Raw genomic sequence first — 57,671 nt, 5'->3', positions numbered from 1 at the left:
CGATCGGGCCAGCTCGGGCACAAAGCGCTGATGCAGGCGTATCCCGTGGTCAGTGGCGGCCAGATACAGTTCGCGGGGCAGGGTCATGGCACCGCGCCAGCCCGCCTCGGGCGTATGACCGGCGTACTGCCAGTTGTTGAGCCAGGCGATCGCCAGTCGTCGGTCGGGCACATCCGAGAAGCTCTGCACGGCGTAAAAATCGCGGCCCTGATCCATCAGTAACAGCGGCTCATCGGGGTTGTCGTTGTGAAAGCGCTCGCCGTCGAAGTGCCCGATAAAATACTGGGTGAAAGAGCCCATGCTGTCCTGCGGTCCGTCGTGGTCGATGCCCACGCCCACCACCAGCACCCATCGGCTGGCGCCGTGACTACTGCCTTCAACGGGCAGTTCGAACAGATCGGGACACTCCCAGGGGCCATTGGTATGACACCCCTGATCGTGGCCGAACTCGCTTGCCAGTTGCCAGTCGAGCAGATTGTCGGCGGTATAAAAACGGATATGCTGACCGCAGGCCAGCGCCATGACCCATCGGCCGCTCTGTTCGTGGTAGATCACCTTCGGGTCGCGAAAGTCGCGAAACCCCGGTGCGGCGATGATCGGGTTGCCGACATATTTGTGCCAGCTGCGGCCGTTGTCGCGGCTCCAGGCAAGATGCTGTTCCTGTTCGTAGTGGGCCTCATCGTCGCCGATAAAGCGATGAGCGGTGTAGAAGGCCACGAGGCCTTCGCCACCGTCGAACAGACCGCTCACGCCATGACCATCCACCACGGCGCTGCCTGAAAAGCACATGCCGTCTTCGTCCGGCGTCAGGGCGATTGGCAGATGCTGCCAGTGGTATAGATCGCGACTGACCGCATGGCCCCAGTGCATCGGTCCCCAGACGAGATTATCGGGATGATACTGGTAGAACAGATGATACTCGCCGTCGTGATACACCAGTCCGTTGGGGTCGTTCATCCAGCCCTGTGGCGGGGTGAAGTGGCGCAGCGGTCGTTGTGTCAGGGCTTCCAGAGGGGGGGCGCCGGTCATGTTGTCATCCTGTCAGGGTGGATCAATGCAGGGTTACGGGGCATTCGCCATAGAGGGCTCATTCGTGTCGATGCGACTGCCCCAGCACCGTTGAAAAGGGCACGGTCACTGTTTCGCAGCGCGCATCGCCGTCCAGCAGCCGCTTCATGGCCTGACGCCCCATCTCGAAATGCGGCAGGGCCATGGTGGTCAATGACGGCGTCAGCGCGCCTGAAATGGGCTGCTGGTCATCGAAGCTGACCACCGCCAGATCCCGTCCGGGGTGCAGGCCGCGCCGTGCCAGGGCCAGATAGAGCTGCAGCGCGATGCGATCCTGACCACAGAGAATCGCCGTGGGCGGCGTGTCGTCACGCATCAGCTGCGCCAGCACCGATTCGACCTGATAGGTTTCTTCTCCGCCCGGCACCCCTTCACAGGCCGTAACGACCGGCATTGATTCAGGCGCGATGCCGGCCTCAAGCAGAGCATCATGAAATCCGGCTGTCCGCAGCGGTGTGGCTATCGAACGGGAGTTGGGGGCCAGAAAGGCGAGGCGTCGATGCCCCTCGGCCAACAGCAGACGGGTGGCCTGCTGCGCGGCGAGGCGCTCATCGGGCACCAGAGCGGGGAGCGCCATGGCGGTGCTGAAACCGTTGACCAGCAGCGAGGGCAGCTGCTGCATCTCGGTGGGCAGCTCAACATCGCGGTGGTAGTCGCAGGCGTAGATCAGACCGTCAACACGCTGCTCCATCAAAAGCTCGAAAGCGCGCCTGCGGTGATCGTCGCCGGCATCGGCATCGATATTGAACAGCATCAACAACCGTCCATGGGCGTCGGCCATCTGCTGGGCGCCGCGCAGGATATCGCCCGAGTGGGGCTGGGTGGTCACGCGATCGGAAAGAAAGCCGATGATGCGCGACTGGTTACTGCGCATCATGCGCGCCCCGCTATGGGGGCGATACCCCAGTGCCCGGATCGCCTCGCTCACCCGCTCACGGGTTGCCGGGTGGACCCGCTGATCGCCGTTGATGACCCGCGAGACGGTCTTGAAGGAGGTCTCGGCGTGACGTGCCACGTCCTTGATCGACACCATGGTGATGTTCCTGAAGTTCGCGTCTCTCACCTTTTCAGGCCGGCTACGCTGCCGTGTCCTCGCTCATGGAGAGCTCGCCGTAGACATCCTCGTGATCCCTTTTAAGCACGAAAAACGCATAGAGGCCGGCGATGAGCACAATGGCGCTGATGATGGAGAAGGTGGTCTGATATCCGACACTGTCGCGCAGCATGCCCAGAAGTGGCGATAAAACGATGTTGCCGCCCTGCGCCGAGATCTGAAAGCCGACCAGATAAAGCGTGGCCGACAGCGCCGGATTGAAGTGCAGGGTAAAGTAGCGAAAGATCGCAAGCACGAACAGCGGGACCTCAATGGCGTGGAACATTTTGACCAGCGAGACAAGCATGGGGTCGTCAAATACTGCACTGCCCAGAATACGCAGGAACATGACCATCGCACCCAGCAGGATGGTATTGCGCACGCCGATACGATGCATGAGCAGGGGGACCAGCCCCATCATGGCCGCTTCCAGAAAGACCTGGGCCGAATTGAGCATGCCGTAGAACTGCTGTCCGCGCGCCGGGGAGTCGAACAGTCGGGTATAGAATTCCGGAAACATCTGCTGGTCATAGACGGTATAGAAGGTCCAGGAAAAGAAGACGAAAGCGATCAGCTTCCATAGTGCACCAATCCTGAAGACATCGATCATGTCGCGCAGCGAGGGCACCTGCTGCTCGTGTTCGGTGGGAGAGGTGGCCTCGACCGGTGCTTTCCAGATCAACAGCATCAATAGCAGGGCGACACCGAACAGCGAGCCCATCCAGAAGATCAGGCGTGCATCGAGTGTGAACAGAAAGCCTGCCAGCAGCGCCACAATGGCGTAACCGGCCGAGCCCCACATCCGCGCCTGACCGTATTCAAAACCGCTGCGCCGGCTGATGCGCTCAGCAATGGCCTCAAACAGCGCAAAGGCAGCCAGAAAGCCTGCCGAGAGAAACACGGCGCCCACCGTTACGCCCAGGGCAAAGCTGTCCTCCAGCAGCGGACGATAGACCCAGATCATGAACGGCCCCACCAGAGACGCTGCGCCAGCCGCCAGAATTGCCAGATGGCGCCGGGTTCCCAGACGGTCCTGCAGGGTGCCATAGGCAATCATGAAAAAGAGCGTGGCCAGCGAGTTGGCCGCATAAACAATGCCGACCGAGGTGCCATCCAGCCCTAGACCGTTGGTGTCGCTGGTCAGCCAGATCTGGAAAAACGACCACCAGATGCCCCAGGAGGCGAAAAACAGCAGCAGGCTGAAGGAGCTTTGCAGGTAGGCGCGCGTCAGTGAAATACCGAGAAAATGTCTCAAGCCAGTCTCTCCGGGCTGCAGGCGAAACGATCAGCCGTCCATCAGTTGTGACAACGTTGTCACAAACTTTATGGCGCCATTGCAGGGCTGTCTTTACGACTTTTGCCCAGGAGGCCGGGGAATGGGGCAGGAAAGGTCAGCGATAGCCTTCGGCCTGTAGCCGGAAAAGCGTTGCATAGCGGCCATTGGCGGCCAGAAGGTCGTCATGGCTGCCGCGTTCGATGATATGGCCGTGCTCCATGACCACGATCACATCAGCGCTGCGTACGGTTGAAAACCGGTGCGAGATCACAATGGCGGTTCGGTCACGGCTGTATTGGCGAAAGCGCTCGAACACCGCGGCCTCCGCGGCGGCGTCCATGGCCGCGGTGGGTTCATCAAGCACCAGGATGTCGGCCTCTTCACGCATCCAGGCGCGGGAGAGGGCGATGCGCTGCCATTGCCCACCGGACAGCTCCTGACCATTCCTGAACCAGCGGCCCAGCTGGGTGCGATAGCCCTGCGGCAGCTGCTCGATGAAGGCATTGGCCAGTCCGCGATGGGCCGCCTCGCGCCAGCGCTCTTCATCATCAAAAGCGTCGATATTGCCTACGCCGAGATTCTCGCCGGCCGGAAACTGGTAGTGCACGAAGTCCTGAAAGATGACACCGATTCGACGTCGCAGGGCGGTGAGCTGCCAGTCGCGCAGGTCGCTGCCGTCCAGCAGGATGCGTCCGCTGTCGGGCTGGTAGAGACGGGTCAGCAGTTTGATCAGGGTGGTCTTGCCGGAACCGTTTTCTCCCACCAGCGCCAGGCTCTCGCCGGGGCGCAGATGCAGCGAGATATCATGCAGCGCCGTGACGCCGCCGGGGTAGGCGAAATGAACGTTTTCAAAGCGCAGGCCATCGCCGGGCATGGCGCCTTTGGCAAGCGTGCCACGCTCGGCCTCAATGGGCAGCTCGAGAAATTCATAGAGATTGGACAGATAAAGATTGTCCTCGTACATGCCGCTGATGGCAGCAAGGCCGGCCGACAGCGCTCCCTGGCTCTGCTTGAACACCATCAGGTACATGGTCATCTGGCCCAGCGTCAGCGCGCCGATGACCGTTTCCAGTACCACCCAGCCATAGGCGGCATAAAAGGTCAGGGTGCCCAGCAGTCCGAGCAGAAATCCCCACAGGGTCCGGCGCAGAGTGAGGCGACGCTCCTCGTCGTAGAGGCGTTCAAAAATGGCGCGGTAGCGCTGGCGCAGCAGCGGTTCGAGACCGAAGAGCTTGACCTCGCGGATGCTGTCCTCGCGGGCCAGCAGCGTTTCCAGATAGCGTTGCTCGCGCATCTGCGGTGAGCGCCAGCGAAACAGACGAAACGCCTCGCCGGAAAAGCGCGCCTCGGAAAAAAATACCGGCAGGGCGCCCAGGGCAATGATGACCAGTGCCCAGGGAGAGAACTGCACCAGCAGCACAGCGAAGCTTGCCAGCGAGATCAGATTCTGCGAGAGCGTGAAGGTTCGGTTGACCAGCGACAGCGGTCGGGTCGAAGCTTCACGCCGGGCGCGGGTGAGCTGATCATAGATTTCCGAGTCCTCGAACTGTGGCAGCGACAGTTGCCCGGCCTTGTCGAGGATCATCATGTTGACCTTCTGACCCAGTCGGGCCCGCAGCAACGACTGTTGCGCCTCCAGCAGGCGCTGGGCCAGCGCGATCATTGCAATGATCATGCCTTCAAGGGCGACCAGCCACAGCACCGGTGCGAGCATGTCGAGCGTGTCGGTGGTGTCGGTGTAACGTTCGGCAGCGGCCACCACGCCATCGACAATCAGCTGACCGACCCAGGCGGCGACGGCCGGCAGCACGCCGGCCACCAGCGTGGCCAGTGCCAGACCCAGCATCATCACGCGTGATGTCTGCCAGACCAGCTTCAGGGCTCGGTGGGTATAGCGAAAGACATTGATGACATCGCCCGGCGCGGTGGCCAGACGATGTCCGAGGCGGGGTCGCTGCATGCTTAAAAAGGAGTCACTGGGTCTGGCGCGAACGTTTCCGGGGGGTAGCGCCCTGACGCGGCGCACGACGCGCCCGAACATTCCCCTGCCACAGGGCGGCAAGCGCCGCTCGGGGCTGATGAGAGCGGGGACGTTTTGCCCGGCCCTGTCGAGCAGAAGGAGTCTGGCGCTGGCCTTCGCGCAGGCAGACCCCCAGACTAATGGTGACGACGGCACCCGCGACGACAAGACTGGCCACACTGCTGATAATGATCAGCGCTGCAGCCGCCACGCCCAGCGCGATCAGCACCACGGACAGGCAGATATCGCGCGAAAACCCTCGCCACAGTCCGTAGCCCCCCAGCGCGGTGGCCATACATGCTATCCATAGCAGACTGATCATGACGTCAATGACTCCTGGCTGAACCCTGTACAGGATATATATCAGTAATGTTAGTCCAGGTTGATACAAAAAAATGCAGTGGCTGACAACTTTTGATTAAGCAGGTCTTATTCTTCTCAATACCGGTGCTCCGGTGTCGCTGAAAGGCCTAGCCGGTCAAAATGGCGGTCGGTACCCGTGTTATCCTGCTTCTGCCTGATGGCGCGGGCGCTTTCGGACAGACCCTGCGCCGGACATGGTAGGCATCCGACAACGACGCAGGAGCAAGGCACTTGGCCCTCGCACATCGCAATCGCTGGCTTATCGGCGCAGGCGCCGCCGTCATTGCCGGACTACTGGTCTGGCTGCTGTGTACATGGGGCGCGACCGCCTATGCCACACGCTCGCTTGAAAGCGCCCTGGACAGACCGGTCACCATTGAGCATGTCACCGTCAATCCGCTGACGGCGACGGTGTCGCTTCAGGGACTGACGCTGGGGGCGCCCGACCATCGACTCCTGACCGTGGCGCGCGGTCACGCCTCGCTTCACTGGTCATCGCTCTGGCGTTCGGGCGTGTCTATCAGAAAGGTAGCATTGAAAGGCGTACACCTGCGTGTGGTAACAAAAGCCTCGGGTGATCTCAATCTGTCCGGGCTGGGGAGCAGCGATACCGGGAATGACGACAGCACCAGGGTCGTGATCGATCACATCGATGTGACCGGGGGACAGCTCGACTGGGTGGATCAACGCGCATCATCGCAGAGGACGCTATCGTTTCAGGACATGACGCTGTCGCTTGCAGATTTCGACAGCATGCAGGATGCGCCCATGCACGGCAGCGCCAGTGCTCGTCTGGGGCAGGGGCGGCTTGCAGCGACAGGTGACTTCAGCCCCGAGCCCCTGACCGGTGATCTGAAGGTCAAGGGAGATCAGCTGGCTCTGACGCTGCTCAATCCTTGGCTTGCCGACATGCAGCACCTCAAGATCGAGCGCGGTGTGCTTCAGGGGCAGGGGCGGCTTGCCTTTGGCCGCGCGACCGATAACGGTCTGCTGTGGCAGGGCGACCTCGGCGTTAACGACGTCAGTGTTATCGACCACCAGGGGCAGCACGTTTTCGGCATTGGCAAGGCAGACCTGAGTGGTATGGACGTCCAGGGAAGCCATCACCTGCGGGTGGCGCGTCTTGATCTCGATGCGCCCGATTTTCTGGTGCTCCTTGATGATCAGGGTCATTTCAATCTGACCTCGCGGACGGACAATCAGGATCAGTCGCAGACGGGGTCTTCCTCCGATAAAACATCATCGGCCCAATCGAACAGCGGTCAGACACCAAACCTGGCGCTGGGCAGCCTGCGCATCAATAATGGCACTTTCCGATTCGAGGATCATCAGATGTCGCCGGTGGTCCAGTTGGACATTCGATCGCTTGAAGGTCGGATGGATGCCTTTGATACCCGATCATCCGCGCCGGCAAAGTTTCGCTTCAAGGGCCTTGAGAGCGACGATACGCCGGTGGCCATCGAAGGAAGCTTCAGCGCGGGTGGTTCGCTGGCAGGCGAGATGACCCTGACCAGCAAGCGGTTGCCGCTGGAGCGCTTTGCGCCATACGTGCAGCGCTTTGGCGGCTATCGCATTCGCAGCGGTATCGCCGATCTGGATCTGCACTATCAGCTCGATGGCGGGCAGGTCACGGCAAAGAACCATATCGTGCTCAAGCAGCTGGCGCTCTCCGAAGCGCCCGTCGACAGCGATGCCTCCATGCCGTTGAGGCGACTGGTTGGCCTGCTGCAAAGCGGTGACGGTGTCATTAATCTCGATATTCCCATTGAGGCGTCGGTCAAGGGCAGCAGCGTGGACATGACAAGCGTTGTCACGCAGATTGCGGGCGAAGTGATGGAGAATCTTGTCACTTCGCCCATCGATACGCTCGATGCCATGATCAACGGCGACGATAATGATGCAGCAGACAAAACCTCAGGGGGCTATACAGAAGGTCCTCTGTCGCAGGTGGTGACCGATCCCAGCGATGAGTGAGCGTCGGACAAGGACATGGAAGTGGCATGAAAATGGATAACAGGCAGCGGGGCCGCTCGGGACATGGCATATACCCTGCTGCAGCAGGACTTCTGCTGGTCGCCATGATCGGTGGCTGCGCCAGCTATGACGGGATCGAGCCCGAAGGCGAGATGGTATCGCTCAATCAGCTGTCGGCGCTGCAGGCCGTGGGCGATGTCACTATCTCTTGGGCCAACTGGCCCGATCGTCAGTGGTGGAATGCGCTGGGCGATCCACATCTTGAGGCCCTGATTCAGGAGGCACTGGCAGACTCTCCCGATATGGATGTGGCCCAGGCACGCCTGCGTTCGGCCAATGCCGCTGTGGGTCAGGCGGGTGCCGAACGTCTGCCGACCGTCGATGGTTCCGCGCAGATTTCCCGTTCGCGGGTATCGGAAGTTGACGATCCTCAGGGGCAGGGCAACATCTACAGCACGACCCGGGGGCTTTCTTCGAACTTCAGCTATGACGTCGATCTCTGGGGCGGGCGTCGTGCTGCGTGGTCGGCAGCGCTGGGCGAGGCCCGGGCTACCGAAATCGATCTGCATGAAGCGGCGCTGACGCTGTCGGTCAACGTGGCACGAGCCTATGTTCAGCTGGCGGGGGACTACGCACTGCTGGACATCGCTCGTCAGGAGCTTGAGCGGGCAAAGACCATTGACCAGACCAACCAGCAGCTTCAGCAGGCCGGATTGAGCGATCAATCGGTCCGGCTGCAGTCGCGCTCAAGCGTTGATAGTGCTCGACAGTCTCTGGAGTCGGCCGAGCAGGCCGTTCGCAGTGATCGGATCTCGCTGGGGGTGCTGCTGGGCAAGGGCCCCGATCGCGGTTTCGATATCGAGCGCCCCCAGCCGCTGTCTCCGGCACTGCTGTCGCTGCCTTCGGTCGTGCCGGCCGAGCTGATCGGCCGGCGTCCGGATGTCGTGGCGGCACGCTGGCGGGTAGAGTCGCAGACCCAGCAGATCAAGGCAGACAAGGCGCAGTTCTATCCCGATCTCAATCTGAGCGCGATGGCCGGTTTCAGTTCGCGGCTGGGCAGCTACTTCTTCTCGGAATCTGCCAAAAGCTGGAGTGTCTCGCCGGCCCTGTCGCTGCCGATTTTTGAGGGGGGGCGTCTGCGGGCCAATCTGGACAGCACCGAGGCGGATTACGATCTGGCCGTGGCACAGTACAATCAGACTGTCATTTCGGCACTGGGTACCGTGGCCGATACCATCACCGCCGTACAGTCACTGGAGCGCCAGCGCCAGTCGCTGGAGCGCTCGCGTGACAATGCCCAGCAGGCCTTTGATCTGGCGCTCGAGCGGTTTCAGGCGGGAATTACCAACTATCTGCAGGTGCTGAGCACCCAGCAGCAGCTGCTCACCGCCCAGCAGTCGCTGGTCAGTCTGAACAGCCAGCTGGTGGATACCTCGATTCAACTGGTACAGGCGCTGGGCGGTGGTTTCAATGATCGACTCAACGTTCCTCACGCGACGGGTGGCTTTCCGCACGCGCCCAATCCGCAGATGACAGGGTCAGATGGCTGATCTGTCGCATCCGGCAAGACGAACCGACACGGCAACAAAAAAACGCCCCTTCAAGGGGCGTTTTTAATCCATGGATCATCCAACGGTCATGACGTCATCAGGACTCGTCATCCTTGTCCTTCCTGTCATGACGAACCTGAGCCACGGCGCGCGTGTTGTCGGCGGTTTCAAGCTTGGCCAGAAGCTCCTTTGATTCGGTCTTGAAGCTTGCCAGCTCCTGACCGCTCAGGGCGCGCCCACCCGGTAATTTGACGCGCATGGCGTTGACCTGAGACCCGTTGGCGATGATCTCATAATGAAGATGCGCACCGGTACTGCGACCGGTATTGCCGGACTTGGCAATTTCCTGCCCCATCTTCACTCGCTGACCGGGCTTGACCTCAGGCTTCGAAAGGTGGAGATAGCGGGTCTGGTAGCCATTGTCATGGGTAATGACAATATATTTACCGGCCAGCGGGTGATTGACCACCTTGGTGACACGGCCGTCTGCAGGAGCGCGCACCGTTGAGCCCACCGGCATCGCAAAATCGGTGCCCTTGTGGGGCGAAATGCGGCCCGTGATCGGATGATGACGCTTGAGGTTGAACGGCGAGCTGATCCGATAGTGCCCCTTGAAGGGATAGCGATTGAAGGCCGGGTCCAGTCCATGGCCGTCGGGCGTATAGTAATCGCCGTCGTGACGTACCACGGTCAGATCGTCCTTGCCTTCATAGTGAGCGGCCAGAATGCGGGAATCGTAGGGCTTGCCGTCAATCACGTCCGATTCGATCAGCACCTGAAACCTGTCGCCATCGCGCGCCGAACGGTTGAAGTTGACCTTCTTGCCCAGTACCGAAATCAGCTCGGCGACTTCGCCGCTGGACAGGCCGGTGGCGCGCGCCGAAGAGCCAAAGCTGCCGTTGACGGTGCCGGCGAACAGTCGCTGCGTGGCCTCGCCGGTACGCTCGATGTCATTGATGGCAAAGCGCTCGTCCGTGCTGTCACGCTCGAAAAGATAGCCGCTGCGCGTGTTTTTCATGACGCGCAGTGCCAGCAGATGTCCGTCCTGGTCGACCTTGTAATCCAGTTCATTGCCAACCCGAAGATTGGTCAGAGCCTTCCTGTCGGGTGCATCATCCAGCAGCTCGAGGACTTCACTGTATCCCATGCCCAGACTGTGCTCGGCAAGCTCGGCAAAGGTATCGCCCTGCTGAACCTTGTAGGTCTGCCACTCCGGCACATAGGTTTCGCGGGCCTCGACCTGACTGCCCAGCGAGAACTGTCCATCAAGGCTGTCGTCGGCAAAGTCTCCGGTATCGTCGTCGTTGAAGTTATCAACGTAGGACGTATGACCGTCAATACCATCGCCCATGCCGGTCACATGATCGGCGCGAGCAATGACTCTTTCGTTTTCATCACCGCCTTTGCCGCCATTGAGCGCTGCGCCGGCATTGATGGCAGCAAGATTGGAGGCCACGGCCAGTGCCTGGCTGACGTTGAGCTCGCCGGATTGAGCGCGCCTGTCAGCGGCCGGGCTGGCAAGAGCCAGTGCGCCGGCAATCTCGAGATGCGTCGGCTGGCTGAAAACGCGGGCCTGTTCCTGCGGAGCGGCAAGCGCAAGGCTCACCGGCTGTGTGACTTTCTGGAGGTCGGCGACAGTTGCATCGGTGGTCGCCGAGGTATTTGTATTCTGATAGAGCTGATGCGCACCCAACACGCCAACCATGGCGGTAACCGGTAACAATAAAAGCCTGTGCGTGCGGGGTAGCGAACTAAAAATTCGCAACATGTTGATAAGCGCCGTATACAGAGAGATAAAAGGGAATAAAGGCTGGATTACCTTACCTCAAGGTCTCGCACATGCCTAGTGTGAATATCAATAATTGGTCATCTTTATTTTAAGTTAAAGGGCGCTACGTCTGACGGCGATTTATTAGAAGGGCGCTGTGAAAACCTTGTACAGGAATAATTCTTTACAGGATCAGTATGGTGTCTGCTGGAGGCGTGCCATTTTCGGCTGCGGCCGCATGGCTGTCGCTCCGCGACGTATTCGTTGGTCTTGCCGAGTGCTTTCCCGAAGCGACTAACTTCTGATGCGTAGCACTGTATAAGTAAACAGTTTTGAGTTTCAAAACCCTTTTTTGAATGAAAAATTAACAGTGTTTTTTAACTGAAAAATCCTGCTGTTTATCCAATTTAATTGAATTAAAGGCAGGCTCGTATTTTAAATAAATGATAGTAATAAATGTTGTTGTTTTGAGATTTTTGAAAGGCATGTAAAACGCGAATTGTGTTGTTTTGTTATGATGGTGCAGGAAGGATTCGCGCCGTTGCCGTGATGCCGTCCCAGGACAGCGATACGGCTGCAAAGGCTTGTGCTGTGCCGATCAAGGCCTCTTCAGTCATGATCAGAAAGAAAATTTCAGTGCAGAGTTGATCGCATGAGCGGCAGTAAATATGCCGATGCCTTCAAGTGTTAACAGGATGTAACATGTCGCGAGTAACGCTGGTTCAATGGCAAATGCTGGCTGCGGTGATCGACCATGGCGGCTTTGCACGTGCGGCAGAAGCCATTCATAAAAGCCCGTCCAGTATCAATCACGCCGTGCACAAGCTGGAAACCCAGCTGGGGGTACAGCTACTGGACACTGGCGGGCGACAGTTGCGCCTGACCGAAGCAGGGGAGATGCTCCTGCGCCGGGCGCGTCAGTTGCTGGAAAGCGCCGATACGATCGAGGCCGTGGCGGATAGCCTCTCAAACGGTCTCGAGGCCGAAATCACTATTGCCATCGATCAGATTCTGGCGCCTGAAACGTTGTGCTACGCCCTTGACCGCTTTTCAAACCAGTATCCACATACCCGGGTTCAGCTTTACGAGACCGTGCTCAACGGCGGCGTGGAAATGCTGTTGGATAATCGTGTAGACCTTTTGATCAGCGGCCTGCCGGTGCAGGGCTATCTGGGAGAGCTGATGGGCGCCATTCGTTTTATTGCCGTGGCGCATCCCGATCATGCGCTTCATCAGCTCGATAGGGCGCTGGATCTACGCGATCTTCGCCAGCACCGACAGATTGTGACCCGGGATTCGGCCCTGCGTGAGCAAAATGACAGCGGTTGGCTCAAGGCCGAGCAGCGCTGGACGGTATCTCATGTGGCCACCTGCCTGGACATTCTGGCCCGTGGACTCGGTTTTGCATGGGTTTCTCAGACGCGGGTTCAGCCGCTGCTGGATAGCGGCCAGCTCAGGGCGCTGCCGTTGCAGGCCGGTGGTATTCGAGAAGTACCGCTCTCCATGTACATCAACGATGTCGAGGGCGCTTGCCCTGCCGTACAGGCCATGGCCGAGGCACTGCGCCTTGAGTGGCGCGCCTGAAGGTCAGACCGGAGGCCTGCCACGAGCGGTTGTTGTGAAAAGCGCGAGTGAAGCGGCTATTCTCACGGCCCGAACATGAATTCCCGGGGAGATCGCCGGGCAAGGAGACTGCCATGGGATTACTGGTCGATGGACAGTGGGTAGACCGCTGGTATGACACCAGAGGTAACGACGGCGAGTTTGTTCGCGAGTCAGCAAAACTGCGCGACTGGGTGACGCCCGATGGCGAGCCCGGCCCCGACGGTCGCAGCAGCGTCAGCGCAGGTCCCGATCGCTTTCATCTTTATGTGTCGCTGGCCTGCCCGTGGGCACATCGCGTGCTGATCATGCGTCGCCTGAAGGGGTTGTCCGGGTTGATGGGCGTGTCGGTGACCAGTCCGTACATGCTCAAAGAAGGATGGACCTACGAGCTGGAGGAAGGCTCGAGCGGCGATCCTGTCAACGGGGTGCGTCGTCACTATCAGCTTTATACGCTGACCGATGAGCACTACACGGGACGGGTCACCGTACCAGTGCTGTGGGACAAGAAAAAATCGCGCATCGTCAATAACGAGTCGGCCGATCTGATGCGTATCTTCAATACGGCCTTTGACGAGCTGACCGGCAATCAGCTGGATCTTTATCCGGCGCCGCTGCGTGAGGAGATCGATCGCATCAATGACGAGGTCTATGATCGGGTCAACAACGGTGTCTACAAGGCCGGGTTCGCCACCGAGCAGAAGGTGTACGAAAAGCATGTCACCGCGCTTTTTGAAATGCTCGACCGTCTGGAGGCTCTGCTGGAAGAGCGCCGATATCTGGCAGGTGAATATCTGACCGAGGCCGATATTCGACTGTTCACCACGCTGGTGCGCTTTGACAGCGTCTATTACAGCCACTTCAAGTGCAATCTGAATCGGATCGAGGATTATTCGGCCCTGTCGAGCTATCTGCGCGAGCTCTATCAGTGGCCCGGCATCGCGGATACCGTCAACATGAGCCATATCAAGCGCCACTACTATGGCAGTCATCCGAGCATCAACCCCAATGGCATCGTGCCGCTGGGGCCGGAGCTTGACCTTGAGCGACCCCACGATCGCGAGCGCCTGACAGGCAAGGGCATCTGGCAGCATGACGCCTGACATATTGAGCGTATAACAGGTGGGGGCGTTATCGTGATCGCCCTCATCTCTGCTGCGTCTTCGACTTTCGGCGTGCATAACCTGCGGCGCTGTGGTAAATTGCTGCCACCTCGCTTGTGAAGACCCTGCCATCTCTGCTGATTCGCCCCCATTGAGACTGCCGTTGCGTAGGGGACGATTCTCCAAGGCGCCAATGCGCCCACGCATCGATGGAGCACCGGGCCCCGTATGACGGCAGTGACTGCCATGATCTGTCGGTCGCCGCATATGACGTATTGCCCGGGTGCAATAACGGTCGCCACATGCCACGGATATCGTCATCTGCTCGCCTGTCGTGCGGGCAGATCGGGATGATACGAGTGCGACCGGTCAGGGAGCCATCCGATATGTCCATCATTTGATGATTGCCTCCCGACCAGACATTTTCCCCGTCGGTTTGATACCGGCTTATAAGGTGTGACATGACTTCTACTTCCGTTGCCTCGCCGAATTTCGGTGACATGGCGCTGCTGCCTGCTGTTCTCGAATCTCTTCAATCTCTGGGCTACGAAACACCGTCTCCCATCCAGGCGCAGACCATTCCATCGCTTCTGGAAGGCGCTGACCTTTTGGGTCAGGCGCAAACCGGTACCGGCAAGACGGCTGCCTTTGCGCTGCCGCTGCTCTCCAAACTTGACGTCAACCGTCGCGAGCCCCAGGTTCTGGTCATCGCGCCGACACGTGAACTCGCCCAGCAGGTGGCCGTGGCCTTTAGCCGCTATGGTCAGAACATCAAGGGTCTCGAAGTGGTCACGCTTTGCGGTGGGCAGGACTACCGTGAGCAGATGCGTGGCCTGAAAAGCGGCGGCCAGATCGTGGTGGGTACGCCGGGCCGCATCATCGACCATCTAGATCGCGGCTCGCTGAGCCTGACCGGTCTGAATGCGCTGGTGCTGGACGAAGCGGACGAAATGCTGCGCATGGGCTTCATTGATGACGTCAAGCGCGTCCTCAAGGACACCCCGACCGGTGCCCAGCGCGTGTTCTTCTCGGCCACGCTGCCGCCGGAAATCTCTCGCATCGTCAGCCGTTACCTGGTGGATCCGGTCACCGTGCAGATCGAAGCGCGTGCGGCAACGACCACTATCCAGCAGCGCGTATGCCGCGTGGATGGCCCGGCCAAGATTGAAGCGCTGGCACGTATCATCGAAGTCGAGCCGGTCGATGCCGCGATCGTCTTCGTGCGTACCCGTGCCTCCTGCACCACGCTGGTTGATCAGCTGGTCGCCCGTGGCGTTGCAGCCGCAGCCCTGTCCGGTGATCTGGATCAGAGCCTGCGTGAACGCACCGTTCAGCGCCTGAAAAAGGGCAAGGTAGACGTGCTGGTCGCTACCGACGTGGCGGCTCGTGGCCTCGACGTGCCGCGCATCACGCACGTCATCAATTTTGACATGCCCCACGACACCGAAGCCTATATTCACCGCATTGGTCGCACCGGTCGTGCCGGTCGCGAAGGCACGGCAATTACCTTTGCTGGCGGCCGTGAAGTGCGCAAGGTTCGCTGGCTCGAGCAGGCCACCGGTCAGAAGATCGACACCATGGAGCTGCCTGACGAAAAGACCATGCGTGCGCATCGCGATGCGAAGTTCAAGGCGCGTGTTGAAGCCATGCTCGAGCGTGGCCATGAACATCAGCGTGCCATGGTCGAATCGCTGCTGGAAGAGGGCGTTGACCCGGTCGATCTGGCCTGCGTCTTTGCAAGCCTTGCCCGTGCCGGTGAACCGCCGATCCGCTCTCTGCCGAAGTCCAGTCCTCGCAACGAGCGTCCCGAGCGTGGTGATCGCAATGAGCGTGGCGGTGAACGTCGCGCCTCGCGTCGCCGCGACAGCGGCCCGTCCGAAGGCATGACCCGCTATCGTCTGGCCGTTGGCCATCGCGACAACATCAAGCCGGGACAGCTGGTTGGTGCACTGGCCAACGAAGGCGGCATCGAAGGCGCACGTATCGGTCGTATCGACATTCGCCAGACCCACAGCCTGGTCGAGCTGCCCACCAGCCTGCCCGAGACCGTGCTGGCCAAGATGGCGCGTGCCCGCGTTGGCGGCCGCCAGCTCGAGATCAGCAAGGACAGCGGTCGCCCGGAAGGCGAGGGCCGCGAGCAGCGCCCGCGTCGCGATGACCGTCAGCAGGCGTCCTGATATCCGCCTGTCGCTGCGCTGATGCAGTAAACGCGCGGTCATGATCGAAGTGTTGAAAGGCCCCCTGCCCATGGCAGGGGGCCTTTTTGTGTCATTAGCCGTTGAACTGGCATCCATCGAGTGGCGTTGTCTACGCTCAGGCGACATCCAGGAGGAAACATGACATCAAAGCGTCAGCCGTTGCATGAATGGACCGTCGATCCGGACACTGCCATTGCGCTACAGAAATCGCTGGCACCGCGCGTCGTGCGTCATGACGAGATCGGTGACGTCGAGCACATTGCCGGAGTGGATATCGGCTTCGAGGAGGGCGGTGAAACCACGCGCGCCGTGGTTGTCATCATGCGCTGGCCCTCGCTTGAGATCGTGGAGCGAGTGCTGCACCGAAAGCCTACACAGATGCCTTATATTCCGGGGCTTTTGAGCTTTCGCGAGCTGCCAGCGGCACTTGAGGCATTCGAGCAGCTGAGCGTGATGCCCGACCTTCTGATGGTGGACGGCATGGGGATTGCGCATCCGCGTCGGCTGGGGATTGCTGCCCATCTCGGGCTCTGGCTGGACCTGCCGGCCATCGGTGTGGGCAAGAGCCGCCTGTGCGGTCAGCATGACGAGGTGCCCGATTCGCGTGGTCACTGGGTGGCGCTGACACATCGCAATGAGACCATCGGAGGCGTGCTGCGCACACGCGAGCGCGTCAAGCCGCTCTACATCTCTACCGGTCATCGCGTCTCGCTCGAGACTTCAATCGACTGGGTCATGCAGTGTCTGACCCGCTACAAGCTGCCGGAGCCGACGCGCCAGGCCGATCGCATCGCGTCGCGTCGTACGGCAGAAACGCGACGCCCTGAGGAGAGTGCCGCGCCTGAACAGAATACCCTGTCATTCTGAGATATACCGTTATCTCGTTCCGGTGGGTCAGCAGGGACTAACGTTGCTGATTCAGCCACCCCAGCAGGGCATCATGGAAACGCTCGGGGGCCTGAACCTGCGGTGAGTGACCCAGATCCTCGAAGTGGATATAGGTGGACTGTGGGATGCGACCGGCAATCTCCGGGCCCAGCTCGTCGTAGTGCCCCAGTGTCTTCTGGACCTCTTCCGGGGCCAGTCCCTTGCCAACGGCCGTGTTGTCGTGATCGCCAACCATCAGCAGGGTAGGCACTTCAAGGTCGTCAAATTCGTAAACCACCGGCTGGGTAAAGACCATGTCGTAGGTCAGCGCCTGACTCCAGGCGTTGATGTCGCGACCCTCGCCGCGATACATACCGGCCTGCATCTCGACCCAGCGATAATATTCGGGTTTCCACTCGCCGGCATAATAGGTCTCCTGCTGATACTGGCGCATTTTCTCGGCGCTGGCCTTTTTGCCACTTTCATACCAGTCATCGACGGACTGCCACGGTACGCCTTTCGCCTTCCAGTCCTCGAGGCCGATGGGATCCACCAGCACCAGGTTGTGGGTCGCATCGGGATACATCAGCGCATAGCGCGTGGCCAGCATGCCGCCCATGGAGTGGCCCATGATGGTGGCATCGTTGATATCAAGATGCTCGAGCAGAGCGTGGGTGTTCGATGCCAGCTGGTGGAGGCTGTACTGATAGTGACGCGGTTTGCTGGATTTGCAAAAACCGATCTGGTCCGGAGCGATCACACGGTAGCCCTGCTGCGTCAGGGCTCTGATGGTGCTCTCCCAGGTTGCCGCGCAAAAGTTCTTGCCGTGCATCAGGACAACTGTCCGTCCGTTGGCCTCATTCTGTGGCGCCACATCCATGTACATCATTTCCAGCGACTGCTGCTGAGAGTTCAGATCAAATCGATGCAGCTTCCACGGGTAGTCAAATCCTTCCAGCCGCGGGCCGTAGACCGGCGCATCATCAGGGCTTTCATTGGTGGCCATGGCCGGCAGGGCTACGGAGACCAGCAGTGGGGTCAAAAATAGAGCGCGCATGACATGTTCCTTGCAGGATGTCGTGAATCGATGTCGCTGTTGTTGGAGAAAAGACAGTGATGGTCGGGTACTGATCCAGTCTGGCAAAAAATGGCGAAACGCAACGAGAGCAGGGCGATTTTTCAAGCCTGCTTCAGGGTCTTCGGCGCACGATCGAGCATGACCCCGGGTGGCGCGCCCTGTCATCATCCTTCTCCGCAGGCGACATGCAGGCACTGTATCCCGGCATGGCCGGCATACAGTGCTGTCGAAGTGATGGTTTGTTTGCCATCATGGGAAGCCTGAACCCACTACGCCCAACGCAATCAAAGGACCTCTGGCCATGCAGAAAAAAGGTATTGGCGATTTCTTTTTTACCATTGTTTTATGGATATTGATCGGTGGCCTGGCTCAGTGGCTGATGCAGCATCAGCTCAATGGTGGCGGGAGCGGCGCCGCGATGACCGGCGTGTCCACCGGCAGTGACATGGCCGAGGGCGTCGGCTTCTCTTCCTACTGGAGCGCGCTGGGTCTGGTGTCGCTTTTCTTTGCCGTCATTGCCTTCATGGCGCGGGACCTGATGCGCGACAATCCGCTGACGCGCTCGCTGAAGGTCATCGGCACGCGTCTTTTGAGCACCACTTTTGATATCGGTCTCTTTGCGCTGGGCGGCACGCTCTTTTTGATGCTCAGTCCTGCAGCCACGAATACGGTGCCGCAGTGGCAGGCACTGTTCATTGGCATCAGTCTGCCATTTTTTATTGTCATTCTGGTGGTACTGGGCGTGATCTGGTGCCTGCTGCGATTCTCGCGTCTTTCTCTGGTCAGCATTCCGGCGCTCGAATTCAAGCCGATGGTGCGGGTAGCACTGTATCTGGGCATGCTGGCCATTCTGGTGCTGGCCGCCTGGCTGGCGCTATAAGTTCCTGTCAACTGATACAGGTTTCTGCCGATTGAAAAGGGCCTCCATGGAGGCCCTTTTTTTAGAGCGGATCACGCCCGGTACCGGACTCAGCTCAGGCTGATATCGCTCTGGCCGTTGCCGCGGGGCGCCACCCTGAACTGTACGGGGATGCGCTCGTGCATGTCCTGAACGTGGGAAATGACGCCGACCCGACGCCCCAGCGACTGCAGCGCATCGAGGGCATCCATGACCTGTGACAGCGACTGCGGGTCGAGACTGCCGAACCCTTCATCGATAAACAGGGTTTCGATGGTCAGCTGGCTGGACGCCATCGAGGCCAGTGCCAGCGCCAGTGCCAGCGACATCAAAAAGGTTTCCCCGCCCGACAGCGAATGCACCGAGCGTCGCTCATCGCCCATTTCCGTATCGATCACCAGCAGCCCAAGCTCGCTGCCGCCGCGCGCCAGCCGATAGCGCCTCGCCAGGCTTTCAAGATGAATATTGGCATGCTCGATCAGACGCTCCAGGTTCCAGCCCTGTGCGATACGGCGGAATTTCTTGCCGTCAGAGGCGCCGATCAGTCCTGAAATGCGCCCCCAGCGCGTCACTTCACGTCGGCGAGCTTCCAGCGTCTGTTCGATCTCGCGGGCGCGTTCGCGACAGTGGTCATCATGGCGCAGGGCGTGATCGGCCTCATCACGCGCGCTCTGCGCCTGTACAAGATCGGCCTCGAGATGTGACTGTTGGTCGGAGAGCATCATCAGGCGCTCATCGCGCCACGCTTTCAAGGTGCGGGTATCATCCTGTCGCGGCAGATCCACATCAGCTGATGCAGCATGCTCACCGTAGTTCTGACGATGGCGAATCAGCACTTCCAATCGCTCCTGACTCAGCAGCTGCGTCTCATCAATGCGCTGATCCGTGGCGGCCATCTCGCGCGAAAGCGCCTGATGCTGCTCGGTCGCCACGGCCAGCAGCGCCGCCAGGGTGTCATCGTCGATATCGGGATGGGCCTCGCGCCACTGCGTCATGCCTTCTGCCAGCTGCTCGCGGGTATGGGCCTGATCGCTGCGCTGCTGCTGTAGCTGCAAAAGGGTCTGATGGTGCTGACGGCACTGCGCCTCACTCGCCTCCAGCTGCTTTTGAATGCTCGCAAGCTGCTGTTCAAGAGCATCGATCTCGTGGTCCAGGGCCTCGCGCCAGGCCTGAACGCTCGGATAAGGCGCGAGCCGGATCGTCAGCGCCTCGGAGAGCTCGTCACGCTCGCGGACCAGCGGTGTGTGGACCTCTTCCAGTGACTGAAGCTGCTGCCGGGTGTGTGTGACGCCGGCATCCAGTCGGGTAGCTTCGACCTCCAGAGCGTGGAGCTGCTCCTGAACCGGGGCGCGAGTGCCGTGGTCCCGGTCGAAGCGGGCCAGACGTTCGGCTTCCCGATCATGGTCATCTACTACCTGCGTCTGTCGGCTCTCGAGCCAGTCGCTGCGCGCCTCGGGAGCGAGTTCGAGCAGTGTCTCGCTCTGCGCGCAGGCATCGAATTGCTGGCGGGCCTCGTGTCGCTGCGCCCTCAGGGTGTCGATCTCCTCACTGCGCTGGTGGATCTGACTATTGAGCTCACCGTAGTGGCCGCGCAGCTCGGCACAGCGCTGATCAAGCTCATCGCGCGCCTGTCGGGCCTCATCAAGCTGGCGCTGCTCTTCACGCTCGGTGGCTTCCAGCATCGCCTGAGCGGGGTGAGGAGGCGGCTGATGCGTGTAAGGATGCTCGGTACTGCCGCAGACCGGGCACGGGCTGCCGGCTTCAAGGCCTTCGCGCATGTCCAGAACGCTGTCACTGCGCGCCGCGCGCAGACCGGCAATGCTGCGTTCGAGCTGCGCCAGGGTCTTTTCCTGATGATCCAGCGCTGTCCGTGCCCGGGTGCCGTCTTCTCTCAGCTTTTCAAGCGTCTGACGATCCGTGGTCTGACGGGCCTCCAGCGACTGCATGCGCTGATCCAGCCGGTGCCAGTGATCATGGGCATGGCCGAGCGTCTCCAGCGCCTGGCGTTTCCGGCGATACTGCTCCAGCCGCTGAAGGGTCGTTTCGCGCCATTGTGCAAAGGAGTCGGCGCCTTCGGTCAGCTGCGCCAGCCGGGTATCCACGGCCGCCAGCGACTGTCGCTGATTGTCCTGCTTGTGCTGACAGCGGGTCAGCGCCTGTTGCTGGTCGTTCAGGGTCTGACGCTGCTGCTGGATCTGTTGCCGGGTCGTTTGCGCACGCTGCTCCAGATCGCGGTGGCGCTGCTCGTCGAGGGCGCACTGTGCCATCAGCGGTTGTTGCTGGCGGTAGTGCTGGCGTCTGGTTTCCAGTTGCTGTTGCTGCGTCCTGTGCTGTTCGGCGGTCTCATCGTGCTGGCGAGTAGCGACGTCAAGCCGGGTCTGCGTATTGCCCAGGCGCGTTTCGAGATCGCTGAGCGCAGTGGTCAGCGCCTCATGCTGCTGGAAGACATGGCGTACGGGGGCGAGCGCATCAAGCTGCGCCAGCCACTGTCGTTGCCCGGCCTGGGCGTGACGGCTCGCCAGCGCCTCATCGTGGGCACGGCAGGCGCTCTGCCAGTGAGATTCCAGCTGCTCATCGGTGGCCAGCCAGGCCTTTTCGCGCTTGAGGTCATGCTCGCGTGTCTGCAGCGTCCTGAGCTGCGCAAGGGTATCGGCCGCGCGCTGTTCCAGCAGGGCACGCGCCTCCGGTTCGGTCGGCGTCTGATGGCCGAGCTGTGCTTCGAGCTCGGCCACGTCGCGCTCGCCGGCTCTGGTTTTCTGAAAGGCCGCAATGGACAGGCGCGAATAGACCTCGGTGTCGGTGAGCTTTTCGAGCAGCTCGCTGCGCTGGTTGTCATCGGCCTTCAAAAAGGTACTGAACTCGCTCTGCGCCAGCAGAACCGCGCGGGTGAACTGCTCGAAACTCAGTCCCAGATACTGCGGCAGCAGGCGATCAAACTCCCGTTTCTGCGAGGTGATGACCTGCTGGTCCGGCAGTGATACAAGACTCTGCTCGATGCCCTGAAGCTTGCCGTCTGCCTTGTTCCGGGCGCGCCGCACCCGCCAGCAGGCCCGATAATGCGCGCCATCCCGGCCGCGAAAATCGACTTCGGCATAGCCACTGCTGTCGCCCCGACGCAGCAGGGTGCGCGGGTCGGCGGTGGTCAGGGTCTCCTCGCCGACATCGGGGGACACGGAGTCCCGGCCGGGTGCGGTGCGAAGGCGCGGGGTACTGCCATAAAGCGCCAGACACAGGGCATCCAGCAGCGTGCTCTTGCCGGCCCCGGTGGGGCCGGTGATGGCAAAGAGCCCGGCGCTGTCGAGCGGATGCTCGGTGAAGTCAATCACGTGCGGGCCGCTCAGGGAGGCGATGTTGTGAAGGCGAAGGGCCAGAATTCTCATGGGGTGTCCTCGGGCGATTCGTCGTCATGCAACGCCTGCAGCAGAGACTGAACGTCGTGCATGACCTCGTCGGGCGGCGCATCGCCGTATTCGCGCTTCCAGGTGCGGCTGAAAAGCTCGGACGGCCCCAGCGCGTCCAGCGACGCATGGGGCGTCTGGGGGCTGTCCGGTCTGGCCACGCTTGTCGTAATGCTGACCAGACGTACAGCCTTGCCTCTGAGCGCCTGCTCGATGAGAGGTCGCAGATCCACCCGGGGCGCGTCCAGAATGACGCGCACGTCCAGCCAGGGCCACTGCTCGCGCGGCAGGGCGTCCGGGATATCCTCGGGCAGTTCGTCGCTTGCCAGCATTTCCAGGACCTCATCAAGCGGCAGGGGGCCGACACGGTGCATGGCCACGGCGCGGGGGATGGGCAGCGGTGTGATCTGCGAGACATGCGCACCTTCCAGGGTGACTTCAAGCACCTGATGGGGGTAGTGCGTCTCGGAGAAGTCCATCGCCAGCGGTGAGCCGCTGTAGCGGATATGGTCGCTGCCGACGCGCTGGGGTTTATGCAGATGGCCCAGGGCAACGTAGGCGATCTCTTCCGGAAAGAGCGATGTCGACAGTGACTCTTCACCGCCGATCACGATGGGACGCTCGCTGTGCTCGGAGACGCTGGCACCGTGCAGATGGGCGTGACTCATGGCGATCAGCGCCTGTCCCGGCTCGCGTTTCTGAAGGCCGGCGTCAAACAGGGCCTCGTGCACGCGCACCATACCGCGCACGTAGCTGTCGCCCGGCGTTTCCGGAGCATTGTCACTTTCAGTTGAAGCAGTATCACGCGCTCTGCCGGTCACCTCGGCCGGGCGCAGAAAGGGCAGGGCCAGACACCAGGCCCGAACGGCACCGCTGCTGTCCGGCAGCGGTACAATAAGCCGATCCACGTCGGGGTCACCGCTGTCATGCCAGAGAATGCGCCCCAGGGCGTGGGTGTTGAGACGGCGCAGCAGCGGGCCGGGCAGTTCGATGCGCGCGCCGCTGTCATGGTTGCCGGCAATCATGACGATGGTCAGCTGCGGCAGACGTTCGTGCGCTGCAATCAGAAAATCATACAGCAGCGACTGGGCCGCCATGGTGGGATTGATGACATCAAAGACATCGCCGGCGATCAATAAAGCATCGGGGGCACGCTCGCTGAGGGTTTCCAGCAGCCAGTCGAGAAAGTGACGGTGCTCGTTGTGGCGCGACTGGCCGTGAAAGCGCTGGCCGAGATGCCAGTCGGCGGTGTGGATCAGTTTCATCAAGCGCTACCGTCGTGAAAGGGAATTGCAGTGGTGATGGCTTTGTCGGATCGTGGTTGAACGTTGGCAGGGAGCATGACGCGTCTGATCGCGCAATAACAGTATCGATGCTCGCATGAGCGCGGCGGTGGCGCACCATCAGGGCTGCTCTCAAGTTAAACGTAATGGGAACGATCGGCCGATACGGCTATATTTCAGCCCATCATCGCTGATGGGATGATGGCATTTTCGGTGCCCGTACAGGCAATGCAGGCAGGCACGGAAGGGCAATAGTGACACAGCGTCACCATGTTTTACGCAAGGGCAAAGGAACCGCCAGTGCATGCGATGGTCGATACTGGTTAACCTTGTATCCTCCGAAAGCCTCATGATGCGCTGGCCCTGTATCAACTCAACTCAGGATTTCGGCTCGGGCAGGGCCGTATCGTCTTAAAAGGAAAGTGTTGTCCATGGATCGAAGAACTCTACTCAAGGCATCTGCGGCGCTTTCTGCGCTTGGCATGTCGACCAAATCCTTGTTGGCCCGTGCCAGTGGCAATGATAACCGTGGTCCGGGGGAAGGGATTGCCGTCGCGCTGGATGACAAGGGCACCGATTTCGACTTCGACTGGCTCAAGTCGCACGCCCGCGAGATGGCCAGATCCGAGTATCAGGATACCACCGAGACGCTGCCCGATACCCTGACGCTTGATAACCTCGATCCGCTTGAATATCAGTCCATTCAATACGATCAGAATCACGCCCTGTGGTCTGATCGCGCCAATTCTGCCGTTCAGGCCCAGTTCTTTCACGTGGGCATGCAGTTCAATCAGCCGGTGCGCATGCACAGCGTGGTGGATGGCAAGGCCTACGAGATTCATTTTCGCCCCGAGCTTTTCACCTATGAAGGCACGGGGATCGACGTCGGCCAGCTCAAGAATCACGATCTGGGCTTTGCCGGCTGGCGGGTGTCACGAAGCCCCGACTTCTCGGCGCTCGCCAACGTGGTCTCCTTTCTGGGCGCCAGCTATTTCCGCGCCATCGACAAGAACAACCAGTTCGGTCTGTCGGCGCGCGGTCTGGCCATCGATACCGCCATGCCGGCAGAAGAGGGCCAGGAAGAGTTTCCGGTCTTTACCCATTTCTGGTTCGATCAGCCGCCGGCCAATCGCGCCCGCTTTACGGTCTACGCGCTGCTGGACTCCCCCAGCGCGACGGGCGCCTACAGGTTTGATATCGACTGTCAGTCCGAGCGGGTCGTGATGGGCGTTGACGCCAATGTCTATCCGCGCAAGAGCATCGAGCGTCTGGGTATCTCGCCCATGACCAGCATGTTTCTGACCGGTACGAGCCAGCGCCTGCGTCGCGATACGGTCGTGCCGCTGGTGCATGACTCCGATCGTCTCTCGATCTGGAGCGGTGACGGCGAGTGGATCTGCCGCCCGCTGTATAACCCGGATGTGCTGCAGTACAACACCTTCGAGGATGAAAATCCGCGTGGCTTCGGGCTGGTTCAGGACGATCATGACTTCGAGCACTATCGCGACGTGGTCAATTACTATCATGCTCGTCCGAGTCTGTGGTGCGAGCCGACCAGCGAATGGGGCAAGGGCTCGATCACGCTGATCGAGCTGCAGACCATGGGGGAGACGGTCGATAACATTGCCGCCTTCTGGCAGCCTGCCGAGCCGGTCGAGGCGGGGCAGGAGCTGAGTTACAGCTATAACCTTTACTGGAGCCCGCGTCCTCCGGTCAAGCCGTCGGTCGGTCAGGTCGACAAGACCTGGAGCGGCATCGGCGCCGTGCGTGATGGCTGGATTCCGGGCGAACACTCGCCGGAAACCTGGGCGCGCCGGTTTGCCGTCGATTTCCGCGGTGCGCCCATTAATGACATGCCCCCCGATGCCGATATGGAAGCTGTGGTTTCGGCTTCTACCGGCGAAACCCAGGTCGTGTCGGTTACCAAGCTGGGCGGGCCGCTGCAGATGTGGCGTGCACAGTTTGACTGGTACCCCAAAAGCGAGCAGACCGATCCGGTCACGCTGCGGGTCTATCTCCGCCGGGGCAATCAGACGCTGAGCGAGACCTGGCTGTACCAGTTCGTGCCGCCGGCACCCGCTGATCGCAACTGGGATCATCACGGCTGAGACCGCTGATCCAGAATGCAATGATGACGGGCCCTTCGGGGCCCGTTCTGTACTGCCGGTTTTCTCTGTCAGTCAGGTCGGAGTAACGTCCTGTCGGCGACCGGGGTTACACTGACAGGATTGTCTGCTGATCGAATACGTGTCGGGATGTTCAATGAGCGAGCTATTGCCGCGCCCCTTTGTCTTTCTTCGCCATGGCGAAACCTTCTATAACCGCGCCGGCCTGATTGCCGGCAGTCCGGATGTACCGCTCACCGCGTACGGCGAGTTCCAGGCGCGTGAGGTCAGCGCCACGCTCGGTCAACGCCAGTGGTCGCATGTCGCTGTCAGCACCATGTTCCGCGCCCGCAAGACTGCCCGGCTGGCCCTGCCCGACAGTGAACTGCATCTTTATGCTGGGCTTCGAGAGCGCAGCTGGGGCGAGCTCGAGAAAACGCCCATTCAGGACCCCATGCCCTATTTTGACGATCTGGAACAAGGGGAGTCCTGGGCGGCGTTTCAGGGTCGGGTGCTGGCGGTGCTCAACGAGCTGCTGGCGCACTTTGAATGCCCGCTGGTGGTGGCGCACTCCGGCGTTTTTCGGGTGATCTGCAACGTCACGCAGGGACATCCCTATGGGGCTCGCATCGGCAATGTGGCGCCTGTGCTGTGCCAGCCGCCGGCATCAGGTCAGGGGCGCTGGCAGCTCACGGCCTGGCAGCGGTAGCCAGACCACCCGGCCGTCACTATCCTTCAGCACGTTCGTATCGAAGATCATGGCATCAGGCAAGGAGAGGTTTTCATGACGACAGTAGGCTATGGCGACGATCACGTTGAGGTTGGCGGTCGCTTCCCGGTGCCGGGTGATATCGCGCCGTCGTTTTCGCTGACGGGGCGCGACATGAACGAGGTCTCCCTCGAGGATTTTGCCGGAAAGCGCAAGGTGCTCTCGATCGTGCCCAGCATCGACACCGGCACGTGTGCGACGTCTACACGCAAGTTCAACGAGCAGGCTTCCGGGCTCGACAATACGGTCGTACTGGTCATCTCTGCAGATCTCCCCTTTGCGGCCGGGCGCTTTTGCGGGGCAGAAGGGCTCGACAGCGTGCTGATGCTGTCCACGTTTCGTCATCACGGCGATTTCGTGAAATCCTTTGGTGTGGATATTCGAAGCGGTCGTCCTCGCGGCCTCTGTGCCCGGGCCGTGATCGTGCTGGATGAAAACAACCGGGTGCTGCACAGCGAGCTGGTCGATCAGATCAAGAATGAGCCGGACTATGAGGCAGCGCTATCGGTGCTATAAAGGGATTCTCACCGACATGACGTTGTCAGCGCGCCAGGACGGACTACTCTTGTTGGGTATGCCCTGTCAGCAGGGCACAGGAACTTTTGAATATTATCTGCACCAGGGAGGCATGCAATGGCCATTCAGAAGCAAGGTTCTGCCGAATGGAAGGGAAGCCTGAAGCGGGGCAAGGGGGTCGTTTCCACCGAAAGCGGTGCCCTCAAGGAAAACCCCTACGGTTTCAATACCCGCTTTGAAGGCCAGCCGGGCACCAACCCGGAAGAGCTGATCGGCGCAGCGCACGCCAGCTGCTACTCCATGGCATTGTCCATGATTCTGGGGCAGTCGGATCTCGAGCCCGAGAGCATTCAGACCGAAGCCGTCGTCACGCTGGATCAGGATGACAGCGGTTTCTATGTCAGCAAGGTGGCTCTGAAAACGGTTGCCCGCATTCCCGGCGCTGATCAGGCAACGTTTGAGAAGGCGGCCAACGATGCGAAGGAAGGCTGCCCGATATCGCGCCTGCTCAGTGCTGATATCACCCTTGATGCACGTCTTGAAGGCTGATCGCGCGATCGACTGATCAGAATTGACCCATAAAAGGGCCTCGCTTCCGGCGGGGCCCTTTTATATGTTGCGACTTATATGCTGAGGTGCTGGCGAGAAGGCGACATCAGGATGTGTGGTCGTCATCCAGTATGTTCGGGAAGATGTCGTAAAAAGTGTTGGAGGCGATACCGATCAGCACGATGTCGTTGCCGATGCGCCGCCACGCATAGCCCTCATAGCGGGGCAGGGCCTGTTTGACCGTATCGGGCAGCTGCTCGCTTTCAACGTTATCCGGCAGACGCTCACCCATTTTCAGGGGCGTGGCAACGGCATCAAAGCCTCGACGCTTGAAGTCTTCCCGGTGGGCACTGATGGTTCTGATGACGAGGCTGCGATCCACCTTCGGGCCGCTTTTGGTCTCCTTGACCGTCGTTGCGCTCGGCGGGGCCTGATGGTCCTGCTGGCTCCGGCTCCCTGCCTGCACATGGCCCTGAAGCATCATCAGCAGCAGACCGAGGCTCAATGGGATGGTCATAAACGCCGGAAAAATGCGCATTCCAGTTTCCTTGCAGCAAACGGTTGAAGCCGGATCACACCTCATTGATGCAAGCGATGGCATCGGTGTAATCCTTGTCATGATATTGAAGTCACGTAATCGGGTATTCTACATGGGCAAGGGGCCGCTTTCAGAAAAGCAGCCCCGCCGGGTGTGCAGACACGTTGCGATGACACAGCGTCTTCAATGTACCAGCCAGTCTCGTCCCGGCCGGATGATACTGGGTGCCGGTGCAGCACCATATTTTTCATAGTAGGCCTGCCGCTGGCGCCACTCGGCACGCTGAAGGCGATGCTTGAGCTGGACAAAGCCTTCATGACGATCAAATTCGCTGTCGTCGATCAGCTCCGAAGAGGTCTGAGCCGATACTGAGGCAAGGTCTGCACGGCCTCTTTGTGCCGCATCAGCCGATGCGACATTGCGCTTGAAAAGTTTCATGAGGGTCCCTCCCTTGCACTGTAACAGCAGTGTTTCTTTTAGAATCTGTACAGTATCGGCATCGGCCTGATCCATGGCTGTGCCGTTACGTTCCGTGACAGTATAGATGGTTATATCAGCAAAATTCACGCCCTTGCACTAATGAATGGTTTGAAACAAGGATGTGATTGTCGAGACGCGATCATTGCTTTGATGGCCGCCAGAGAGACGCCCGAAAAATGGCAGGGCGTCTTTTGCAGTTCATTGCCGTACACGCTTTGATGCTGCTCGGGGACAGGCGGCATAAAGTATCCTGCCGGTAGTGTATAAACCGGCGTGCCATGCTACTGCGTCATGAGTTCGCCCAGCGTCTGCATGAAGTGCTCGCCTTTCTCGAGCTGCTCGATGGCTATGAACTCATCGGCGCGGTGCGCCTGTTCGATGCTGCCGGGCCCGCAGATGACCGCCTGAAGCCCGGCCTGCTGAAACTGACCGGCTTCGGTGGCGTAGGCTACGGCCTGTTGCGGGTCGTGAACGCCCAGTCTTTCCAGCAGTGCCATGGCCTGGTCGTTGTCGCGGTCTTCAAGACCCGGCACGGTGCGAGTCAGGGTTGTGGTTTCGATGGCAAACCCGGTGTTGACGGCCTGAAGCATCGACTCGATTTCGTCACTGTAGTCACGAAAGCGCTCATAAACTGCCTCGAACCCCTCCTCGGGCAGATGACGAATCTCCCAGTCGAATTCGCAGTGCTGCGCCATGATATTGATGGCATTGCCGCCCTTGAGCGTGCCGACATGCAGACTGGAATGGGGCACGTTGAAGGCGTCGTTGAGGTGATTTTCCTCGGCCAGCTCACTCATGATGTCCTCGATGCGAGTGATCAGACGCGCCGCCACATGGATAGCCGAAATGCCCTGATTGACCTGGCTTGAGTGGGACGGTACGCCATGGACCACCGTTCTGAGGGTGGTGATGCCCTTTTGCAGGGTAACCGGCGCCATCAGGGTAGGCTCGCCGACAATCACGGCGGCCGGTGTCGAATAGTGCTCCATCAGGTGCTTGATCATGCGCGGCGCCCCCAGACAGCCGATCTCCTCATCATAGGAAAACGCCAGCCAGATGGGGTGTTTGAGCTCGCGCTGGCACCAGTCCGGCACACCGGACAGCGCACAGGCCAGAAAGCCCTTCATGTCGCAGCTGCCGCGGGCATAAAGTCGGCCGTCACGCTCGGTCAGGGTAAAAGGGGCGCTCTGCCAGGTCTGTCCCTCGACGGGAACCACGTCCGTATGACCGGAGAGCACCACGCCGCCGGGCACATCGGGTCCAATGCGGGCCAGCAGGTTAAAGCGCTCACCGTCATCGCTGGCGATGCGCTCATGGCTGACGCCGTGGGCATCGAGAAACTGCTCGACCCATTCGATCAAAGCCAGATTGGAGTGACGGGACAGCACATCAAAACCGACCAGCGTGGCCAGAATGTCCCGAGCAGTGGTGGGCAGTGCAGCAGGTGTGGTCGTCATGGCGTTCTCGGCGTCTGAAAAATGGGATAAACAAGCTGCCGGCCATCAAATGGGCAGGTGCCGACAGAGAGTGTAACGCAGCGCGCATGGCATGAAAGATCGCGACAGAGCGGGAACTTCTGCCGACTTTTGAAAATGATTTTTCTGGTATGATCGACCTCGAACCGACCGGCCCTCTCTTGCGTGATCCGCAGGCGCCGGCAGGGCGCATCGCGTGATCCGTGATCGAATGAACTTCCCATGTACCGCGTCAACTGCTTTCGATAGCGATCTTCCCCATGAACAATGCCAATACCAACGGACCATCAACGTCCGTGACGCGCCCGTTGGGCGCCCGCGATATCAAGACACTGGGGCTTTCCGCGCTGGGTGGTGCGCTTGAGTTCTACGATTTCGTTATCTTCGTTTTCTTTGCAAGCGTGGTTGGCCAGCTGTTCTTTCCGCCTGAAATGCCCGAGTGGCTGCGTCTGGTGCAGACCTTCGGTATCTTTGCCGCCGGCTATATTGCCCGACCCATCGGCGGCATCATCATGGCACACTTCGGCGATCGGCTGGGGCGCAAGAAGATGTTCATGCTCTCCATCATGCTCATGGCCCTGCCGACGCTGATCATGGGCCTTCTGCCCACCTATGCCACCATCGGCTACCTGGCACCGATTCTGCTGCTGGCCATGCGCATGCTGCAGGGTGCGGCCATCGGCGGCGAGGCGCCGGGCGCCTGGGTGTTCGTGACCGAGCACGTGCCGGCCCGGCATACGGCCTTTGCTACGAGCACCCTGTCAGCCGGTCTGGTCGCCGGGATTCTGCTGGGCTCGTTCATGGCGACCGGGCTGAACTATGCCATCAGTGAGGAAACCCTTTACAGCTGGGGCTGGCGTGTGCCGTTTCTGGTCGGCGGCATCCTTGGTTTCGTGACGCTCTATCTGCGCCGCTACCTGCATGAGACGCCGGTATTCACCGAGATGCAGGAGAACAAGTCGCTCTCCGAAGAGCTGCCCATGCGCACCCTGCTGCGCGACTACCTGCCGGGCGTGGCCATTGCCATGATTGCCACCTGGCTTCTGACCGCGGCCGTGGTGGTCACGATCCTGATGACGCCGACGCTTTTACAGAGCTTTGCCGGCATCGATCGCGGCATGACCCTGCAGGCCAACTGTGTGGCAATCGTGTGCCTGATCATTGGCTGTCTGAGCGCCGGCGCGCTGGCCGACAAAATCGGCGACGGCATCGTGCTGGTACTCTCCTGCGCCGGTCTGGGCATCACATATTTCTATTTCTTCTGGTTGATGCATCACGACGTCACGCTGCTGTTCCCGCTGTACGCGCTGGTGGGCTTTTTTGGCGGGCTGACCGGTATCGTGCCGGCGATCGCGGTCAAGTCGTTCCCGGCGGCCATTCGTTTCACGGGGCTGTCGTTTTCCTACAACGTGGCCTATGCCGTGGCCGGTGGCCTGACGCCGATGATCGTGACCACCTCGATCGAGAGCATGCCGATGTCGCCTGCCTGGTATGTGGCCGGCGTCATGAGCGTGGGTGTGGTCACGGGGCTCTTTCTGGCCAGACGTCATTATCACTACCGGGCTCAGCCCGCCCACTGAAGACAGCCTTTCCTGTCACCCGCTTATCAGCCAAGCTCATTCGAGCCTGGCTTTTTTATGGCCGCTCAAAAACCGCACCGCATCCAGTCATGCATTCATGGACAATGTTTCAGGGAGAAACCGATGAATATCACGCTCAAGGGCAAAACGGCACTGGTCACCGGCGCCAATCGGGGGATCGGCGCGCACATGGCCGAGTCGCTCGCGCGTGCCGGCGCCAACGTGGCCTTTCATACCAGAAAGCCCCGCGAAGCGGTCAACGAGACTGCCGAGCGTCTGGCACGCGAGTGCGGCGTCACCACCGGCGTGGTGGTCGCGGATCTGAGCGACCCGCAGGCCGTGGATGACATGTTCCTGCAGTTTGATGATCAGTTTGACCGGATCGACATCCTGATCAACAACGCCGGCTTTGAAAACGCTCACGCGCTGGAAGACATGCCGCGCGAGGACTGGCAGACACTGATGAACGTCAATCTCAACGCGCCATTTTACTGCTCGCAGCACGCGGCCCGGCGCATGAAACAGGGCGGCAACGGGGGTGTCATCATCAACGTGCAGTCGATTCACGATGAGGTCTCACGCAAGGGCGTGGCGCACTACAGCGTGGCCAAGGCAGGGCTCAAGATGCTGACGCGCGCCGCAGCGGTCGAGTGGGGCGAGTACGGCATTCGCGTGGTCGGCCTGGCCCCCGGGGCCATCCAGACCGATATCAATCGCGAGGACAACGAGGCGCTGGGCATTGACAACATGCAGAGCTGGATCCCGCTGGGCTTTATCGGCGAGACGAAGGATGTGGCCGGCGTCACGGTTTTTCTGTGCTCGGAAGAGGCGCGCTACATCACCGGCACCACGCTCTATGTCGATGGCGCCTTCATGCACAATGTCATGCGCTATGACATGCGCCCGGATCACGATCTCGGCGTCTGACACGGCTGCGCCGCTCCGCATCAACGTGCATGAGCGGTTGCCGGAGACTTCGCAGCTCCCGGCGGGACAGGTAGGATAGGCAATCCCTGCCCACGCCGTGCCTCCGGGAGTGTGATGTTTACCGTCCTGCATGCCAACCATCTCGAGGATCTGCGCGATCTGGCCACGGCGCTTTCGGAGCGCGATCCGCTGGCGCCGCTGGAGAGCGAAACCTTTCTGGTACAGTCCAACGGCATGGCGCAGTGGCTGCAGCTCTGTCTGGCGCAGCACCACGGCGTGGCCGCCTCGCTGGATTTCCCGCTACCCTCGAGCTTCGTCTGGCGTGCCTATCGTGCCGTGCTGGGCGATGACATCCCCAAACGCTCGCCCTTTGACAAGGGACCGATGACCTGGCGGTTGATGCGGCTGTTGCCGCGCCTTCTGCATCAGAGCGAATTTGCACCGCTGGCCCACTATCTTGATGACGAGATGCCCGCAGAGCATCAGGCGGGCGTTGGGGCGTCCTGCGGCGAGCGCAAGAGCTATCAGCTGGCTTCCCGGCTGGCGGATCTTTTTGACCAGTATCTGGTCTACCGACCCGACTGGATGGCGGCCTGGGCGCAGGGCAGGACGGCGCCTGCTGACATTGCTCCGGTGGATCACTGGCAGCCCCTTCTATGGCGCGCGCTGCTGGAGGATGCTTCCGATCAGGCACAGCGCCATCACCGCGCGGCGCTGCACGAGCGCTTTCTGGACCGGGCGGGCGCGCTTGAAACCGTCCCCGCAGGGCTGCCACGCCGGCTGTTTGTCTTTGGCATCTCCGCGCTGCCGTTTCAGCTGCTCGAGGCTCTGCATGCCCTGTCCGGGGTGATGGATGTGGTGCTGATGGTGGCCAACCCGTGTCGCTTCTACTGGGGCGATATCGTGGCTGACCGTGAAGCCCTGCGTGCCCGACTACGACGTGACAGCCATCGCCAGCGCCATGAGGCGGCGCCCTCGCTCGAGGGTCTGGACAGCGAGACGCTGCATCTGAGCGCCAACCCGCTGCTGGCTGGCTGGGGGGCGCAGGGACGTGACTTCATCGAGGCGTTGTACGATTTCGAGGCCGACAATGCCTTCGACATGGAGCACGATATCTTTCGTGACCCGCAGCCAGAGGCCGATCCGAGCCTTTTGCACCAGCTTCAGCAGGAGGTGCTGGATCTGGTCCACCCGGCGCGGCGGGCCGAAGAGGCGGGCGGTAAACGCTTCATCGACCCGGAAGATCGCTCGCTTGCCTTTACCCGGGCGCATTCGCCGCTGCGGGAGGTCGAGATCCTGCATGATCAGATGCTCGATGCCTTTGATCGTGATGCCAGCCTGCGCCCGCGCGACATGGTGGTACTGGTGCCGGATATTGAACGCTATGCGCCGCTGATCGATGCCGTGTTCGGCCAGATTCCGCGCGATGACGCCCGCTATATCCCCTATACCGTCTCCGACCGTATCGCCTCGGGGGCGAGCCCGCTGATGAGCGCGGCGCTGTCGCTGCTGGAGCTTCCCGAGCGGCGCCTGGGGGTCAGCGAAGTGCTCGACTGGCTGGAGGTGCCGGCCTTTCGGCGGCGCTTCAATATCGAGGAGGATGAACTCGACAGGCTTTCACAATGGCTGGGCGGCAGCGGCGTGCGCTGGGGGCTCGACGCTGAGCATCGCGACACGCTGGATCTGCCCGGGCTTTCGGAAAACACCTGGCAGTTCGGGCTGGATCGGATGCTGCTGGGGTTTGCCATCGGCGAGGGCAGCTTCGACGGCATCCAGGCCTATGACGAGATCGGCGGGCTGGAGGCCGATCTTGCTGGACGGCTGGCCGAGCTGATGACCCGTCTGCGCCACTGGTATCAGTATCTGAACACGCCCGTGGGCATCGATGACTGGGTCGCGCGGCTGGAGGAGATGCTCGGCGCGCTTTTTGATCCAGTCGAACAGAATGATTTCGACATTCTCGAGCGCCTTTCGAAAGCGGCTCGCACTCTGGCCGACGAAGGCGAGTGCGGTGATTTCAACGAAGCGCTGCCGCTGACGGTGTTTCGCGAGGCGCTGGCCGATCGTCTGGACGAGGGCGGTCTGGCCCAGCGCTTTCTGGCCGGGCGGGTCAACTTCGCAACGCTCATGCCCATGCGCGCTATCCCGTTTCGCCATACCTGGCTTTTAGGCATGAACGACGGCGACTACCCGCGCGTGCGACTGCCGCAGGACTTTGACCTGATGGCCACGCGTCATCGCAGTGGTGACCGTTCACGCCGCGATGATGACCGCTATCTGATGCTGGAGGCGATGCTGGCTACGCGTGAAGCATTGACCATCTCCTGGGTCGGGCGCGACCAGCGCGACAACAGCGAACGTGCCCCTTCGATTCTGGTCAGTGAGCTGCTCGATACGCTGTCGATGGGCTGGCGGGTCGAGGAGGACAGTGAGACAGCACTGCTGGCGCGTCTGATCACCACCCATCCGCTGCAGCCCTTTGCGCGCGCCTATTTCAGCCGTGACGATACGGACGATGATCCCCGGCGCCTGTTTACTTTCGAGCGCAGCTGGGAAAGCGTTCATCATTCAGAGCCTGCCAGGGATGTCGAGCCGCTGACGGCCGCCGCGCCGCCGGAAACGCCGGCAACCCTGGAGGATCTTGAACGGCTGCTCAGGCGACCCTGGTCAATCTGTACCGCCGGCCGACTGGGGATACATTTTCATCCCGTCGCTGTACTGGAGGAGGACGCCGAGCCTTTTGCCCTTGATGGCCTTGAGCGATTCAGCTTCAAGCAGCATCTGCTGGAAGGGGCTCGCCGCGAACGCGATCTGAGCGACATGGCAGAAGAGGCGCGTCGCAAGGGCATGCTGCCGGCGCTGGGGTTTGGCGAGCGGCTGGTGGAGGATCTGATCAAACCTCTGAGGCATCAGATCAGCCGATGGCATGAGCTGACGGATGGCCTGGTGCCGGTCGAGGCGATACGGATCGAACTTGCCGGTGATACTGGCACTACCGTACTTGCCGACCGTATTGATGGACTGTGGCGCAGCGAGGAGGGCGTGTTGTATCGCTGCGTGCTGGCGCCGGCGCACTTTGGCCATCTGCGTCGCGATCGCAGCGGGCGGCTGACGCAATACGGCAAGCCGCATCGACTGATTCGCGTCTGGCTCGAGCAACTGGCACTGAGCGCCATGGGCGAGCCTGTGATGGTGACAGTGCTGTTCGAGGACCGCGAGCTGACGCTACCGACGGTGTCCGCCAGTGATGCGCACACCACGCTCTTGTCACTGTGTCAGCAGTGGCGTACCGCCGGAAATGCGCCGCTGCCCACGGCGCTGGAGCCGGCGATGGAGTACTTCGCCGGCTGGCCCCGACACATCGATGAGACGCAGGAAGACGTCTACCGTGAGATGGGCCTTGGGCGGGTGCGCACCAGCTATGAAGAGGGCCGCTTCAACGGCCCGGCGCCGCTGCGAGAGCGCGAACCCATGATGGGCGAGCTGTGGCCAACCCTGGAGGTGCTGTGTGATGCCGGTTTTGAAGTCGCCACCAGGACGCTGTATGCGCCCTTCATGACCACGCTGTCAGCGCTGGTGGATGGCGGTGGCACGCCGGCGGACGAGCAGACCTAGAGGCCGTGCTGATTGAGCCCGGGATGATTCTGCGGGCGTGGCCCGGGCGCGGGCCAGCGGAAGCGGCGCTCATCGGCTTCGATGGGAGTTTCGTTGATGCTGGCTTCACGACGCACCATCAGGCCGTGTTCGTTGAATTCCCACATCTCGTTGCCATAGGCGCGATACCACTGATCGGAGCGGTCGCGCCATTCGTACTGGAAGCGCACGCCGATGGTGTTGTCCGTAAAGGCCCAGAGCTCCTTGCAGAGCCGATAATCGATTTCGCGCTGCCACTTGCGACGCAGAAACTCGATGATGGCCTCGCGGCCCTGAAAGAACTCGGTGCGATTGCGCCAGCGAGAGTCCTCGCTGTAGGCCCCGGCGACCCTTTCGGGCTCACGGGTATTCCAGGCGTCCTCTGCGGCGCGCACCCTGGCGCGGGCACTGTCCATGTCAAAGGGGGGAAGCGGCGGTCGGCCTTCCATTCGCGTACTCCATCACACCAGTTCACAGGAAGGCTCAGGCTAGCATGTTCATGCGGGTATGTTCATGAGCGTGTCTGACAGGCACCGTGCATGACCCGGCGGGAAGATCATGAGGCTGCTATCCTTGTTGCATTATTCTCTTTTCTCCCTATCGGAGTGTCCGAATGCGTCATCTCGATCTGCAGGTGATCCAGCAGGCGCGTGAGTGGGCCTGCACCCATGACACGCTCTGGCTTTGTACCGTTCTTGGGACCTACGGCTCTTCGCCTCGTGCGCCGGGTTCGATGCTGGTGGCCACCGGTGACGGTCAGCATGTCGGCTCGCTGTCCGGCGGCTGCGTCGAGGAAGCCTTTATCGAAAGCCTTCAGGACGGCGCCTTTTCAAGTCCGGCGACCATCGTGCGCTACGGCGAAAGCCAGGAGGAGAGCCAGCGGCTGCAGCTGCCCTGTGGCGGCGTGCTGGAAGTGCTCATCGAGCGTCTGGTGGTCAATGATGAGCTGAAGGTGCATCTGGAGGTGCTGGAGGCCACGCTGCTGGGGCGCAAGTGTCTGATTCGTCGTGTGAACCCAGAGACCGGACGCTATCGCGTCGTGCTTGATGAATCGCCCAACGGACCGAGCGTTTCGCGCAACGGTCAGGGGCAGGTAGAGATTCGCGTCGGGCCGGCCCTGCGCCTGATTCTGGCCGGCATTTCGCCGGTGGCCGGGTTCTGCGCGCAGTTTGCCCGCGCGCTGGGCTATGAGGTCATCGTCTGCGACCCGCGCGACGACGTGCGGCGTGATTTCATTGCTGCCGGGAACGGCGAGGGCGTCGAGGTCCAGGCCGCACTGCCAGCGCTGTTTATCGCCTCGGGCGCCTGTCATGAGGCGACCGCCGTGGTTGCGCTGACCCATGATCCGCGCATTGATGACCCGGCCATGGTCGAAGCGGTCAAGACGCCGGCGTTCTATGTCGGAGTCATGGGGTCACAGCGCACCTCGCAAAAGCGTGCCGAGCGGCTCAAGCGCTCCGGCGGGCTGAATGACGACCAGATCGCGCGGATTCACATGCCGATCGGCATGGATCTTGGCAGCAAGGCGCCGGCCGAGATCGCCCTGTCGGTAGTGGCCGATGTCATGCGCGTCTATAACGGCAAGGCCGGCGAGACGAGCCTCGCTGCTGCGCCCGTGGCCACTGCGGTCTGATGGCTAGGCCGCAACAATATTCATCGCAGAAGGCGCCAAGGGTGCTGGGTCTGATTCTGGCCGCGGGGCACAGTCGACGATTCGGCGGCGACAAGCGTCTGGCGTCATTCGGCGAACAGACGCTGCTGGCGGCCACCACCGCCATGCTGGCACCTCATGTCTCTTCCATCACGGTCGTGCTGCGCCATGGTGAATGCGGCGAGGCCTTTGGACTGCCGGCAGACATACATACCCTGCAGGCCCCCCTGTCTCCTGTCGGTATGGGCACAAGCCTGGCCACCGCGGTCTCCGAGCTGCTTGTATCGAATGATTCATGCCATCAGCGGTGCGAGGCACTGGCCCTCATGCTGGGGGACATGCCCGGGCTACGCGCCGAGACCCTGCAGAAACTGATGGCGCATGCTCGTTTTGATGCCATCGTACGACCGTGTCATCAGGGGCGTGCGGGTCATCCCGTGATTTTCGGGCGTTCGTTCTGGCCGGCACTGGCCGGGCTTGACGGTGACGAAGGCGCCCGCGCGCTGCTCAAGCGCCATGCTTTGCAGGTCGTAATGCTGGATGTGGACGATCCGGGTATCCTTACCGATATCGATACGCCTGATGACCTGTCTTCCCTTCAATGATTTGAGATCTCATGGCTCGAATTGCACTGTTTGCCGATGTCCAGAACGTCTATTACACCGCCCGGGAAACCTTTCATTGCCAGGTCAACTATGCCGCGCTCTGGCGTCATGCCGTAGGCGAGGACACGGTGGCTGCCGCCCGGGCCTACGCCATCGAGCGCCATGACCCGCGCCAGCAGCAGTTTCAGCATGCGCTGCGTGATATCGGCTTTGAGGTGCGGCTCAAGCCCTTCATCCAGCGTCGTGACGGCAGCGCCAAGGGCGACTGGGATGTCGGGATCACGCTGGACATGTTCGAAACGGCCCAGGCGGTGGATCGTGTGGTTCTGATCTCGGGAGACGGCGACTTCGCCGAGCTGCTCACACGCGTGCGTCAGCGCTTTGGCGTCTCTGCCGATGTCTATGGCGTCCAGGCGCTGACCGCTCAGGCGCTGAAACAGGCCGCTGATCGGTTCGTGCCCATCGAGGGCGTCTTTTTACAGAACGCCCGGCGCTGAGTCGGGCGTTGAGCTGCCATTGCATGCTGAAGGACTACTGCACGTTGAAGGACTACTGCACGCTGAAGGGCTACTGGACGCTGTAGCGATGGCCGGCGAGACAGGCGGCCAGCGCGCGTCGCCAGGTATCGGCCTGCAGGCGCGAGGGCGGTGTCAGCGTGGCGGCAGGGTCAAAACCGCTTTGGTCGATCGCCCAGCGATGACACCGGCCTCGATCCTGCTGCTGCTGGCGCAGATCCTGTCCGTCGATGGGATAGGCGATCACATCAAACATGTTGATTCCGGCCATCTGAACCTCGCGCGGGGCGGGCGTTGGCGTATAGCGTCCGTCACTGCCGGAAGCCACAAACCAGGTGTCGCGCGCAAGATAGTAGCGCTGATCACCAATCCAGACAGGGCGGGCGTCATCGGGCAGTCCGACACGCTCGGAGGTCGGCGGCGCGGCCTGAGCCAGCGTTACGCCCAGCAGCAGACAGGGCAGCAGGGCGCGAATCGTAGAGTGAGATGCGGCGATGAATTTGACCATGAAGACGCTCCATGACGTGTGACGGCACCGATACAGGTGGCCTTGCGGTCATGCCAGGGTATACGACAGGAACACGCAGCGCCATGATCCGTCATCTATCAGCATCAACCGTTCGCCACATGACACTGGCCATGCAGGGCTTTGGCGCCGATCGTGATGGTCCTGAACCCGGCAGTCAGGCGCTTTTAAACCTTGTCCGAAGGCTGGGGCTTTTACAGATCGACAGCGTCAACGTGCTGTGTCGGGCGCACTATATGCCACTGTATTCCCGGCTCGGACCCTATGACCGAACGCGGCTCGAGCGCTTCAACCAGGGGCCACCTTCCAGAAGGCGTCTGTTTGAATACTGGGGACACGAGGCGTCGCTGATTCCGGTGGAAGATTATCCGCTCTATCGCTTTCGCATGCAGCGCGCCCGTGAGGGCGGTGGCGGCCTCTACAAGCGCCTTGAGCGCTTTTCCCGTGACAACCCGGTCTTCATTGCCCGTGTGCTCGACGAGATTCGCGACTGCGGCGCGCTGGCGGCCTCCGATCTGAGTGAGGGCGGCCGTGGGCAGGGGCGCTGGTGGGGCTGGAGCCACGGCAAGTCAGCGCTTGAATACCTTTTCTGGAGCGGCCAGGTGCTGGTGGCTCATCGCCGCGGCAGTTTCGAGCGGGTCTATGATCTGCCCGAGCGCGTGGTGGGCCGAGAGGCCGTCGAGGCGCCGATGCTGTCACCGGAGGCGGCCCAGCGTTCGCTGGTGGCGCGGGCGGCCTGCGCCATGGGTGTGGCCATTGCGCGGGACATGCAGCGCTATTTCCGCCTCGATGTTCGCGAGACGCGCGCGCGTATCGACGAGCTGGTCGACGCCGGTGAGCTGTTACCCGTCGAGGTCGAGGGCTGGTCGGTGCCGGCCTGGCAACATGTCAGTGCGCGAAGGCGTCGCCGGTCGAGTGAGGCGACCGCGCTGCTGTCGCCCTTTGATCCCCTGATGTGGGATCGCGAACGCGCCGCGCGGGTGTTTGGTTTTCACTACCGTATCGAGATTTACACGCCGTCGCATCTGCGCCAGTACGGCTATTACGTGCTGCCCTTCATGATGGCCGGTCAGATGGTCGCGCGGGTCGACCTCAAGGCCGAGCGGGCCGCCGGCGTTCTGCAGGTGATGGCTGCCCACCCTGAATCGGGCGTCCCGATGGCGGCTCTGGCGCCGGCGCTCTTGAAGGAACTTGAACGTCTGGCCCGGTTTCTGGGGCTTGCCCGGGTGCAGGTGACGGGCAACGGGCATCTTGATCAGGCGCTGGCGGGCGCATTGACCGGGCCGTGACGGGGTCGAACGTCTGACTGTTACAAACGCCTCGTCAGGCGTATGGTAAATGTCATACAACCACGCCGTGACCACTATCGACCGGGACCATGCCTTCAGATCATTCGGCGGAAACTGCTTCCGCAAACACCAATCTACGCATTATCGCCATCGTCAGCTCCACCTTCGTCAGCATGCTCTGCATCGGCATGACGCTGACTGTGCTGCCGCCCTGGATGCACGGCGCGCTGGGCTTTGATGCCGTCACCGTTGGCGCCGTCATCAGCCTTCAGTTCGTGGCGACCCTGCTGTCGCGACCCTTCTCCAGCCAGATGGCTGACCGTCTTGGCGCCAAACGCGTGGTGCTGCTGGGCATGATGGGCTGTGCGCTCAATGGTGCGCTGATCCTGCTGGCAGCGCTGTGCGTTCAGTGGCCGGTCCTGAGTCTGTTGATTCTGATCCTGAGCCGGCTGGCGCTGGGCATTTCCCAGGGCATGATCGGCACAGGCTCGCTGAGCTGGGGCATCGGGCTGGTGGGGCCGACCCTGATGAGCAAGGTGATCTCCTGGAACGGCATTGCAGGTTTTGGCGCACTGGCGATCGGTGCGCCGCTGGGCGCGGTGCTGGCCCAGAATCTTGGGGTGATCAGCGTGGGGCTTTTTATCGTGCTGATCGGGGCGTTGGCACTGGCGCTGGCCTGGCGACGTCCGGCCTCACCGATTGTCAGCGGCAAGCGGGTGCCGTTTGCGCGAGTCTTTCGGGTGGTGGCGCCCTATGGCGGGGCGCTGGCGCTGAGCTCGGTCGGTTACGGCGTGATCGCGACCTTCATCACCCTTTATTACGCCGAACAGCAGTGGGACCACGCGGCCTGGGGGCTGAGCGCCTTTGGCATGGCCTTTATCACCGCGCGGGTGCTCTTTGCCGGTACCGTCAATCGCTTTGGTGGCTACCGCGTGACGCTGGTGTGCTTTACGGTCGAGCTGGCGGGGCTTTTGGCCCTGTGGCAGGCCAGCCATCCGGGTGTGGCGCTACTGGGTGCGGTGCTGGCGGGGCTGGGTGTGTCGCTGATCTATCCGGCGCTGGGCGTGGTCGCAGTGGCCAAGATTGCCGCGACCAGCCGCAGTGCCGCCCTTGGCGCCTACTCGGTCTTTCTGGATGCCGCCGTGGGGTTGACCGGACCGCTGGCGGGCTTTATCGCCAACCGTGCCGGCTATTCGAGCATCTTTCTGTTTGCCGCACTTTGCAGTCTGGCAGGCTTTGGACTGTGTGCCGCGCTTTATACCATCTCGATCAAACGGCGGGCGCGCGCCGAGCGTGAGGCGCGATTGGACAGTGAAGTCAGGGCAGAAGCGCTCTAGCGCGCCCGCGTCAGATCTTCCAGCGTATGCAGGGACAGCTGGTGCTCGAGATCGAAATGGTCTCCCCACTGTTCATCGATATTGACCCTTGAAGCAGTGAAACCTGAAATCGGCGGGGATAGCGAGCAAACGCCGGCGCTTCCGGGCGAGACCGGTACGGACTGAGCCCGTGCACGTGGCCTGCCTGTAAAGTCTTTCGGCAGACGCGTACAATCGCCCGCCACACATCATCATTCACGCCCGAGCCGGCCTGCCGGTTCGGGCGCCTTTTCGGAAATTCCCCTTGCTCTCTACTGCCAACATCACCATGCAGTTCGGTCCGAAGCCGCTGTTTGAAAACGTTTCGGTCAAGTTCGGCAACGGCCACCGCTATGGCCTGATCGGCGCCAACGGCTGCGGCAAATCCACCTTCATGAAAATCCTCGGCGGCGATCTCGAGCCTTCTGCCGGGCAGGTCATGAAGGATGCCACGACCCGGCTGGGCAAGCTGCGTCAGGATCAGTTTGCCTTCGAGAGCGAGCGGGTCATTGATACCGTCATCATGGGCCATGAAGAGCTCTGGCACGTGGCGGCCGAGCGCGAGCGCATCTACGCCCAGACCGAGATGTCCGAGGAAGACGGCATGAAGGTTGCCGATCTGGAGGTGCGCTATGCCGAACTGGATGGCTATACCGCCGAGGCGCGGGCCGGCGAGCTGCTGCAGGGGCTTGGCATCGGTGACGAGCAGCACCAGGACCTGATGAGCACCGTGGCGCCGGGCTGGAAACTACGCGTGCTGCTGGCGCAGGCACTCTTTGCCGACCCGGATATCCTGCTGCTTGATGAGCCGACCAACCATCTGGACATCAATACCATCCGCTGGCTGGAGGACATCCTCAAGGCACGTCGTGCGACGATGATCATCATCTCTCACGATCGCCACTTCCTGAACAGCGTCTGCACCCACATGGCCGACCTGGACTACGGCGAACTGCGTCTGTTCCCGGGTAACTATGATGAGTACATGATCGCCGCCACCCAGGCCCGCGAACGCCTGCACGCCGACAACGCCAGGAAAAAGGCCGAAATCGCCGAGCTTCAGCAGTTTGTCAGCCGCTTCTCGGCCAACGCCTCCAAGGCCAAGCAGGCGACCTCGCGCCAGCGCAAGATCGACAAGATTCAGCTCGAGGAGGTCAAGCCGTCCTCGCGTGTCAGTCCCTTCATTCGCTTTGAGCAGAACAAAAAGATTCATCGTCAGGCGCTGACGGTAGAAAACATCAGCAAGGCCTGGGGCGATAACGTCCTGTTCAAGCGTTTCGGCCTGCAGGTCGAGGCCGGTGAGCGAGTGGCCATCATCGGCCCCAACGGCATCGGCAAGACCACACTGCTCAACTGTCTGACCGGCGATATGGCCGTGGACAGTGGGGAAGTGAAGTGGACCGACGCGGCCGAAGTCGGTTACTTCGCGCAGGATCATGCCGCGGATTTCGAAGGTGGTGAAACGCTGTTTGACTGGATGGGGCAGTGGACCACTCAGGGCGAGCAGCAGGTACGCTCGGCATTGGGGCGCATGCTCTTTTCCAACGATGATATCGGCAAGTCGGTACGCGTCATTTCCGGTGGTGAGCAGGGGCGTATGCTCTTTGGCAAGCTGGCGCTACAAAAGCCCAACGTACTGGTGATGGACGAACCGACCAACCACCTGGATATGGAGTCGATCGAGGCACTCAACCTGGCGCTGGAAAACTATCCCGGCACGCTGATCTTTGTCAGCCATGACCGCGAGTTTGTCAGCTCGCTGGCCACGCGCATCATCGAGATGAAAGACGATGGCATCGTGGACTTCAGCGGCAGCTATGAAGATTATCTGCGCAGTCAGGGCATCTACGGCTGAACAGTCTTGAAAGTTTTGGCGTACTGTGGGTCCCGCGTTTGGATCTGCAGTCGCCATTCTGGTAAATGCCTGCTCAGACATCGAAAACGTCCTCGGAAATTCTGCCGTCTCAAAGGGCCGCAACGGCCCGGATATCCCATCATCAGGGTTGACGCTCAGATCTACGCCTTGACGCCGAATATCTGACGATACCGCTTCAGGCACCATCATGTTGGCGTGTATATCCGCAGCTGCGGCAATTCTCGCCGATCTTTTCCTTCCTGAAATTTATGGCATTTCGTTGTGCTCACCTGATTCTTTTATCGTCCAATTGCGTTTGCATCGAGTCATACCGGCTTACGTTTCCGGCTTCTTTTGATACACCTTCCTCTAACCTGGGTTAGCGCATTGTTCAAAAAAACGAGCAATCGATGATGGTTGTCTCCAGCCACCGTAATGGCACGTGAATACCCGTTACTCGACAATACGCCATGCGGCGTCACGTGCCTGTCATGACGGGAACTATCAGGTGTCGTATGCGGCCCAATCACTATCATGCCAACCAGGAGGGTAATCGATGAGCAAGCAGGGCAATGGACGGTTCGAGAAGTTTAAAAGCGACGTCAAGGCGCAGGTCGCGGTGGCCACCAACAGCGATCGCCTTTACGAAGATGCCGAAAAACAGCGTTTGATGGTACGTCTGATGGAGACCAGAGGGCTGACTCGTGAAGAGGCTGAGAAGGAGGCCGCACAGCAGCTTCGAAACGAGTAGCAACCCTCAGGGTCATGACGTGATCGATATTGATGCGTTACGCCATGTTGATTAAACCCGGCGGCATTCATGACGCCGGGGTGCCGGTCTGTCCGGTGGCCGTGATCAGCTCACCGATCAGGGCCTTGATCTGACGCAGGTAGCTACCGCTCGACGGTGGGGTGGGATCAGAGGTCAATACGACCGTCATGTCGCGCCCCGGAACAATAAAAAGTACCTGTCCGCCATAGCCCCAGCCGTAATACACCGGTTCACCCTCGATCTCGTCGCGAAACCAGCCATAGCCGTAATCATTACCGTTATAGAACGAGTGTGTTCGCGGCTGCCATGATGCGTCAATCCAGGTCTCGGGAAGGATGTTCCTGCCGTTGAATGTGCCGCCGAGGCGATACATTTCGCCAAAGGTCACCAGCGCCTGTGGTGTCAGCCCCATTTCGTTGCCACCGAAATAGATGCCCTGTGGGTCGCGCGTCCAGGGAGGAACGCTGATGTCCAGTGGCTTGCCGAGCCAGTCCCGCATGAGCGTCAGCGTTGAGCGGCCAGTGCTATGAGTCAGAGCCGCTGACAGCAGGTGCGTATTGCCGGTGGAGTAGAGCATCCGTCCGCCGGGTTCGTCCACGAAGGGGCGTGAAAGAGCATCGCGTACCCAGTTGCGGCTGGCCACCCAGGCCCCGTAATGCTGTCCTGATGTGCGCTCAAGGCCTGCCTGCATCGACAGCAGTTGCCCCACGGTGATGTCTCGTACTCTTGGATCGGCATCGGCCGGTATTTGATCGGGCGCCAGCAGCTCGATCACCGGCTGATCAACGCTTTTGATGACGCCTCGTTCGATAGCGACACCGACCAGTGCTGATATCAGCGTCTTGGACAGTGACTTGATATTGGCTGTCCGATCCGTGCGGTGACCGCGATAGCCGCGATCGATCACGGTGTTGCCATCAATGGCGACCAAAAGGGTGTGAGTGCGCGGCAGGGCACCGGCCTGATCGGCCAGTCGGGCCATTACGACCGGGTCGTCGGATATGGCTGGGGAGGCCGAGACAGGCATCGATACCAGCCAGACCATGGCAAGGGTTATCAGGGCATGACACAGGTGTCCGGGCTGTCGCATGGCAAGCCACTCCGTCAGAAATTCATGAGCAGGATAAGTCAAGTGTGGTGCATATCCCCGACGGCCGCTCACGGACACCGAATCCATTCAGGCCCAGCTGAGCCTGGTCTTGGCCCCGTTATAAATCATTCGCAGGATGCATGGTAAAACGCGCATGCTATAGAGGCGGTTAATGCCCCTTCACCTGACTTCGGAGAATTGGATGACACGCCCCAATGTATTGATTTTGATGGCTGATCAGGTCAACGGCACCTTGTTTGAAGATGGGCCGGCCGATTTTCTGCATATGCCACATCTCAAGGCGCTGGCTCAGCGAAGCGTCAGATTCAGGAACGCTTATACCCCCAGCTACCTCTGTGCGCCGGGACGGGCCGCCTTCATGTCGGGCCAGTTGCCTTCTCGCACCGGCGTTTATGACAATGCCGCCGAATTTCCGTCAAGCGTGCCGACCTGGGCGCACCATCTCAGGCGTGCCGGCTATCAGACCTGCCTGTCCGGCAAAATGCATTTTGTCGGCCCCGATCAGCTGCACGGTTTTGAAAATCGTTTGACCACCGATGTGTATCCGCCCGACTTCGGCTGGACGCCGGACTATCGCAGGCCCGGTGAGCGTATCGACTGGTGGTATCACAATCTGGGGTCGGTGACCGGGGCTGGCGTCGCAGAAATCTCCAACCAGATGGAATATGATGATGAGGTCGCCTTCCACGCCGAGCAGAAGCTCTTTGATCTCTCTCGCGGTCATGATGATCGCCCCTGGGCGATGTGTGTGAGCTTTACCCACCCTCACGATCCTTACGTGGCAAGGCGCAGGTTCTGGGACCTTTACAACGACTGTGATCACCTTGAGCCCAGGCTTTCCGAAGTGCCCTATGTGGATCAGGACCCGCATTCGCAGCGCCTTTACGAGGCCAACGACTACACGAAATTCGATATCAAGCCGGAAAATGTGCGTCGGGCGCGGCAGGGCTATTTCGCCAATCTGTCGTATGTCGATGACAAGATCGGCGGCATTCTGGATGTGCTCAAGCGCACCCGAATGGATGACAACACCATCGTCTTGTTCGTGTCTGACCACGGTGACATGCTCGGCGAGCGCGGCCTCTGGTTCAAGATGAGTCCCTTTGAAGGCTCTTCCCGCGTGCCGCTGATGATCAGTGCGCCCGGCCTTGAGCCGAAGCGTATCGATACGCCGGTGTCCTCGCTGGATGTCAATCCGACACTGGCTGATCTGGTCGGTATCGATTTGAGTGCCATCATGGACTGGACCGATGGCGAATCACTGCTGCCGCTGATCAGAGAGGGCAAGCGCGATACCCCGGTCTACATGGAGTATGCCGCTGAAGGGACCTATGCGCCGTTGGTCACCATTCGTGAAGGCAAATGGAAATTCAATCATTGCGAGATCGATCCGCCTCAGCTTTTTGATCTGGAAAATGATCCGGATGAACAGCACAACCTGGCCGAAGATCCGCAGTACCATGCGGTATTGACCGAGTTTACCCGCAAGGTGATGGATCGCTGGGACATGGCACGGTTTGATGCCGATGTTCGGGAAAGTCAGGCCAGACGTTTGATCGTGTATGAAGCCCTGCGCAACGGGCACTACTTCCCGTGGGACCATCAGCCGTTGCAGGTGGCGTCCGAGCGTTACATGCGCAACCACATGGATCTCAACGTGCTTGAAGAATCGCAGCGTTTTCCGCGCGGCGAGTAGAGTGCTGGCAGAATATTTCGGAGCACGTTTAATCCGCAGAGGTGTCCATGAAAGCGCCGAATGGGGTATCAGGAGCTTTCATGGCAGCATTTTGTCAAACAAGTACCCTCAAGGCCTGATGGGTCGAGAGGGTACACGGTATGCAGGCGTTCTGGACCGGGCTTGGGCTTGGATTTTCATTGATCATGGCGATCGGCGCACAGAACGCCTTTTTGCTGCGACAGGGCATTCGCGGCGAACATCTTTTCATGGTCTGTCTGATCTGTGCGCTTAGCGATGCGCTGTTGTTGACTTTTGGTGTGTACGGCGCCGCAACCCTGACGGGGCGATTCCCGACTCTTGATATTGTCATGCGCCTGGCGGGCGCGCTTTTTTTGCTGCTCTACGGCATCAAGGGCCTGGCCTCAGCATTGCGCGGCGGTCAGGCGCTGGCCCCTGCCGGGCAGACGAAGGCTTCCCGCGGTAGAACAGTGGGAGTATGCCTGGCGCTGACCTGGCTCAATCCACATGTCTATCTGGATACGGTAGTGCTGGCAGGCGCCGTATCGTCCCAGCAGGCACCGAAGGGGGCCTTTCTTGCCGGGGCCGTTCTTGCTTCCTTTATCTTCTTTTTTGGCCTGGGCTATGGCGCAGTACGGTTGCGTCCGCTATTGGCGCACCCGCGTGTCTGGCAAATACTGGATGGCCTGATGGCATTTTTGATGTGGGGGATGGCTGTTGCTCTTTTGTGGCCTTTGATCGCGTCATCATTAATCACTTGATAATGAAGGTATTATTGCGACAGAACGGCCACACTGAAAAAAGCCAGACCATGGTTGAATACCCTTCATGCAGGATGTGAATAACCCTCGTTGGTATTCACATTGGCGCCACGGCATATTACGTGACGAAAAAGCTGTCCTGCAGCCTCTTGTTGATTAAGGAACGATCATGTCTTTACCCATGCCTCCCTATCGCGCCGACACGGTTGGCAGTCTGCTGCGCAGCGACCGAATCAAGAGCGCCCGTGAACAGCTTGTTCAGGGCACCATTGACCATGCATCTCTCAAGGCGGTTGAAGACGAGGAAATAACGCGGCTGGTCAGGAAACAGGAGTCTCTCGGGCTCAAGGCCGTGACCGATGGCGAGCTGCGTCGCGCCTGGTGGCATTTTGATTTTCTGGAACACCTCACGGGTGTTGAAGGATTCGAATCCGAGCAGGGCATTCAGTTTCAGGGTCGCCAGACGCCGTCACACGGGGTGCGTGTGGTGGATCGTGTCCGATTCAATCCGGACCATCCGATGCTTGAGCACTTTCGCTACCTCAACGAGCAGACCACCAGCTCGATTGCCAAGATGACGATCCCGAGCCCCAGCGTGCTCCATTTTCGCGGCGCCGGTCAGGTCGATCGCAGTGTCTATCCCGAATGGGGCAGCTATTTCAACGATCTGGCCGATACCTGGCGCGAGGCCATTGCCGCCTTTTATGCCGCGGGCTGTCGGTATCTGCAGCTCGATGACACGGTCTGGGCCTATCTGTGCTCCGACAGCGAGATTGAAGCGGCGCGTGAGCGGGGCATCGAATCACCCGAGAAGCTTCAATATGTTTACGCCGACGTGCTCAATCGGGCGCTGGAGGATCGGCCGGCTGATATGCACATCAGTCTTCACGTCTGTCGGGGTAACTTCCGCTCGACCTGGATCAGCGAAGGGGGCTACGAACCGGTGGCCAAAACGCTGCTGGGTAGCGTCAATGTCGATGCCTTCTTTCTGGAATATGACACTGATCGCGCCGGTGATTTCCGACCGTTGCGCTTTTTGCCGCGCGGTACCCAGCAGGTCGTGCTGGGTCTGGTGACCACCAAGACCGGCGAGCTCGAATCCGCCGAGCAGATTCAGGCACGACTGAATGAGGCCAGCGAATACGTGCCGATGGATCAGATCTGTCTGAGCCCGCAGTGTGGTTTTGCTTCGACACATGAGGGCAACAATCTCAGCGAAGAGCAGCAGTGGGAAAAGCTGGATCTGATCGTGAATCTCGCCGAGGAGTTCTGGGGATACTGAGAACGCCCTTGAAACGTTGATCAACGCCTGACCGCTGCGCGGCCAGGCGTTTTTGTATCTTCCAGCGGCGTGAAGGCTGCAAGCACCGGCATGGCCCGCTATCGTTGATGCATGTTCCCTGTAAAAGAGCGTTTCCCTTGGCATTGAAGACAGGCGCCGGTCGTGCGCCGCGCGACCGAACCACGCTACTGGAGGGCCCGGTTCTGGGCTCTCTTTTGAAACTGGCCGTGCCCATCGTGCTGGCCAATATCCTGCAGTCCGGCTATCAGCTCATCGATGCCTTCTGGGTCGGCCGCTTGGGTGGTCACGCGGTCGCCGCCGTTTCGGTCAGTTTCCCGGTGACCTTTCTGCTGATCGCGCTGGGCTCCGGATTCAGCATGGCCGGTTCGACGCTGGTGGCGCAGCACATTGGGGCGGGCAATCATCACCGGGTCAATCAGGTCGCGGGGCAGACCATCCTGCTGGTGGTGGTGACCTCCATCAGCCTGTCGATCATCGGCATCTGGCTGGCACCAGGGCTTCTGGGGCTTTTGGGCGTCGAAGAGGCTGTATACGACGGTGCGCTGGTCTTTCTGCGCATTTCGATGGCAGCCATGGTCTTTACCTTCGGTTTTTCCATGTTTCAGGCGCTGATGCGCGGCATCGGTGAAGTGCGCCTGCCGCTGTACATCGTGACCGGGACCGTGCTTTTGAACGTGGTACTTGATCCGCTGTTCATCTTCGGTTTCGGCCTGGGCGTGGGTGGTGCAGCGCTCGCCACGCTGGTGACTCAGGCACTGGCGCTGGGAACCGGGCTGTGGCTGCTGGTGCGCGGCCGGCATGGCATCGCGCTCAGGACGCATCATCTGCGCCCCGACCGCGTTTTCATTCGTCGGGCGCTGTCGCTGGGGCTGCCGGCTTCGGTCGAGCTGTCGGCCCGGGCGCTGGGCATGAACGTGATGGTGTTTCTGGTCACGGGTTTTGGGACTGTCACCATCGCTGCCTACGGCGTGGGCACCAATATCATGGCGTTTGTCATTATTCCGGCGCTGGGACTGTCCATGTCGACGGCAGCCCTGGTCGGTCAGAACATCGGTGCCGGACAGATCGAGCGCGCCGCCCGTATTGCACGGCTGTCCGCACTGATTGCGCTGGTGGGACTGAGCGTGATAGGCGTGTTGATATTGACGTTCGCACGCGAGCTGGTGGCCTTTTTTGTGCCCGGCGATGACGCCGTTATCGAGGCCGGCAGTCATTTTCTTCATATTACGTCGCTGACGTTCGGCTTTATCGGTGCCCAGATGGCGCTGACGGGCGTCTTTCGCGCGGCGGGCCATACCGTGGTGGCCATGCTGCTGGCGCTGGTATCGCAGTGGGTGCTGCAGTTCCCGTTGGCCTTTATTCTGTCACGCGACACGGTGCTGGGTGTGGATGGTATCTGGTGGGCCTTTCCGGTCACCAACATGATCACGGCCCTGATCGCGCTGATTCTTTTCATGCGTGGTGACTGGCAAAAGGGGCGGCTGGCCGAGCAGGAGGACCCGCTGGCCAGGCAGGTGTCCGACGAGATCATCGAGAAGGGCAACGGCCAGACGTCTTGAGTGGCGGCGTCATGACATCCAATAACGAGGAGAACGACATGGCAGGCAGTGATCGGTTCGATGACGCGATGGCGCAGCTGGATGCGCTGCATGCGCAGGATCCGCGCATGGAGATGGTCGATGGTGAAGACGTCCCCTATGAGCTTTTATACGCCCAGCGCATGAGCAACTGGCTCGAGCGGCTCAAACCCGATGCCGGCGAGACGTTGCAGCTGGCGGTGCGGGCCCAGCATTTGAAGCGTTGGGAGGTGCCGCGCGACAGCTATCCGATGGATCGTCCCGGCTACCATGCCTGGCGTACTGGTCTAAAAACGCGCCAGGCGCAGATGGCAGCCGACGTATTGCGTCAGGCGGGGTATAACGAAGCAGACTGCGATCGCGTAGCGGCACTGGTGCGCAAGGAAGACCTGAAAAATGACGAGGAGACGCGCGCCCTTGAGGATGCGGCGTGTCTGGTCTTTTTGCAGGACTACTATGGCCCCTTTGCCGCCGAACATGACGACGACAAGGTCATCGGCATTCTGCGCAAGACCCTGCGCAAGATGTCGGCCGAGGGTCATCGTCTGGCGGGCGAGATTCCGCTGGAGGGGCGCGCCAGTATCCTGCTCGAAAAGGCCGTTGCCATGGAAACAACCTGAGACGCCATGCTGGAGAGCGCCGGATTGAGACGATTGGTGCAAAAAAGAACACCCCGCCACAAGGCGGGGTGTCTGTCATGAAAGGCTGAAATGACAGGGTGTCGGATCAGAATTCGGCCCACTCTTCGACTTCCTGACGCTGTGCGGCCGGTCGTTTGAGTTCGGTGCGTGCCGCGAGGGCTGATGTCCTGTCAGACCGGACGGGCGGTGTGATACTTGTACTGATCGGCCTGGCGTTTCCTGTCGAGACACCGTCAGAGGCGCTTGTGTCGACCTTGAAAAACGATATCTCTTGCTGAAGCTCGGCGGCGCGATTACGAAGGGCGCGACTGGCCATGCTCGACTCTTCGACCAGTGCAGCGTTTTGCTGGGTCACGGCGTCCATCTGGGAGACGGCCACATTGACCTGATCAATACCAGTGGCCTGTTCCCGGCTGGCGACGGCAATTTCACTGACCAGATCGGTGACGCGCTTCACACTCGAGACAATTTCGGTCAACGTCTGGCCCGAGCGGTTGACCAGCTCGGCGCCGGTATCCACACGCTTGACGCTTTCCTCTACCAGTTGCTTGATTTCGCGCGCGGCGTTGGCACTGCGCCCGGCGAGGTTACGCACCTCGTTGGCCACGACCGCAAACCCGCGACCCTGCTCGCCGGCGCGGGCGGCCTCGACCGAGGCGTTCAGCGCCAGCAGATTGGTCTGAAAGGCGATCTCATCAATCAGGCTGACAATGGTGGCAATCTTGTGGCTTGAGGCGCTGATCTCGCCCATGGCAGAGACCGCGCTCTGGACCACATTGCCACCGGTCTGTGCCTGCTGACTGACTTCACGCACCAGACGGTCTGCCTGTGCCGCATTATCGGCGTTATGGCGTACCGTGGTGGTGATCTCCTCCATTGAGGCCGCGGTCTCTTCAAGGCTGGCTGCCTGCTCCTGGGTACGACGATTGAGGTCCTCATTGCCGCGGGAAATGTCTTGTGCCGAGTCATTGACGGCAACGGCGTTGTGGCTGACCGAGCGAATGACGCCCGCCATTTTTTGCTGCATGGCGGTTAACGCCCGCAGCATGTCGCCGAATTCATCCTTGCAGGTCACGTCGGTCTCGACGGCAAGATTGCCCAGGGCCAGTTCATTGGCAAAGTGGCGCGCCTTGCTCAGCGGTGTCATGATGCCGCGAACCAGCCAGACTGACAGCGCCAGCGCCAGAGCGATGGCCAGGGCGATGACCCCCAGCACGGTATTTCTGAGCGCTTCGTAGGCTGCAAGACTGTTCTGGTTATGCTGTGCCGCTCGTGCAACCTCGCCTTCAAACAGACCGGCAATGCCGTCGATCACGACCTGATAATCACCGCGCAGAGTGGCGGCATTGAAGGCGCTGGCGGCGGTGAAGTCACCGGCGGCCATCATGGTCATCATGCGCTGAAGGTCGCCCTGCAGGGCGGTGATGCTCTGCTGCAGCCGGGTGGCCTGGGCGCGCTCCTGCTCATCACTGATCACCGACAGATAGGTCTGCATGGCCGCATTGGTATGTACATCGTTCTGCGCCATTTCGGCCTGTGTCGAGGCCACGGTGGCCACGTTTTGATCGCGCTGTTCGGCCACTACCTTGACGCGATTGCTCAGAATCGCCGTGCGCATGATGCCCAACTGCTCGAGTGCCTTCACATTGGTGTTGAAGGTGGTCTCCAGTGAGCCCTGTGAGCGCTGTGCACTGTAGATACCCAGTGCCCCGACGATCAGCAGCAGGACAATACAAACGGCCAGGCTGCCTGACAGTCTGAGCCTGACGCTCTTTTTAGGGTTCAGCATTGTCTGCTTCCTCGAAATGATGGATCCGATCGCTTCCGCTGCGAGTCGGCCGCGCCCCCGGCGCAGGCTATGTGTGATGAATTGTCTCGTCGAAGGATATATCGGCCATCGCGCTGTTTAATCGAGTGCGAAAAGACCTATCGGTTAAATAAATAATGACTAATTAAAGTTGAAGCAGGTTAACGATCGCCGCGTCCGCACAGGCTGCGGCGCGTAAAGTTTCCCGCGCCGGCGGCCGATGATGACTCAAGAGGTCATTGTTCATGACATGAGTCGCGGCCGACAGGTAACGTCGGTAGCGTCACCGAGTGGGAAACCGGATGCTGCATTTCCTGAAAGGGTGTTTGCTGACACTGCTGATGCTGTCTTCCCTGACGGCAAGGGCCAGTGGCTCATTGCATCTGATACAGGCCGGTAGCCAAGCGCCCCTTGAACAGGCCGTGATTGAAATCAGCCTGCCGGAAGGCAGGCGTGATGCTGTCTCGGATGAGCACTACGAGATCGTGCAGCGCGATGCGCGTTTCAATCCGCAGGTGAGCGTGATTCCTGTGGGTACCCTTGTCAGTTTTCCCAACTTGGACATCACCCGCCATCAGGTTTTTTCCTTCTCCCCGCCGCGGGTTTTCAGCCTGGATCTCTATCTCAAGGAGACGCCGCCGCCGATGCGTTTTGAAACGCCCGGTGTCGAGGTGCTGGGCTGCAACATTCATGACCGGATGCAGGGGTTTATCGTCATCAGCGATGCCTCCTTTTCCGCCATGACTGATGCCAGCGGTCGTGTCGACCTGACGTCGCTGCCGTCCGGCCGCTACCCGATGCGGATCTGGCATCCGCGTCTTGAGGACACGCATCAGCAGTGGTGGGAAGGCGAGATCGATACACGTTCCAATACACGTTTGGCGCTGACGCTGGAGGCGACGCCGCCGCCTTCGGCCGAACCCTCCCTGCTGCAGCAGCGCTTTCAGCGCGGCCTCAAGCATCAGGAGCATCCGTGATGTCCTTTCGTCGCCGTCTTCTGCTGATCATGCTGGCCGTACTGGCGGTGGCCCAGCTGGGTACGGCGCTGGCGACGCTCGATACCATTCGTCGCGACGTTTTGAACAAGGGCAGTCGCGAGATCGACGTGGCTCTGGACGTCACTCGTCAGCTGCTGGCCGAGCGCGGTCATCATCTGCGCGACAACGTGGCTGTACTGGCCTCGGATTTCGGCTTCAGAGCAGCTGTGGCCACTGAGGACACCGATACCCTGGCGAGCGTGCTGCTCAACCACGGCGAGCGAGCCGGTGCCGACATGGTGCTGCTGGCCGATCCGCAGGGCCATATTCTGACCGGCAGCCATCAGCAGGCGGGCAGTCGTATCCCCTTTGAAACGCTGTGGCAGCAGGCCAACGTGCATGACAGCGCCGTCGGTATCGTGTTGCAGGATGGCGTGCCCTATCAGATGGTGCTGATGCCGATACGGGCCCCGGGACTGATCGGGTGGGTGGGCATGGGGTTCATGCTTGATGCGCAGCTGGCCCGCGAGCTGAGTGCCCTGACGCGCCTGCCGGTGAGCTTTCTGGTGGATGAAGAGGGCATTGACGACACGCAGTCGGGATTTGTGGTCGGCGGGCTGGCTTCCGCTTCCGAAGAGACGCTTTTGGCCCTGCGCACGTCACTTGCGCAGGGGCATTTCATCGATCACAGCGCGATGGAAGACAATACCGATACGCTGGCACGCGCCCTGCCGCTACAGAGGAATCGCTCGGCGAGTATCTGGGTGATCATACAGCATGGGCGAGGCGATCTACTGGCGGTCTATCACGCTTTGAGCTGGCAGCTGCTGTCCATCTTTGGTGTCATGCTGGTACTGACTGCCATTGTGGCCGCCCTGATCGCGCGCAGCATGACAAGGCCGCTGCTGCAGCTGGTGGCTTCCGCCCGGCGTATAGGTCGGGGTGAACGCTTGCCTGTGATCAACCATGGCCGTCATCGGGAAATTCGCCTGCTGGCCGATACCCTGACGGGCATGCAGGCCGATATCGATCAGCGGGAGCAGCGCCTGCTTTACAACGCTCGCCATGATCGACTGACCGGTCTTGCCAACCGTGACAGCGCTCAGCAGGATATCGCCCGAACGCTTGAGCAGGGGCAGCCTTTTACGCTGCTGCGGCTTTCCATTGTCGGTTTTCGCCAGATCAACGATACGTTTGGCTATCTCGTGGGTGATGAGGTGTTGCGCATGCTGGCGCAGCGATTCGAGACGCTGGCATCCCCGTTTCAAAAGGCCTATCGACTCGGCGGTGACGAATTCCTGTTGATGCTGCAGGGAGAGAGCGTCACCTCATCGTGGATGGCAGCGCTGCATGAGCGGCTGGGTCGGCCTGTAGAGCATGAGGGGTCGCCGATTGTGCTGACGGTAGTGATCGGAGAGGTCAGCCATCCCGTGCATGGTGACAGCGCGGGGCCTTTGCTGCGCTGCGCCGAGATTGCCATGGACCGTGCACGACATGATCGAAGCGGCCACGTTCGCTATGAGTCGGGGCAGGACGAACGCCATCAGCGCCGATTGACTCTGGCACGCGATCTGGGCACGGCCGTTGAGCAGGATCAGCTCGCCATGGTGTATCAGCCGCAGATTGCGGCCGACAGCGGTGAGGTCATCGGGTTCGAAGCCCTGATGCGCTGGCAGCACCCGATGCTTGGTTTTGTGCCGCCCGATGAGTTCATTGCGCTGGCCGAGCAATCGGGGCGCATCCTGCAGCTGACCCAGTGGATGCTGCGCGCCGTCTGTCGTCAGATCGATCAGTGGGCCCATCAGGGCGAAACCGTCAGCGTGGCGATCAATCTATCGGCACAGGATGTGATGGATATCACGTTGCCAGAACGCATTCATCTACTACTGCAGGATTATCAGCTCGGTCCCGAGCGTTTGAGACTTGAAGTGACGGAAAGCGCACTGATTCAGGATCCGGTACTGGCGCAGCGCAATCTGATCGCGCTGCGTGAGGCCGGCCTGCATATCGCGGTGGATGACTACGGCACCGGTTATTCATCACTTTCCCAGCTCAAGCGCCTGCCGGTGCAGGAGCTCAAGATCGACAAGTCCTTTATTCTCAGACTCGATAACGATCCCGAGGATCGCATCATCGTGCGCTCTACCATCGATCTGGCCTACAGCCTGGGACTGAGTGTGGTGGCGGAAGGCGTCGAGACCGAGGCGTCGCGAGCGCTGCTGACGGCCATGGAGTGCGATGTGCTGCAGGGCTATCTGATTTCCAGGCCACTGCCGTTTGATCAGGTCATTGGCTGGGTCCGGCAGTATCGGGAGGGCGCCACCACCCTTCGGAAAGCGCTGGGATGATGTCTAAACGCAAGGCAGGACGGTTGCTGATCGGCATCTGCTGGCTGCTGACTCAGCCTCAGGCATGGGCCGGCAGCCGGCTGGCAGGCACCGGCGGTGTGATGCAGATCGAGGGGGCCAGCGGTGGGGGACTCTCCCCCTGGGGGATGCTGACGGGTACCGCCAGTGAGGGCGAGGCGGGCGTAACAGTGGGCAGCACCCGCGCTGATACAAGTGACTACCATCTGGTGGTCAGCGGCGTGGCGGCCAATCTTTATGATCGCGTCGAACTCTCCTATGCCCATCAGCGTCTGGCGCTCGACACGCTGGGCGGGCATCAGACGCAGGAGGTTTATGGCGCCAAGCTGCGCCTTTTCGGCGATGTGCTCTATCGCCCCTGGGGTGTCTGGAGTCTGGGCGTGCAGCACAAGCAGCTGGTCGAGGGTCAGGCGCTGGCCCGCGCGGTGGGTGCCCGGGAGACACAGGGCAACGATCTTTATATCGCAGGCAGCAAACTCTTTTTCGATGCCATTGCCGGCCGCAATCTGCTGGTCAATACCACGCTGCGTTCGACAAAAGCCAACCAGAGCGGTCTGCTGGGGTTTGGCGGTGACGAGGGCAGTCACCGGGAATTGATGTTCGAGGGATCGGTCGGGCTGTTTATTGACCCGAGCTGGGTAGTGGGCGTCGAGTACCGTCAAAAGCCTGATAACCTGCGGTTTGCCCGGGAAGATGACTGGCACGATCTCTATGTCGCCTGGCTGATCCAAAAAAACGTGTCGCTGACCGGCG

General features: G+C 60.6%; 45 protein-coding genes (2 of these 45 cut by a window edge). 29 read left to right on the top strand and 16 right to left on the bottom strand.

The window, feature by feature from the left end; all coding sequences use genetic code 11:
• The 5 genes from BM079_RS03180 to BM079_RS03160 form a co-directional block, all read right to left on the bottom strand.
• A protein-coding gene (locus BM079_RS03180; protein WP_090130685.1) for a glycoside hydrolase family 32 protein crosses the window boundary here: on the bottom strand, window positions 1-1,029 show its 5' portion. It extends 459 nt beyond the left edge of the window; 1,029 of the gene's 1,488 nt are visible here — the first part of the coding sequence; its start codon is at window positions 1,027-1,029; its stop codon lies beyond the left edge, outside the window.
• A 58-nt stretch (window positions 1,030-1,087) separates the two neighbouring features.
• Window positions 1,088-2,101 (bottom strand): LacI family DNA-binding transcriptional regulator, encoded by a 1,014-nt coding sequence (locus BM079_RS03175; protein ID WP_090130684.1) that lies wholly within the window; start codon window positions 2,099-2,101, stop codon window positions 1,088-1,090.
• A gap of 43 nt (window positions 2,102-2,144) precedes the next feature.
• Window positions 2,145-3,416: an oligosaccharide MFS transporter gene (locus BM079_RS03170; protein WP_090130683.1), complete on the bottom strand. Its 1,272-nt coding sequence runs from the start codon at window positions 3,414-3,416 to the stop codon at window positions 2,145-2,147.
• A 136-nt stretch (window positions 3,417-3,552) separates the two neighbouring features.
• The gene (locus tag BM079_RS03165; RefSeq protein ID WP_090130682.1) at window positions 3,553-5,397 is read right to left on the bottom strand and encodes an ABC transporter ATP-binding protein; all 1,845 of its coding nucleotides are present in this window, start codon (window positions 5,395-5,397) and stop codon (window positions 3,553-3,555) included.
• Window positions 5,398-5,410: 13 nt separating this feature from the next.
• Window positions 5,411-5,779 (bottom strand): hypothetical protein, encoded by a 369-nt coding sequence (locus BM079_RS03160; protein ID WP_139215244.1) that lies wholly within the window; start codon window positions 5,777-5,779, stop codon window positions 5,411-5,413.
• Between the two features lie 272 nt (window positions 5,780-6,051).
• Here BM079_RS03160 and BM079_RS03155 point away from each other — a divergent pair, with 272 nt between their 5' ends.
• Together BM079_RS03155 and BM079_RS03150 are read left to right on the top strand one after the other, a co-directional pair.
• Window positions 6,052-7,794, top strand: a complete 1,743-nt coding sequence (locus BM079_RS03155; RefSeq protein ID WP_090130679.1) for a DUF748 domain-containing protein — start codon at window positions 6,052-6,054, stop codon at window positions 7,792-7,794.
• Window positions 7,795-7,820: 26 nt separating this feature from the next.
• Complete coding sequence (locus tag BM079_RS03150) at window positions 7,821-9,344, top strand: efflux transporter outer membrane subunit (protein ID WP_217639631.1); 1,524 nt, start codon at window positions 7,821-7,823, stop codon at window positions 9,342-9,344.
• Window positions 9,345-9,441: 97 nt separating this feature from the next.
• Here BM079_RS03150 and BM079_RS03145 read toward each other — a convergent pair whose 3' ends face one another.
• Window positions 9,442-11,112 carry a peptidoglycan DD-metalloendopeptidase family protein gene (locus BM079_RS03145; RefSeq protein WP_175489575.1) on the bottom strand — a complete coding sequence of 557 codons (1,671 nt, stop codon included), beginning with the start codon at window positions 11,110-11,112 and terminating at the stop codon, window positions 9,442-9,444.
• A 702-nt stretch (window positions 11,113-11,814) separates the two neighbouring features.
• Here BM079_RS03145 and BM079_RS03140 point away from each other — a divergent pair.
• The 4 genes from BM079_RS03140 (at window position 11,815) to nfi (ending at window position 16,882) form a co-directional block, all read left to right on the top strand.
• Window positions 11,815-12,696 carry a LysR family transcriptional regulator gene (locus BM079_RS03140; RefSeq protein ID WP_090130677.1) on the top strand — a complete coding sequence of 294 codons (882 nt, stop codon included), beginning with the start codon at window positions 11,815-11,817 and terminating at the stop codon, window positions 12,694-12,696.
• A 113-nt stretch (window positions 12,697-12,809) separates the two neighbouring features.
• On the top strand, window positions 12,810-13,817 hold the full coding sequence (locus BM079_RS03135) for a glutathione S-transferase family protein (RefSeq protein ID WP_090130676.1): 1,008 nt from the start codon (window positions 12,810-12,812) through the stop codon (window positions 13,815-13,817).
• 461 nt (window positions 13,818-14,278) lie between these two features.
• Window positions 14,279-15,994: a DEAD/DEAH box helicase gene (locus BM079_RS03130; protein WP_090130673.1), complete on the top strand. Its 1,716-nt coding sequence runs from the start codon at window positions 14,279-14,281 to the stop codon at window positions 15,992-15,994.
• A gap of 159 nt (window positions 15,995-16,153) precedes the next feature.
• Window positions 16,154-16,882 carry a deoxyribonuclease V gene (gene nfi, locus BM079_RS03125; protein ID WP_090130667.1) on the top strand — a complete coding sequence of 243 codons (729 nt, stop codon included), beginning with the start codon at window positions 16,154-16,156 and terminating at the stop codon, window positions 16,880-16,882.
• A gap of 37 nt (window positions 16,883-16,919) precedes the next feature.
• Here nfi and BM079_RS03120 read toward each other — a convergent pair whose 3' ends face one another.
• Window positions 16,920-17,939: an alpha/beta fold hydrolase gene (locus tag BM079_RS03120; RefSeq protein ID WP_090130666.1), complete on the bottom strand. Its 1,020-nt coding sequence runs from the start codon at window positions 17,937-17,939 to the stop codon at window positions 16,920-16,922.
• 322 nt (window positions 17,940-18,261) lie between these two features.
• Here BM079_RS03120 and BM079_RS03115 point away from each other — a divergent pair, with 322 nt between their 5' ends.
• On the top strand, window positions 18,262-18,840 hold the full coding sequence (locus tag BM079_RS03115; RefSeq protein WP_090130665.1) for a hypothetical protein: 579 nt from the start codon (window positions 18,262-18,264) through the stop codon (window positions 18,838-18,840).
• 89 nt (window positions 18,841-18,929) lie between these two features.
• Here the strand turns inward: BM079_RS03115 and BM079_RS03110 are convergent, their stop codons facing one another.
• Entirely contained in the window at window positions 18,930-22,238 is a 3,309-nt protein-coding gene (locus BM079_RS03110; protein ID WP_090130664.1) for an AAA family ATPase, read from the bottom strand.
• A complete protein-coding gene (locus tag BM079_RS03105) occupies window positions 22,235-23,521 on the bottom strand; it encodes an exonuclease SbcCD subunit D (protein WP_090130663.1) in 1,287 nt (428 codons plus the stop codon). The genes BM079_RS03110 and BM079_RS03105 overlap by 4 nt, the downstream gene beginning before the upstream one ends.
• Before the next feature lie 449 nt (window positions 23,522-23,970).
• Between BM079_RS03105 and BM079_RS03100 the strand changes: the two genes are divergently transcribed.
• The 4 genes from BM079_RS03100 (at window position 23,971) to BM079_RS03085 (ending at window position 27,478) form a co-directional block, all read left to right on the top strand.
• Window positions 23,971-25,647, top strand: coding sequence for a glucan biosynthesis protein (locus BM079_RS03100; protein ID WP_090130661.1), 1,677 nt, complete (start codon window positions 23,971-23,973; stop codon window positions 25,645-25,647).
• Between the two features lie 154 nt (window positions 25,648-25,801).
• A complete protein-coding gene (locus tag BM079_RS03095) occupies window positions 25,802-26,353 on the top strand; it encodes a histidine phosphatase family protein (protein WP_090130659.1) in 552 nt (183 codons plus the stop codon).
• A 75-nt stretch (window positions 26,354-26,428) separates the two neighbouring features.
• Window positions 26,429-26,929, top strand: a complete 501-nt coding sequence (tpx, locus tag BM079_RS03090) for a thiol peroxidase (protein ID WP_090130657.1) — start codon at window positions 26,429-26,431, stop codon at window positions 26,927-26,929.
• Window positions 26,930-27,046: 117 nt separating this feature from the next.
• Window positions 27,047-27,478 carry an OsmC family protein gene (locus tag BM079_RS03085; RefSeq protein WP_090130656.1) on the top strand — a complete coding sequence of 144 codons (432 nt, stop codon included), beginning with the start codon at window positions 27,047-27,049 and terminating at the stop codon, window positions 27,476-27,478.
• Between the two features lie 106 nt (window positions 27,479-27,584).
• On the opposite strand, the gene BM079_RS03080 is transcribed toward BM079_RS03085, so the two are convergent.
• The 3 genes from BM079_RS03080 to argE all read right to left on the bottom strand — a co-directional run bounded on the left by BM079_RS03080 (window position 27,585) and on the right by argE (window position 29,953).
• Window positions 27,585-28,016 carry an RcnB family protein gene (locus BM079_RS03080; protein WP_090130655.1) on the bottom strand — a complete coding sequence of 144 codons (432 nt, stop codon included), beginning with the start codon at window positions 28,014-28,016 and terminating at the stop codon, window positions 27,585-27,587.
• A 183-nt stretch (window positions 28,017-28,199) separates the two neighbouring features.
• Complete coding sequence (locus BM079_RS03075; RefSeq protein ID WP_090130654.1) at window positions 28,200-28,529, bottom strand: hypothetical protein; 330 nt, start codon at window positions 28,527-28,529, stop codon at window positions 28,200-28,202.
• Between the two features lie 248 nt (window positions 28,530-28,777).
• The gene (argE, locus tag BM079_RS03070; RefSeq protein ID WP_090130653.1) at window positions 28,778-29,953 is read right to left on the bottom strand and encodes an acetylornithine deacetylase; all 1,176 of its coding nucleotides are present in this window, start codon (window positions 29,951-29,953) and stop codon (window positions 28,778-28,780) included.
• A 278-nt stretch (window positions 29,954-30,231) separates the two neighbouring features.
• Between argE and BM079_RS03065 the strand changes: the two genes are divergently transcribed.
• The 3 genes from BM079_RS03065 (at window position 30,232) to recC (ending at window position 36,093) form a co-directional block, all read left to right on the top strand.
• Complete coding sequence (locus tag BM079_RS03065) at window positions 30,232-31,551, top strand: MFS transporter (RefSeq protein ID WP_090130652.1); 1,320 nt, start codon at window positions 30,232-30,234, stop codon at window positions 31,549-31,551.
• Between the two features lie 123 nt (window positions 31,552-31,674).
• Window positions 31,675-32,478 carry an SDR family NAD(P)-dependent oxidoreductase gene (locus BM079_RS03060; RefSeq protein WP_175489574.1) on the top strand — a complete coding sequence of 268 codons (804 nt, stop codon included), beginning with the start codon at window positions 31,675-31,677 and terminating at the stop codon, window positions 32,476-32,478.
• Window positions 32,479-32,592: 114 nt separating this feature from the next.
• A complete protein-coding gene (gene recC, locus BM079_RS03055) occupies window positions 32,593-36,093 on the top strand; it encodes an exodeoxyribonuclease V subunit gamma (protein WP_090130649.1) in 3,501 nt (1,166 codons plus the stop codon).
• On the opposite strand, the gene BM079_RS03050 is transcribed toward recC, so the two are convergent.
• Window positions 36,090-36,560: a nuclear transport factor 2 family protein gene (locus BM079_RS03050; RefSeq protein WP_090130648.1), complete on the bottom strand. Its 471-nt coding sequence runs from the start codon at window positions 36,558-36,560 to the stop codon at window positions 36,090-36,092. The two genes, recC and BM079_RS03050, sit on opposite strands and share 4 nt — an antisense overlap.
• A 164-nt stretch (window positions 36,561-36,724) precedes the next feature.
• Between BM079_RS03050 and BM079_RS03045 the strand changes: the two genes are divergently transcribed.
• Genes BM079_RS03045 through BM079_RS03035 form a run of 3 tightly spaced genes read left to right on the top strand, consistent with a single transcriptional unit; the run spans window position 36,725 to window position 38,864 of the window.
• On the top strand, window positions 36,725-37,744 hold the full coding sequence (locus tag BM079_RS03045) for an XdhC family protein (protein ID WP_090130646.1): 1,020 nt from the start codon (window positions 36,725-36,727) through the stop codon (window positions 37,742-37,744).
• Between the two features lie 41 nt (window positions 37,745-37,785).
• Window positions 37,786-38,367 (top strand): nucleotidyltransferase family protein, encoded by a 582-nt coding sequence (locus tag BM079_RS03040; protein WP_175489573.1) that lies wholly within the window; start codon window positions 37,786-37,788, stop codon window positions 38,365-38,367.
• A gap of 11 nt (window positions 38,368-38,378) precedes the next feature.
• Window positions 38,379-38,864 carry a LabA-like NYN domain-containing protein gene (locus BM079_RS03035; RefSeq protein WP_090130644.1) on the top strand — a complete coding sequence of 162 codons (486 nt, stop codon included), beginning with the start codon at window positions 38,379-38,381 and terminating at the stop codon, window positions 38,862-38,864.
• Between the two features lie 70 nt (window positions 38,865-38,934).
• On the opposite strand, the gene BM079_RS03030 is transcribed toward BM079_RS03035, so the two are convergent.
• Entirely contained in the window at window positions 38,935-39,390 is a 456-nt protein-coding gene (locus BM079_RS03030) for a hypothetical protein (protein WP_090130643.1), read from the bottom strand.
• Between the two features lie 83 nt (window positions 39,391-39,473).
• On the opposite strand from BM079_RS03030, the gene BM079_RS03025 reads away from it, so the two are divergent.
• The 4 genes from BM079_RS03025 to BM079_RS03010 all read left to right on the top strand — a co-directional run bounded on the left by BM079_RS03025 (window position 39,474) and on the right by BM079_RS03010 (window position 44,658).
• Window positions 39,474-40,697, top strand: coding sequence for a winged helix-turn-helix domain-containing protein (locus BM079_RS03025; protein WP_090130642.1), 1,224 nt, complete (start codon window positions 39,474-39,476; stop codon window positions 40,695-40,697).
• Between the two features lie 89 nt (window positions 40,698-40,786).
• A complete protein-coding gene (locus tag BM079_RS03020) occupies window positions 40,787-42,034 on the top strand; it encodes an MFS transporter (protein ID WP_090130641.1) in 1,248 nt (415 codons plus the stop codon).
• A gap of 283 nt (window positions 42,035-42,317) precedes the next feature.
• Window positions 42,318-43,907, top strand: coding sequence for an ABC-F family ATPase (locus tag BM079_RS03015; protein ID WP_090130640.1), 1,590 nt, complete (start codon window positions 42,318-42,320; stop codon window positions 43,905-43,907).
• A gap of 556 nt (window positions 43,908-44,463) precedes the next feature.
• Window positions 44,464-44,658 carry a hypothetical protein gene (locus tag BM079_RS03010; protein ID WP_090130639.1) on the top strand — a complete coding sequence of 65 codons (195 nt, stop codon included), beginning with the start codon at window positions 44,464-44,466 and terminating at the stop codon, window positions 44,656-44,658.
• 67 nt (window positions 44,659-44,725) lie between these two features.
• Here BM079_RS03010 and BM079_RS03005 read toward each other — a convergent pair whose 3' ends face one another.
• Window positions 44,726-45,769 carry a serine hydrolase domain-containing protein gene (locus tag BM079_RS03005; protein ID WP_245742801.1) on the bottom strand — a complete coding sequence of 348 codons (1,044 nt, stop codon included), beginning with the start codon at window positions 45,767-45,769 and terminating at the stop codon, window positions 44,726-44,728.
• 202 nt (window positions 45,770-45,971) lie between these two features.
• On the opposite strand from BM079_RS03005, the gene betC reads away from it, so the two are divergent.
• From betC to BM079_RS02980, 5 genes are all read left to right on the top strand, one after another.
• Window positions 45,972-47,486, top strand: coding sequence for a choline-sulfatase (betC, locus tag BM079_RS03000; RefSeq protein ID WP_090130637.1), 1,515 nt, complete (start codon window positions 45,972-45,974; stop codon window positions 47,484-47,486).
• A 140-nt stretch (window positions 47,487-47,626) separates the two neighbouring features.
• Window positions 47,627-48,247: a LysE/ArgO family amino acid transporter gene (locus BM079_RS02995; RefSeq protein ID WP_090130635.1), complete on the top strand. Its 621-nt coding sequence runs from the start codon at window positions 47,627-47,629 to the stop codon at window positions 48,245-48,247.
• Window positions 48,248-48,416: 169 nt separating this feature from the next.
• On the top strand, window positions 48,417-49,529 hold the full coding sequence (locus BM079_RS02990) for a 5-methyltetrahydropteroyltriglutamate--homocysteine S-methyltransferase (protein WP_090130629.1): 1,113 nt from the start codon (window positions 48,417-48,419) through the stop codon (window positions 49,527-49,529).
• Between the two features lie 137 nt (window positions 49,530-49,666).
• Window positions 49,667-51,109: an MATE family efflux transporter gene (locus tag BM079_RS02985; protein ID WP_217639630.1), complete on the top strand. Its 1,443-nt coding sequence runs from the start codon at window positions 49,667-49,669 to the stop codon at window positions 51,107-51,109.
• Window positions 51,110-51,120: 11 nt separating this feature from the next.
• Window positions 51,121-51,747, top strand: coding sequence for a DUF4202 domain-containing protein (locus BM079_RS02980; RefSeq protein WP_245742800.1), 627 nt, complete (start codon window positions 51,121-51,123; stop codon window positions 51,745-51,747).
• Between the two features lie 106 nt (window positions 51,748-51,853).
• Here BM079_RS02980 and BM079_RS02975 read toward each other — a convergent pair whose 3' ends face one another.
• Window positions 51,854-53,557: a methyl-accepting chemotaxis protein gene (locus tag BM079_RS02975; RefSeq protein WP_090130625.1), complete on the bottom strand. Its 1,704-nt coding sequence runs from the start codon at window positions 53,555-53,557 to the stop codon at window positions 51,854-51,856.
• 344 nt (window positions 53,558-53,901) lie between these two features.
• Here BM079_RS02975 and BM079_RS02970 point away from each other — a divergent pair, with 344 nt between their 5' ends.
• The 3 genes in view from BM079_RS02970 to BM079_RS02960 are tightly spaced (each overlapping or abutting the next) and all read left to right on the top strand, a layout consistent with a single transcriptional unit that may run on beyond the window.
• Window positions 53,902-54,552: a cupredoxin domain-containing protein gene (locus tag BM079_RS02970; RefSeq protein ID WP_090130621.1), complete on the top strand. Its 651-nt coding sequence runs from the start codon at window positions 53,902-53,904 to the stop codon at window positions 54,550-54,552.
• Window positions 54,552-56,900, top strand: a complete 2,349-nt coding sequence (locus BM079_RS02965) for a bifunctional diguanylate cyclase/phosphodiesterase (RefSeq protein ID WP_090130620.1) — start codon at window positions 54,552-54,554, stop codon at window positions 56,898-56,900. Before BM079_RS02970 ends, BM079_RS02965 begins: the two co-directional genes overlap by 1 nt.
• Window positions 56,897-57,671 carry the 5' portion of a DUF3034 family protein gene (locus tag BM079_RS02960; protein ID WP_090130619.1) on the top strand. The gene runs 77 nt beyond the window's last position, so only the first 775 of its 852 coding nucleotides appear in the window; it begins with the start codon at window positions 56,897-56,899; the stop codon falls past the right edge of the window. Before BM079_RS02965 ends, BM079_RS02960 begins: the two co-directional genes overlap by 4 nt.

This window comes from Kushneria avicenniae (assembly GCF_900112585.1).
Taxonomy (GTDB): Bacteria; Pseudomonadota; Gammaproteobacteria; order Pseudomonadales; family Halomonadaceae; genus Kushneria; species Kushneria avicenniae.
Note: the sequence above shows the minus strand (reverse complement) of the source record. Positions and strands in the feature narration are given on the sequence as shown.

Excerpts from the sequence above, each read along its gene's own strand:
- BM079_RS03175 (WP_090130684.1), bottom strand. The coding sequence starts at position 2,101 with ATGGTGTCGATCAAGGACGTGGCACGTCACGCCGAGACCTCCTTCAAG.
- BM079_RS03165 (WP_090130682.1), bottom strand. The coding sequence starts at position 5,397 with ATGCAGCGACCCCGCCTCGGACATCGTCTGGCCACCGCGCCGGGCGAT.
- BM079_RS03160 (WP_139215244.1), bottom strand. The coding sequence starts at position 5,779 with ATGATCAGTCTGCTATGGATAGCATGTATGGCCACCGCGCTGGGGGGC.
- BM079_RS03150 (WP_217639631.1), top strand. The coding sequence starts at position 7,821 with ATGAAAATGGATAACAGGCAGCGGGGCCGCTCGGGACATGGCATATAC.
- BM079_RS03145 (WP_175489575.1), bottom strand. The coding sequence starts at position 11,112 with ATGTTGCGAATTTTTAGTTCGCTACCCCGCACGCACAGGCTTTTATTG.
- BM079_RS03140 (WP_090130677.1), top strand. The coding sequence starts at position 11,815 with ATGTCGCGAGTAACGCTGGTTCAATGGCAAATGCTGGCTGCGGTGATC.
- BM079_RS03135 (WP_090130676.1), top strand. The coding sequence starts at position 12,810 with ATGGGATTACTGGTCGATGGACAGTGGGTAGACCGCTGGTATGACACC.
- BM079_RS03130 (WP_090130673.1), top strand. The coding sequence starts at position 14,279 with ATGACTTCTACTTCCGTTGCCTCGCCGAATTTCGGTGACATGGCGCTG.
- nfi (WP_090130667.1), top strand. The coding sequence starts at position 16,154 with ATGACATCAAAGCGTCAGCCGTTGCATGAATGGACCGTCGATCCGGAC.
- BM079_RS03120 (WP_090130666.1), bottom strand. The coding sequence starts at position 17,939 with ATGCGCGCTCTATTTTTGACCCCACTGCTGGTCTCCGTAGCCCTGCCG.
- BM079_RS03115 (WP_090130665.1), top strand. The coding sequence starts at position 18,262 with ATGCAGAAAAAAGGTATTGGCGATTTCTTTTTTACCATTGTTTTATGG.
- BM079_RS03110 (WP_090130664.1), bottom strand. The coding sequence starts at position 22,238 with ATGAGAATTCTGGCCCTTCGCCTTCACAACATCGCCTCCCTGAGCGGC.
- BM079_RS03105 (WP_090130663.1), bottom strand. The coding sequence starts at position 23,521 with ATGAAACTGATCCACACCGCCGACTGGCATCTCGGCCAGCGCTTTCAC.
- BM079_RS03100 (WP_090130661.1), top strand. The coding sequence starts at position 23,971 with ATGGATCGAAGAACTCTACTCAAGGCATCTGCGGCGCTTTCTGCGCTT.
- BM079_RS03095 (WP_090130659.1), top strand. The coding sequence starts at position 25,802 with ATGAGCGAGCTATTGCCGCGCCCCTTTGTCTTTCTTCGCCATGGCGAA.
- tpx (WP_090130657.1), top strand. The coding sequence starts at position 26,429 with ATGACGACAGTAGGCTATGGCGACGATCACGTTGAGGTTGGCGGTCGC.
- BM079_RS03085 (WP_090130656.1), top strand. The coding sequence starts at position 27,047 with ATGGCCATTCAGAAGCAAGGTTCTGCCGAATGGAAGGGAAGCCTGAAG.
- BM079_RS03080 (WP_090130655.1), bottom strand. The coding sequence starts at position 28,016 with ATGCGCATTTTTCCGGCGTTTATGACCATCCCATTGAGCCTCGGTCTG.
- BM079_RS03075 (WP_090130654.1), bottom strand. The coding sequence starts at position 28,529 with ATGGATCAGGCCGATGCCGATACTGTACAGATTCTAAAAGAAACACTG.
- argE (WP_090130653.1), bottom strand. The coding sequence starts at position 29,953 with ATGACGACCACACCTGCTGCACTGCCCACCACTGCTCGGGACATTCTG.
- BM079_RS03065 (WP_090130652.1), top strand. The coding sequence starts at position 30,232 with ATGAACAATGCCAATACCAACGGACCATCAACGTCCGTGACGCGCCCG.
- BM079_RS03060 (WP_175489574.1), top strand. The coding sequence starts at position 31,675 with ATGAATATCACGCTCAAGGGCAAAACGGCACTGGTCACCGGCGCCAAT.
- recC (WP_090130649.1), top strand. The coding sequence starts at position 32,593 with ATGTTTACCGTCCTGCATGCCAACCATCTCGAGGATCTGCGCGATCTG.
- BM079_RS03050 (WP_090130648.1), bottom strand. The coding sequence starts at position 36,560 with ATGGAAGGCCGACCGCCGCTTCCCCCCTTTGACATGGACAGTGCCCGC.
- BM079_RS03045 (WP_090130646.1), top strand. The coding sequence starts at position 36,725 with ATGCGTCATCTCGATCTGCAGGTGATCCAGCAGGCGCGTGAGTGGGCC.
- BM079_RS03035 (WP_090130644.1), top strand. The coding sequence starts at position 38,379 with ATGGCTCGAATTGCACTGTTTGCCGATGTCCAGAACGTCTATTACACC.
- BM079_RS03030 (WP_090130643.1), bottom strand. The coding sequence starts at position 39,390 with ATGGTCAAATTCATCGCCGCATCTCACTCTACGATTCGCGCCCTGCTG.
- BM079_RS03025 (WP_090130642.1), top strand. The coding sequence starts at position 39,474 with ATGATCCGTCATCTATCAGCATCAACCGTTCGCCACATGACACTGGCC.
- BM079_RS03020 (WP_090130641.1), top strand. The coding sequence starts at position 40,787 with ATGCCTTCAGATCATTCGGCGGAAACTGCTTCCGCAAACACCAATCTA.
- BM079_RS03010 (WP_090130639.1), top strand. The coding sequence starts at position 44,464 with ATGAGCAAGCAGGGCAATGGACGGTTCGAGAAGTTTAAAAGCGACGTC.
- BM079_RS03005 (WP_245742801.1), bottom strand. The coding sequence starts at position 45,769 with ATGCGACAGCCCGGACACCTGTGTCATGCCCTGATAACCCTTGCCATG.
- betC (WP_090130637.1), top strand. The coding sequence starts at position 45,972 with ATGACACGCCCCAATGTATTGATTTTGATGGCTGATCAGGTCAACGGC.
- BM079_RS02995 (WP_090130635.1), top strand. The coding sequence starts at position 47,627 with ATGCAGGCGTTCTGGACCGGGCTTGGGCTTGGATTTTCATTGATCATG.
- BM079_RS02990 (WP_090130629.1), top strand. The coding sequence starts at position 48,417 with ATGTCTTTACCCATGCCTCCCTATCGCGCCGACACGGTTGGCAGTCTG.
- BM079_RS02980 (WP_245742800.1), top strand. The coding sequence starts at position 51,121 with ATGACATCCAATAACGAGGAGAACGACATGGCAGGCAGTGATCGGTTC.
- BM079_RS02975 (WP_090130625.1), bottom strand. The coding sequence starts at position 53,557 with ATGCTGAACCCTAAAAAGAGCGTCAGGCTCAGACTGTCAGGCAGCCTG.
- BM079_RS02965 (WP_090130620.1), top strand. The coding sequence starts at position 54,552 with ATGTCCTTTCGTCGCCGTCTTCTGCTGATCATGCTGGCCGTACTGGCG.